At 52.0% G+C, this 50,165-nt stretch carries 54 protein-coding genes and 1 pseudogene; 32 read left to right on the top strand and 23 right to left on the bottom strand.

The features are described from left to right. The first annotated feature begins 80 nt into the window (after positions 1-80). Positions 81-422, top strand: coding sequence for a hypothetical protein (locus Q4A85_RS06460; RefSeq protein WP_303108690.1), 342 nt, complete (start codon positions 81-83; stop codon positions 420-422). 23 nt (positions 423-445) lie between these two features. Here the strand turns inward: Q4A85_RS06460 and mgtE are convergent, their stop codons facing one another. Continuing rightward, positions 446-1,882 carry a magnesium transporter gene (gene mgtE / locus Q4A85_RS06455; RefSeq protein ID WP_303108688.1) on the bottom strand — a complete coding sequence of 479 codons (1,437 nt, stop codon included), beginning with the start codon at positions 1,880-1,882 and terminating at the stop codon, positions 446-448. A gap of 313 nt (positions 1,883-2,195) precedes the next feature. Here mgtE and Q4A85_RS06450 point away from each other — a divergent pair, with 313 nt between their 5' ends. The 5 genes from Q4A85_RS06450 to Q4A85_RS06430 all read left to right on the top strand — a co-directional run bounded on the left by Q4A85_RS06450 (position 2,196) and on the right by Q4A85_RS06430 (position 6,053). Beyond that, the gene (locus Q4A85_RS06450; RefSeq protein ID WP_303108686.1) at positions 2,196-2,849 is read left to right on the top strand and encodes a hypothetical protein; all 654 of its coding nucleotides are present in this window, start codon (positions 2,196-2,198) and stop codon (positions 2,847-2,849) included. Next, the gene (locus Q4A85_RS06445; protein ID WP_303108684.1) at positions 2,767-3,504 is read left to right on the top strand and encodes an FG-GAP repeat protein; all 738 of its coding nucleotides are present in this window, start codon (positions 2,767-2,769) and stop codon (positions 3,502-3,504) included. Before Q4A85_RS06450 ends, Q4A85_RS06445 begins: the two co-directional genes overlap by 83 nt. Before the next feature lie 11 nt (positions 3,505-3,515). Then, a complete protein-coding gene (locus Q4A85_RS06440; RefSeq protein WP_303108682.1) occupies positions 3,516-4,739 on the top strand; it encodes a hypothetical protein in 1,224 nt (407 codons plus the stop codon). Between the two features lie 80 nt (positions 4,740-4,819). After that, the gene (locus tag Q4A85_RS06435) at positions 4,820-5,803 is read left to right on the top strand and encodes a bile acid:sodium symporter family protein (RefSeq protein ID WP_303108680.1); all 984 of its coding nucleotides are present in this window, start codon (positions 4,820-4,822) and stop codon (positions 5,801-5,803) included. Positions 5,804-5,861: 58 nt separating this feature from the next. Next, positions 5,862-6,053 (top strand): hypothetical protein, encoded by a 192-nt coding sequence (locus Q4A85_RS06430; protein WP_303108678.1) that lies wholly within the window; start codon positions 5,862-5,864, stop codon positions 6,051-6,053. Between the two features lie 70 nt (positions 6,054-6,123). On the opposite strand, the gene Q4A85_RS06425 is transcribed toward Q4A85_RS06430, so the two are convergent. Both Q4A85_RS06425 and Q4A85_RS06420 read right to left on the bottom strand, forming a co-directional pair. After that, the gene (locus Q4A85_RS06425) at positions 6,124-6,291 is read right to left on the bottom strand and encodes a hypothetical protein (protein WP_303108676.1); all 168 of its coding nucleotides are present in this window, start codon (positions 6,289-6,291) and stop codon (positions 6,124-6,126) included. Positions 6,292-6,396: 105 nt separating this feature from the next. Next, on the bottom strand, positions 6,397-7,269 hold the full coding sequence (locus Q4A85_RS06420) for a YicC/YloC family endoribonuclease (RefSeq protein WP_303108674.1): 873 nt from the start codon (positions 7,267-7,269) through the stop codon (positions 6,397-6,399). Between the two features lie 181 nt (positions 7,270-7,450). Here Q4A85_RS06420 and rph point away from each other — a divergent pair, with 181 nt between their 5' ends. The 4 genes from rph to Q4A85_RS06400 all read left to right on the top strand — a co-directional run bounded on the left by rph (position 7,451) and on the right by Q4A85_RS06400 (position 11,020). Next, entirely contained in the window at positions 7,451-8,179 is a 729-nt protein-coding gene (rph, locus tag Q4A85_RS06415; protein WP_303108698.1) for a ribonuclease PH, read from the top strand. A 407-nt stretch (positions 8,180-8,586) separates the two neighbouring features. Beyond that, positions 8,587-9,456 (top strand): mechanosensitive ion channel family protein, encoded by an 870-nt coding sequence (locus Q4A85_RS06410; protein ID WP_303108672.1) that lies wholly within the window; start codon positions 8,587-8,589, stop codon positions 9,454-9,456. Between the two features lie 305 nt (positions 9,457-9,761). After that, positions 9,762-10,103, top strand: coding sequence for a hypothetical protein (locus Q4A85_RS06405; RefSeq protein ID WP_303108670.1), 342 nt, complete (start codon positions 9,762-9,764; stop codon positions 10,101-10,103). A gap of 143 nt (positions 10,104-10,246) precedes the next feature. Beyond that, positions 10,247-11,020, top strand: a complete 774-nt coding sequence (locus Q4A85_RS06400; protein WP_303108668.1) for an exodeoxyribonuclease III — start codon at positions 10,247-10,249, stop codon at positions 11,018-11,020. A gap of 421 nt (positions 11,021-11,441) precedes the next feature. Here the strand turns inward: Q4A85_RS06400 and Q4A85_RS06395 are convergent, their stop codons facing one another. Both Q4A85_RS06395 and Q4A85_RS06390 read right to left on the bottom strand, forming a co-directional pair. Continuing rightward, positions 11,442-12,317 carry a lysophospholipid acyltransferase family protein gene (locus Q4A85_RS06395; RefSeq protein WP_303108666.1) on the bottom strand — a complete coding sequence of 292 codons (876 nt, stop codon included), beginning with the start codon at positions 12,315-12,317 and terminating at the stop codon, positions 11,442-11,444. A 6-nt stretch (positions 12,318-12,323) separates the two neighbouring features. Continuing rightward, positions 12,324-12,611, bottom strand: a complete 288-nt coding sequence (locus tag Q4A85_RS06390; protein ID WP_303108663.1) for a hypothetical protein — start codon at positions 12,609-12,611, stop codon at positions 12,324-12,326. Positions 12,612-12,981: 370 nt separating this feature from the next. Between Q4A85_RS06390 and metK the strand changes: the two genes are divergently transcribed. Continuing rightward, positions 12,982-14,151 carry a methionine adenosyltransferase gene (metK, locus tag Q4A85_RS06385; protein ID WP_303108661.1) on the top strand — a complete coding sequence of 390 codons (1,170 nt, stop codon included), beginning with the start codon at positions 12,982-12,984 and terminating at the stop codon, positions 14,149-14,151. A 76-nt stretch (positions 14,152-14,227) separates the two neighbouring features. On the opposite strand, the gene sodA is transcribed toward metK, so the two are convergent. After that, on the bottom strand, positions 14,228-14,854 hold the full coding sequence (gene sodA / locus Q4A85_RS06380; RefSeq protein ID WP_303108659.1) for a superoxide dismutase [Mn]: 627 nt from the start codon (positions 14,852-14,854) through the stop codon (positions 14,228-14,230). 265 nt (positions 14,855-15,119) lie between these two features. Here sodA and Q4A85_RS06375 point away from each other — a divergent pair, with 265 nt between their 5' ends. From Q4A85_RS06375 to Q4A85_RS06365, 3 genes are all read left to right on the top strand, one after another. Next, positions 15,120-16,433: a pitrilysin family protein gene (locus Q4A85_RS06375; RefSeq protein WP_303108657.1), complete on the top strand. Its 1,314-nt coding sequence runs from the start codon at positions 15,120-15,122 to the stop codon at positions 16,431-16,433. 170 nt (positions 16,434-16,603) lie between these two features. Beyond that, a complete protein-coding gene (locus Q4A85_RS06370; protein ID WP_303108655.1) occupies positions 16,604-17,248 on the top strand; it encodes a DUF4230 domain-containing protein in 645 nt (214 codons plus the stop codon). Positions 17,249-17,486: 238 nt separating this feature from the next. Continuing rightward, positions 17,487-17,690 carry a hypothetical protein gene (locus Q4A85_RS06365; RefSeq protein ID WP_303108653.1) on the top strand — a complete coding sequence of 68 codons (204 nt, stop codon included), beginning with the start codon at positions 17,487-17,489 and terminating at the stop codon, positions 17,688-17,690. Positions 17,691-17,762: 72 nt separating this feature from the next. Here Q4A85_RS06365 and Q4A85_RS06360 read toward each other — a convergent pair whose 3' ends face one another. Further along, positions 17,763-19,406 (bottom strand): DUF4832 domain-containing protein, encoded by a 1,644-nt coding sequence (locus Q4A85_RS06360; RefSeq protein WP_303108651.1) that lies wholly within the window; start codon positions 19,404-19,406, stop codon positions 17,763-17,765. A gap of 173 nt (positions 19,407-19,579) precedes the next feature. Between Q4A85_RS06360 and Q4A85_RS06355 the strand changes: the two genes are divergently transcribed. The 5 genes from Q4A85_RS06355 to Q4A85_RS06335 all read left to right on the top strand — a co-directional run bounded on the left by Q4A85_RS06355 (position 19,580) and on the right by Q4A85_RS06335 (position 23,795). After that, positions 19,580-20,626 carry a metallophosphoesterase gene (locus Q4A85_RS06355; protein ID WP_303108649.1) on the top strand — a complete coding sequence of 349 codons (1,047 nt, stop codon included), beginning with the start codon at positions 19,580-19,582 and terminating at the stop codon, positions 20,624-20,626. A gap of 306 nt (positions 20,627-20,932) precedes the next feature. Next, a complete protein-coding gene (locus Q4A85_RS06350; RefSeq protein WP_303108696.1) occupies positions 20,933-21,862 on the top strand; it encodes a YheT family hydrolase in 930 nt (309 codons plus the stop codon). 65 nt (positions 21,863-21,927) lie between these two features. Further along, positions 21,928-22,644: a LysE family translocator gene (locus Q4A85_RS06345; RefSeq protein WP_303108647.1), complete on the top strand. Its 717-nt coding sequence runs from the start codon at positions 21,928-21,930 to the stop codon at positions 22,642-22,644. A 67-nt stretch (positions 22,645-22,711) separates the two neighbouring features. Next, positions 22,712-23,341: an alpha/beta hydrolase gene (locus tag Q4A85_RS06340; protein WP_303108645.1), complete on the top strand. Its 630-nt coding sequence runs from the start codon at positions 22,712-22,714 to the stop codon at positions 23,339-23,341. Positions 23,342-23,666: 325 nt separating this feature from the next. Next, complete coding sequence (locus tag Q4A85_RS06335) at positions 23,667-23,795, top strand: hypothetical protein (RefSeq protein WP_303108644.1); 129 nt, start codon at positions 23,667-23,669, stop codon at positions 23,793-23,795. Between the two features lie 24 nt (positions 23,796-23,819). Here the strand turns inward: Q4A85_RS06335 and Q4A85_RS06330 are convergent, their stop codons facing one another. Further along, positions 23,820-23,987: a hypothetical protein gene (locus Q4A85_RS06330; protein ID WP_303108642.1), complete on the bottom strand. Its 168-nt coding sequence runs from the start codon at positions 23,985-23,987 to the stop codon at positions 23,820-23,822. Between Q4A85_RS06330 and Q4A85_RS06325 the strand changes: the two genes are divergently transcribed. Then, the gene (locus Q4A85_RS06325) at positions 23,907-24,551 is read left to right on the top strand and encodes an endonuclease/exonuclease/phosphatase family protein (RefSeq protein WP_368500193.1); all 645 of its coding nucleotides are present in this window, start codon (positions 23,907-23,909) and stop codon (positions 24,549-24,551) included. The two genes, Q4A85_RS06330 and Q4A85_RS06325, sit on opposite strands and share 81 nt — an antisense overlap. 75 nt (positions 24,552-24,626) lie before the next feature. On the opposite strand, the gene glnA is transcribed toward Q4A85_RS06325, so the two are convergent. Further along, positions 24,627-26,045 carry a type I glutamate--ammonia ligase gene (gene glnA, locus Q4A85_RS06320; RefSeq protein WP_303108640.1) on the bottom strand — a complete coding sequence of 473 codons (1,419 nt, stop codon included), beginning with the start codon at positions 26,043-26,045 and terminating at the stop codon, positions 24,627-24,629. Between the two features lie 38 nt (positions 26,046-26,083). Between glnA and Q4A85_RS06315 the strand changes: the two genes are divergently transcribed. Continuing rightward, on the top strand, positions 26,084-26,446 hold the full coding sequence (locus Q4A85_RS06315; RefSeq protein WP_303108638.1) for a hypothetical protein: 363 nt from the start codon (positions 26,084-26,086) through the stop codon (positions 26,444-26,446). A gap of 374 nt (positions 26,447-26,820) precedes the next feature. Here the strand turns inward: Q4A85_RS06315 and Q4A85_RS06310 are convergent, their stop codons facing one another. Then, entirely contained in the window at positions 26,821-27,303 is a 483-nt protein-coding gene (locus tag Q4A85_RS06310; protein WP_303108637.1) for a TlpA disulfide reductase family protein, read from the bottom strand. Between the two features lie 22 nt (positions 27,304-27,325). On the opposite strand from Q4A85_RS06310, the gene Q4A85_RS06305 reads away from it, so the two are divergent. Next, a complete protein-coding gene (locus tag Q4A85_RS06305) occupies positions 27,326-28,471 on the top strand; it encodes an elongation factor P maturation arginine rhamnosyltransferase EarP (RefSeq protein WP_303108635.1) in 1,146 nt (381 codons plus the stop codon). A 98-nt stretch (positions 28,472-28,569) separates the two neighbouring features. Further along, complete coding sequence (locus Q4A85_RS06300; protein ID WP_303108633.1) at positions 28,570-29,100, top strand: DNA-3-methyladenine glycosylase I; 531 nt, start codon at positions 28,570-28,572, stop codon at positions 29,098-29,100. On the opposite strand, the gene Q4A85_RS06295 is transcribed toward Q4A85_RS06300, so the two are convergent. From Q4A85_RS06295 to pilM, 9 genes are all read right to left on the bottom strand, one after another. Then, the gene (locus Q4A85_RS06295; RefSeq protein WP_303108631.1) at positions 29,047-29,262 is read right to left on the bottom strand and encodes a hypothetical protein; all 216 of its coding nucleotides are present in this window, start codon (positions 29,260-29,262) and stop codon (positions 29,047-29,049) included. The two genes, Q4A85_RS06300 and Q4A85_RS06295, sit on opposite strands and share 54 nt — an antisense overlap. A gap of 71 nt (positions 29,263-29,333) precedes the next feature. Next, a complete protein-coding gene (locus Q4A85_RS06290; RefSeq protein ID WP_303108629.1) occupies positions 29,334-29,804 on the bottom strand; it encodes a ProQ/FINO family protein in 471 nt (156 codons plus the stop codon). 111 nt (positions 29,805-29,915) lie between these two features. Continuing rightward, positions 29,916-31,007 (bottom strand): 3-dehydroquinate synthase, encoded by a 1,092-nt coding sequence (gene aroB, locus Q4A85_RS06285; RefSeq protein ID WP_303108627.1) that lies wholly within the window; start codon positions 31,005-31,007, stop codon positions 29,916-29,918. Further along, positions 30,988-31,485, bottom strand: a complete 498-nt coding sequence (locus Q4A85_RS06280; protein ID WP_303108625.1) for a shikimate kinase — start codon at positions 31,483-31,485, stop codon at positions 30,988-30,990. The genes aroB and Q4A85_RS06280 overlap by 20 nt, the downstream gene beginning before the upstream one ends. Before the next feature lie 91 nt (positions 31,486-31,576). Further along, entirely contained in the window at positions 31,577-33,679 is a 2,103-nt protein-coding gene (gene pilQ, locus Q4A85_RS06275; protein WP_303108623.1) for a type IV pilus secretin PilQ, read from the bottom strand. Positions 33,680-33,715: 36 nt separating this feature from the next. Then, a complete protein-coding gene (locus Q4A85_RS06270) occupies positions 33,716-34,234 on the bottom strand; it encodes a pilus assembly protein PilP (protein ID WP_303108622.1) in 519 nt (172 codons plus the stop codon). A gap of 26 nt (positions 34,235-34,260) precedes the next feature. After that, positions 34,261-34,887 (bottom strand): type 4a pilus biogenesis protein PilO, encoded by a 627-nt coding sequence (locus Q4A85_RS06265; RefSeq protein ID WP_303108620.1) that lies wholly within the window; start codon positions 34,885-34,887, stop codon positions 34,261-34,263. A 10-nt stretch (positions 34,888-34,897) separates the two neighbouring features. After that, positions 34,898-35,542 carry a PilN domain-containing protein gene (locus tag Q4A85_RS06260; RefSeq protein WP_303108618.1) on the bottom strand — a complete coding sequence of 215 codons (645 nt, stop codon included), beginning with the start codon at positions 35,540-35,542 and terminating at the stop codon, positions 34,898-34,900. A 1-nt stretch (position 35,543) separates the two neighbouring features. Beyond that, entirely contained in the window at positions 35,544-36,647 is a 1,104-nt protein-coding gene (pilM, locus tag Q4A85_RS06255; protein WP_303108617.1) for a type IV pilus biogenesis protein PilM, read from the bottom strand. Between the two features lie 143 nt (positions 36,648-36,790). On the opposite strand from pilM, the gene Q4A85_RS06250 reads away from it, so the two are divergent. Next, a complete protein-coding gene (locus tag Q4A85_RS06250; RefSeq protein ID WP_303108616.1) occupies positions 36,791-39,190 on the top strand; it encodes a penicillin-binding protein 1A in 2,400 nt (799 codons plus the stop codon). Between the two features lie 310 nt (positions 39,191-39,500). Further along, positions 39,501-40,436, top strand: coding sequence for an aldose 1-epimerase (locus Q4A85_RS06245; protein ID WP_303108614.1), 936 nt, complete (start codon positions 39,501-39,503; stop codon positions 40,434-40,436). Positions 40,437-40,459: 23 nt separating this feature from the next. Here the strand turns inward: Q4A85_RS06245 and Q4A85_RS06240 are convergent, their stop codons facing one another. After that, entirely contained in the window at positions 40,460-40,654 is a 195-nt protein-coding gene (locus tag Q4A85_RS06240; protein ID WP_303108612.1) for a hypothetical protein, read from the bottom strand. Positions 40,655-40,718: 64 nt separating this feature from the next. Between Q4A85_RS06240 and Q4A85_RS06235 the strand changes: the two genes are divergently transcribed. From Q4A85_RS06235 to Q4A85_RS06220, 4 genes are all read left to right on the top strand, one after another. Beyond that, entirely contained in the window at positions 40,719-41,987 is a 1,269-nt protein-coding gene (locus tag Q4A85_RS06235) for an RsmB/NOP family class I SAM-dependent RNA methyltransferase (protein ID WP_303108610.1), read from the top strand. Positions 41,988-42,185: 198 nt separating this feature from the next. Continuing rightward, positions 42,186-43,319, top strand: coding sequence for a GTPase HflX (gene hflX, locus Q4A85_RS06230; protein ID WP_303108692.1), 1,134 nt, complete (start codon positions 42,186-42,188; stop codon positions 43,317-43,319). 293 nt (positions 43,320-43,612) lie between these two features. Continuing rightward, complete coding sequence (locus Q4A85_RS06225) at positions 43,613-43,843, top strand: hypothetical protein (RefSeq protein ID WP_303108609.1); 231 nt, start codon at positions 43,613-43,615, stop codon at positions 43,841-43,843. A gap of 295 nt (positions 43,844-44,138) precedes the next feature. Continuing rightward, positions 44,139-44,441 carry a putative quinol monooxygenase gene (locus tag Q4A85_RS06220; RefSeq protein WP_303108608.1) on the top strand — a complete coding sequence of 101 codons (303 nt, stop codon included), beginning with the start codon at positions 44,139-44,141 and terminating at the stop codon, positions 44,439-44,441. 562 nt (positions 44,442-45,003) lie between these two features. Here Q4A85_RS06220 and Q4A85_RS06215 read toward each other — a convergent pair. Beyond that, the gene (locus tag Q4A85_RS06215) at positions 45,004-45,420 is read right to left on the bottom strand and encodes an organic hydroperoxide resistance protein (RefSeq protein ID WP_303108606.1); all 417 of its coding nucleotides are present in this window, start codon (positions 45,418-45,420) and stop codon (positions 45,004-45,006) included. A 30-nt stretch (positions 45,421-45,450) separates the two neighbouring features. After that, positions 45,451-45,789 (bottom strand): annotated as a pseudogene (locus Q4A85_RS06210) (bacterioferritin); the annotation flags it as partial. Between the two features lie 218 nt (positions 45,790-46,007). Between Q4A85_RS06210 and Q4A85_RS06205 the strand changes: the two are divergent. Further along, positions 46,008-46,874: an AraC family transcriptional regulator gene (locus Q4A85_RS06205; protein WP_303108604.1), complete on the top strand. Its 867-nt coding sequence runs from the start codon at positions 46,008-46,010 to the stop codon at positions 46,872-46,874. 101 nt (positions 46,875-46,975) lie between these two features. On the opposite strand, the gene Q4A85_RS06200 is transcribed toward Q4A85_RS06205, so the two are convergent. Beyond that, positions 46,976-48,022 (bottom strand): Gfo/Idh/MocA family protein, encoded by a 1,047-nt coding sequence (locus tag Q4A85_RS06200; protein WP_303108602.1) that lies wholly within the window; start codon positions 48,020-48,022, stop codon positions 46,976-46,978. A gap of 383 nt (positions 48,023-48,405) precedes the next feature. On the opposite strand from Q4A85_RS06200, the gene Q4A85_RS06195 reads away from it, so the two are divergent. Together Q4A85_RS06195 and Q4A85_RS06190 are read left to right on the top strand one after the other, a co-directional pair. Beyond that, complete coding sequence (locus tag Q4A85_RS06195) at positions 48,406-48,717, top strand: helix-turn-helix transcriptional regulator (protein ID WP_303108601.1); 312 nt, start codon at positions 48,406-48,408, stop codon at positions 48,715-48,717. A gap of 73 nt (positions 48,718-48,790) precedes the next feature. Beyond that, positions 48,791-50,002 (top strand): NADH:flavin oxidoreductase/NADH oxidase family protein, encoded by a 1,212-nt coding sequence (locus Q4A85_RS06190; protein ID WP_303108600.1) that lies wholly within the window; start codon positions 48,791-48,793, stop codon positions 50,000-50,002. The last annotated feature ends 163 nt before the right edge of the window (positions 50,003-50,165 follow it).

Here is a 50,165-nt window from a genome sequence, read left to right as displayed (position 1 = left end):
TTTTAAAACAACTAGTAAAGCACGATTTGTCCTAGTTATCTAGGACAGCCCCTTAAATTTTGCTGATACGGCATGAAAACATGATTTGTCGTTTTCAGGCTGCCTTATCGGGCGGATATAGGCAGCCTGAAACCTTTGCCAAAGCTGCAATACATGGAGAATTGGCGGCTCGCCGACATTTTGCTTATCAGTCAGTCTTATTGAGTAAACCATTTGGCGACGAGCCGTCGCCGCTCCATTTTAGGTTTCAGGCTGCCTTATCGGGTGGATATAGGCAGCCTGAAGCCGCGCCCCGCGCCCCGCGCTCCTACGGCTTGCTTGCAAGCCGTGCTCTTGCGCTAAATGTGCATGGGGCAACGTGGGCTTTTAAGCGTATGGCTCTCGCGCAATGTTTTCAGGCTGCCTATTGGTTGATGCAATAGGCAGCCTGAAACGCCATTGGGGCTCAATGTTTAAGCAAAAACATCGTCGCCAGCCCAAGAAAAATCAAAAACCCGCCCGAGTCGGTAAACGCGGTAATCAGCACGGAGCTGCCGCGCGCGGGGTCTTTGCCCCATTTTTCTAGGCACACGGGAATCATCACGCCCAAAAATGCCGCCAGCAGCAGGTTCAGCGTCATGGCGGCCACCATCACCAAGCCGATGCCCACGTTATGATACAAAATAAACGACACCAGCCCCATCACGCCGCCCCAAATCAAGCCGTTCACTAAGCCTACGCCCAGTTCTTTTTTCAGCAGGCGCATGGCTTGGGCGTTGGAAATTTGCGAGTTGGCGAGCGAGCGCACAATCATGGTAATCGTTTGGTTGCCTGAATTGCCGCCGATGCCCGCCACAATCGGCATCAGCGTTGCCAGCGCGACAATTTGCGCGATGGAGCCTTCAAACACGCCTATCACGCGGCTGGAAATAAACGCGGTTACCAAGTTCACCGCCAGCCACACCCAGCGGTTTTTTACCGAATCCCACACGGGGGCAAACAGGTCTTCGTCTTCATCCAAACCCGCCATGCTCAACATATCGGCTTCGCTTTCTTCGCGGATAACGTCCACCATCTCGTCCACGGTGAGCCGCGCGATGAGCTTTTTGTTTTCGTCCACCACGGGCGCGGTTACCAAGTCGTAGCGTTCAAACGCGGCAGCGGCTTCTTCCACATCATCTTCGGGGCGAAATTTCACCACGTCTTTTGCCATGATGTTTTCCACCAGCTCTTCGGGGTCGGAAACCAGCAGCTTGCGGATGGGCAACACGCCTTGCAGGATGTCGTTATCGTCCACCACAAAGATTTTGTCGGTGTGGTCGGGCAGGCTGTCAAAACGGCGCAAATAGCGCAGCACCACTTCGCACGCCACATCGCCGCGTATGCTGACGATTTCAAAGTTCATCACCGCGCCCACTTGGTTGTCTGCATACGACATGGCAGCCTGAACTTGGGCGCGTTCTTCTTCATCGCGCGTTTGCAGCACTTCATCCACCACATGAGTGGGCAAGTCGTCCGCCAAATCTGCCAAATCGTCGGCATCCATGTCTTCCACCGCCGCCACCAGCTCGGCTTTGTCCATGGTTTCAATCAGGCTTTCGCGCACGCTATCGGAAACTTCCAGCAACACGTCGCCGTCTTCTTCGGGCGCGGCAAGTTTCCACACCAACACGCGCTCTTTGGGCGGCAAGCTTTCCAGCACAGCCGCCACGTCGGCAGGGTGCAATTCGTGCAAAATGCCAATCAGCATTTGCAGCTTGGCGTTGGCGTGCAGCTCGGGCAGGGTAAATTGTTCGCTGATTTCGGAATAGTGTTCCAGCAGATGCGAAGCGAGCTTGTGGATGTGTTCAATATCGGCGGATAGTTGCTCGGAATCGCTGTGGTTGTAGTTTTGATTTTCCATAAATGCTCCGCCTGCCTGATGGCGCGGGGCATTAAGGCAGGTTTAGTTGATGGGGGTTGAAGGGTTTAATGTGAACGTGCTACTGGGGAGGTCGTCCATTGTGGGATGTTTGCGTGGTGAAAACCGGGGCGTATTTTACAGGAATTTGCGCTTAGAATGCTGACAACAACGATTATTTTACGAATGACCAGTTTTGTAAAATTAAAGCAACTGATTGAATTAAAACAAACAACAAAATGCCACTTTATCTTGCACAAATGTGCTTTGCTTTCTAGTACAATTACTTAACAGAACTTTTATGGATTGAAAAACCATGAAACTTATTGCAAACATAGTGCTACTATCTATTCTCCTAGGCTGTTCAAACCAATATGCGCCCATAAACTCAACAAGCAAATCAAACCATAACGAAAAGCTGCAAGAAAAAACAGAAGCAGAATTGGATAAAGAAAGCAGCATTTATCCGCCCATAAAAGATTTTCCATTTGAAGTTAAAGTTGTTCCTATTCTTTACATAGATGAAGAACAAACTGAATTAACAAGAAATAAATCTTACAATCCCAAAATAAGTGTAGGAGGAGCATACAATATATTGGTTACCAATAAAATCAATCATGATATTCAAGTTTTAGGTACAGAAGTAACAGCACTTCCCCGTATTGTGAGTAAGATATTAGCTATTGAAGATTTTAATGGAGATGGTTATCTAGACATAATGGCAGCAAATCTACCGATAGCACAATCAGGCTATCTAGGTAGTACTATTTATGTATATAAACCGGAATTTAAAAACTTTTCAGAAAGTGAGGGCATTATACAACAAGGTACAATAGATACTCCTAAACCAGGGTGTATTAGCGTTGAATATCCACACCCAAATAATTTTGAAACAATTACGGATTTTTATTGCTGGAAAAATGGCAAATGGAAACCTGTTAATCTTAAAACAACCATCCATAAAGGTTAAAATTATGAAATTTATCACGAGTATAGTAGCGTTATCTATTCTATTGGGTTGTTCAAGCCAACATACACCCATAAACTCAACAAGCAAATCAGACCGTAGCGAAACAACGCAAGAAAAAACAGAAGCAGAATTGGATAAAGAAAGCAGCATTTATCCGCCCATAAAAGACTTTCCATTTGAAGTTAAAGTTGTTCCCGTTCTTGATATAGATGAAGAACAAACTGAATTAACAAAAAATAAATCGAACTATCCCAAAATAGGAGGTGGATACAATATATTAGTTACTAATAAAATAAATCATGAAATTCAAGTTTTAGGTCCTGAAATAATATTTTTGCCTCGTATTGCGGATAAAATATTAGCCATTGAGGATTTTAACGGGGATGGTTATTTAGATATAATAGCAGCAGCCCCAGCACCAATGGGATCCGCCTATACAAGCGGTACTATTTATGTATATGACCCAAAATTTGAAAAATTTTCGGAAAGCAAGGGCATCATACAACAAGGCACAATTGATACTCCTCTACGAGGATGCATTAGTGTTCAATATCCATTATCCACTCGTCCAGATACAGAAATTATGACAGATTTTTATTGCTGGAAAAATGGCGAATGGAAACCAGTCAATCTTAAACTTAAACAACCCACATAAGGATTAAAATCATGGCATTTGATCAAAAAAAATATGAAGCAGCTAGAGATAAATTAATAACAAACAATGAAGGGATTGTTAATAATATTTATCTTGATACTAGGGGTATTCCAACAGCAGGCAAGGGAGTTGCTTTCATCGCAACGCCTAATAGCCGTAATGGGCATCGTTATACCGTTGATGAACCAAAAGTTAATGGGCTGTCCGAAGTATTAGGATTATCGGATAAAGATAAAGCTCAATTTATGAAGCTGATGCAGCAACAAGCTCATAATCTAAACACATTTCCTCGCCCAGATTACCCAAAAGGAAGAGGACAAACAAATCTAACTAATTTTTTAAAATCGCCACTAGGTAGTGCTTCTGAACAATTATTTGGACCTATTACCATGGGCGAAAATAAGAGTTTTGATGTTCTAACGAATAGCAAAAGTGTGATGCAAATAAAATTGACTGCTCAACAATCTGACGAGCTATATAGAAAAACTACCATTGAAGAAAAAGAAGGTGTTTTGGATAGGGCTGTTTTAAATAGGGTAGGATGCCCTAAGGAGGCTTTATCCGAAAACCAACGTGCTGCTCTTTTTTCTATGGTTTATCATGGCGCAGCAGATAAAGCTAGGGCAGCAGCATCCGTAATCAAGCAATATTCAGAAGGCAAAATATCGGAAGAGGTTTATCATAAAAGAATGGAAGCAACTGTTTTGCATCCTCAATTTCAAGGCAAAAATAACCAATTTTTAGGGCGTTCACGCAGAGAACTTAACCTAATACAAGATGTCCTTCCCAGAATAACCAAACACAGCTCATTAGACCCAAATCACAATTTGGATAATTTCGCTCAAACCCAAGTAGCCACTGCCCAGCTTTCTCCTGCTGCGGCAAAACTGGCGGAGCAATGCGAAAAGCAATTGATTGCCTTTTGCGAGAGAAACAATATCTCTGCTACCCATCCAGATGACTATAAAAATATTGCTATGGCGCTGACTGCCAAAGGGATTGAAGCGAGAATGAGCAGAGTTGAAAGCGTAAACGTTGCTTTAAATGAGAACTCTGTTGCTATTTTTAGCCATGAACCTGATTTGCGTTATGCTGAGATGCAACTAGATACCGCGACAAAAACACCTGCTCATGAAAGCACGCTTCAAGTTGCCCAAGCAGAAAACACGCTTGCCAGAGAGCAAGCAGAGCGACAATTTAATCAAAATCAATCGCAAGGGCGATCAATGGTCTAATTTTTAGCACTTTAACCAAGCCCAAAGTAAACAGTTACTTTGGGCTTTATCTTTAATTAAATTATTTGGATTGATACAACATGGAAACCATCCGAAAGCTAAGCCAATTTGTTGGGAAAACGTTTGCCTTGTGGGCGGCGTTGTTTGCTTTTATCGGGTTTATTTCGCCCGAAGCGTTTAAATGGGTGTTGCCGCTGATACCTTATTTGCTGGGCATTATTATGTTCGGCATGGGGCTGACCTTGTCGCCCGACGATTTTAAAATTTTGGGGCAGCAGCCCAAGGCGGTGATTGTGGGCGTGGTGGCGCAGTTTGCGATTATGCCGAGCATTGCTTTTGCGCTGGCGAAGGCGTTTAACTTGCCTGCGGATATTGCGGTGGGCGTGATTTTGGTGGGCTCTTGCCCTGGGGGCACGGCTTCTAATGTGATTACTTATTTGGCAAAGGGCAATGTGCCGCTAAGCGTGGCGGTCACTTCGGTGTCCACGCTGCTTGCGCCGCTGCTTACGCCTGCGGTGTTTTATGTGTTTGCCAACCAATGGCTGCAAATCAACGCGGGGTCTATGTTTGTTTCCATTGCGGAAATTGTGATTTTGCCGATTGTGCTGGGCGTGCTGATGCACAAGTTTTTCCGTAAACAAACGGATGCGGCGGCAGAAGCGTTGCCTTTGGTGTCGGTATCGGCGATTGTGTTGCTGATTGCGGCGATTGTGGGCGCGAGCAAGGGGCGGATTGTGGAAAGTGGCGTGTTGATTTTTGCGGTGGTGATTTTGCACAATGGCTTGGGCTATTTGCTGGGCTTTTTAGCGGCGCGGGTGATGGGCTTGCCGTATGACGCGCAAAAAACGCTGGCGGTGGAAGTGGGAATGCAAAACTCGGGCTTGGGCGTGGCGTTGGCGAAGATACACTTTGCTGCGTTGCCTGTGGTGGCGGTGCCCAGCGCGATTTTTAGCGTGTGGCACAATATTTCAGGCGCGTTGCTGGCGACTTATTGGGCGGCGAAGTTTGAGCGGGATGAGCAGGCGAAAGCAGCGCAGTCAAATAAACAGCAAAATCAATCGTAATTGTGTTTTCAGGCTGCCTGTATGACTAGGCAGCCTGAAAAACCATTAGGAGACCGTGATGCGACAATTGGGATTATCTGCCCTGCTTTGTTTGGCGTTGGCAAGCTGCGCCAGCACAGGCTCGGGCGCGTCGTTTGGCTCGGGGGAGACGGCGCGCAAGGTTACGCGGGCAACGGAGTATATTGTGTTTACGCCGCTGTGTTTGCTGTATGGGATTTGCCCTGATTTGGGCGGGGATGATGAGTTTTAGCTGGGATGGGGTTTCTACCTTGCGCGTTGCGCTGCGGACTACCACTTTGGCTTTGCATAAGTTCGCATGGCTAAATCAAAGATTTGGACAAAGTGGCAAGGCTACCTTGATGTTGGTCTGTTAAAGGCAGCCTGAAAATATGGGCGTGGCTGGGTTGTTCAGCATAATGGCGACGAGCCGTCGCTGCTCCATTTATGGCAGGCAGCCTGAAAACGGGCGCAACAATCTTCACCATCACGCCGATAATGCAAACAAGCCAAAACCCGCAATATGCCCAACCAAAAAAGGCAGCCTGAAAACCCATCCCCAGTTTTCAGGCTGCCTTCCTATCCGCTTGCCGCGTCTATTCAATATTCTGCACTTGCTCGCGCATCTGCTCAATCAACACTTTCAACTCCACCGAAACCTGCGTGCATTCGTTGGCAATCGCTTTGCTGCCCAGCGTGTTGGCTTCGCGGTTAAGCTCTTGCATCAGAAAATCCAGCCGTTTGCCGATGGTGCCGTCGTGTTGGGTAACGATGCGGCGCACTTCGGTGATGTGCGTGTGCAGGCGGTTAAATTCTTCGTCCACATCGGCTTTTTGCATATACAACGCAAATTCTTGTTTCAGGCGGTCTTCGTCAATGCTGACCACGGCTTCTTGCAAGCGGCGGCGGCTGCGTGCCAAGTGTTCTTGCAAAAGCTGCGGGAACAATTCTTCCAACGCGCCGATGATGGCTTGCATCAAATCCAGCCGTTCCAAAATATGCGCTTGCAGTTTTTCGCCTTCGCGCTCGCGGCTGGCAACAAATTCATCCACCGCCTGCGCCAATAGCTGCAACACGGTTTCTTGCAGCGCGTCGCTGTCCACGTCTGCGCTGATGATGACGTTGGGGAAGCGCAAAATATCGGCAACGGTGAGCTTGCCCAAGCCGCTGTGTTTTTTGCGCCATTTGTTGTTTAACTCGGCAAGCTCGTTGGCAAGGTTTTGGTTGATGTGCAGGCTGTCTGCGCCGTTGGCGATGCTGCTCAACTGGATGCGGCATTCTAGCTTGCCGCGCGACACTTTGTTGCTGATGATTTCGCGCATCGCGCCTTCTAGCACGCGCAAATCGTCGGGGATTTTGAATTGCACGTCTAAAAAGCGGTGGTTTACGGCGCGAAGTTCCAGTTCTATGCGTTTGCCTGCGATTTCGCCTTGCGCGTTGGCAAAGCCTGTCATACTGCGGACGGTCATGTTTTTTCCTTTGGGTAACGTTGAAAAACGGGGCTATGGTAACACAAAGCGGATGGGCAGCCTGAAACAGAAGCGAGATGCTGCCAAAATGATTTTCAGGCTGCCTATGGCTGCCCAAGACCATCGTTGGCAAACCCGCTATAATTTCGCCCATTTTCATCCATTCATCCGAAAGCCTGCTATGAGCTACATTCGCACCGCCCGCGCCGCCAATCAACTGCGCCCCGTAACCATCACGCCCAATTTTCTGCCCCATGCCGCAGGCTCGGTGTTGATTGCTTGCGGCAACACCCAAATCATCTGCACCGCCACGGTGGACGACAACGTGCCGCCGTTTTTGCGTGGAAAAAATCAAGGCTGGGTAACGGCGGAATACGGTATGCTGCCCGCTTCCACCCAATCGCGCATGAAACGCGAAGCGGCTGCGGGCAAGCAGTCAGGGCGCACGCAAGAAATCCAACGCCTGATTGGGCGCAGCTTGCGCGCTTGCGTGGATTTAACCTTGCTGGGCGAGCGGCAAATTTTGCTTGACTGCGATGTGATTCAAGCCGATGGCGGCACGCGCACCGCCAGCATCACGGGTGCGTTTGTTGCGCTGAAAATCGCCGTGCAAAAATTGCTGGATAGCGGCAGCCTGCCCGCCAATCCGCTGATTGGCAGCATTGCCGCCATTTCTGCGGGCATGGTAAACGGCACGCCGCTGCTGGATTTGGATTACCCCGAAGATTCAGGCTGCGATAGCGATGTGAATATTGTGATGCTGAACGCGCAAAATATTGTTGAAATTCAAGGCACGGCAGAAGGCGCGGCGTTTAGCGTGGCGGAATTAAACACGCTGCTGGCTCTGGCGCAACAAGGTATTGAAGAATTGGCTGCGCTGCAAGAACAAGCGTTTCAGGCTGCCTTTTAGCGATGCGGGCAAATCCGCATAGGCAGCCTGAAAACGATGCGGAACTTGCCGCGCCGCAATAATTAAGAACCTGTATTCACTATTTTCATAGGTAGATTTTATGGCATAAAAGCGTGGATACAAGGCAAAAAGCGCAGCAAGGTTGGACACCTTGCGAGTATTTTTAACGCAGTAGCCGCGTTTTTAGGGCATAAAAGATGCCTATGGAAATAGTGAATACAGGTTCTAAGCATTTCAGGCTGCCTTTAAACGCGCCAACGGCAGCCTTGCCCCTTTGTCCAAATCTTTGATTTGGGTATTAAGTAAGCATCTAAATCTTTGATTTAGCCATGCGAACTTATGCAAAGCTAAGGGGTAGTTCTCAGCGCAACGCGCAAGGTAGAAAACATAAAACCCAAGGAACACCCATGCTCAACACCTTTCACCAATGGCTAGAAAAAATCCCCCTATCCGAGCAATGGATACTCACCATCCTGCTGTTCCCCTTGGTGTGGCTCACCAAAGAAATCTGGCTCTACGCCCACATCAAAAGCCACCCCAACTGGGATTTGGAACACAAACGCCGCGCCCTAGTGGTCAGCCGCAATGTTTCGCTGATTGCCTTGCTGGTTGGGCTGCTCTTGGTGTGGGGCAGCCAAATTCAAACCTTTGCGCTGTCTATGGTTGCGCTGGCCGCCGCCACCGTGGTCGCCACCAAAGAGCTGATTATGTGCCTTTCAGGCAGCCTATTGCGCTTTGCCACGCGGCAATATTCCGTGGGCGACTACATTGAAATCGCCCATGTTCGCGGGCGCGTGGTGGACATCAACCTATTCAACACCCTGATGATGCAAATCGTGGAGAACCCGCTGATTGGGTATTTATCAGGGCGCACCGTTTCGTTCCCCAACAGCCTGCTGCTTAGCCAAACCGTGCAGCGCAACAGTATTTTTGGGCAATACATCGTGCACACCTTTGAAATCCCCGTGCCGATTCATCTGGATTCCGATGCCATCGTGCCCAAGCTGCACGCCGTGCTAGACCAATGGTGCGCGCCCTACACCCCCGAAATCATCCAATACTTTGAAGCCCTGCAAGTGCAACAGCTTTTCTTCACTCCCGCCGCCCGCACCCGCATCAACCGCGTGCCACATGATGACAAAACCTACAAACTGGTCGTCCGCTTTGCCGCCCCCGTAACCCAGCAGCTAGACATCCAACAAGCCGTGCTAGACGAATTTATCCGCCTGCAATATCGGCTGCTGCTGGATACGCAGCACAATCCCTATCACAGCTAATTGGGTTTTCAGGCTGCCTTAACGTAACCCACACGCGCCACGCCAAAGGTAGCCTGAAAACATAGCGCGTTGGCATCTCGCCAACATCATCTTGCCCACCCGCAAAGCCCGATGCATCAACCCTGTGGCAACAAACCATCGCCATTCCATGAATTAGATTTCAGGGATTAGATTTCAGGCTGCCCTACACCAAAGACAGCCTGAAAACACCCTACCCATCCAAAAGGACACCCCATACGCCCTACCCTACTACTCCCCCTACTCCTACTCGCCCCCCTAGCCGCCCAAGCCGCCCAAGCCGCAACATGCTTCCCCATCCGCCCCAAACCATCACCTATTTCCAGCAAGGCGACAACATCGGCGCAAAAGACGAAAACGGGCGCATCATCGTCCCCGCCCAACACCCCAGCACCATCATCCACCAAAACGGCGACACCGAAACCAGCAGCGAAATCTCGTTCTACAACGCCCCCTGTGCCCGCCACAACGCCGCAGGCACCGCCCCCTTTATCGTGTACAACTGCCAAGGCAAATACCTGCACCACGCCCTGATGTACGACATGGGCGAAGACTATTACGTTGAAGGCAAACGCCGCGTTATCGCGCCCAACAAAAAATGGCATACGCCGACCGCACAGGCAGCCTGAAAACGCTATTGACAAAATAACAGCGTAACAATTAACAGCAAACAGCACAGATTAAAATTTCAGCCATCCTATACCACCACCCCAGCAGCCCCTTTTAGCTTCGCTACGCAGGCTGCCCCAACCCACCCCACAAAGGACACCCCATGCGCATCATCACCGCCAACGTCAACGGCATCCGCTCCGCCTACAAAAAAGGCTTCCTAGACTACATCGCCCAATCGCAAGCCGACATCGTCTGCGTGCAAGAACTCAAAGCCCAAGAAACCGACCTATCGCCCGACATGAAAGCCCCACACGGCATGCACGGCGTATGGCATTGCGCCGAAAAACGCGGATACAGCGGCGTCGCCCTATACAGCAAACGCCAGCCCGATGCCGTGCAAATCGGCTTGGGGCAGCCCGAATTTGACCGCGAAGGGCGATACGTCCGCGCCGATTTTGGCAACCTAAGCGTTATCTCACTCTACCTGCCCAGCGGCACCAGCGCAGAAGAACGCCAAGCCTACAAATACCAATTTCTAGACACCTTCTACCCCCTACTCGCCGAACTTATCGCCACAGGACGCGACATCGTCGTGTGCGGCGACTGGAACATCGCCCACCAAAACATAGACCTCAAAAACTGGAAAGGCAACCAAAAAAATTCAGGCTTTTTGCCCGAAGAACGCGCATGGATAGGGCGCGTGATAACCGAACTCGGCTGGGTGGACACATGGCGCAGCCTCTACCCCGAAATCGCAGGCTACACATGGTGGAGCAACCGCGGACAAGCCTACGCCAACGATGTCGGCTGGCGCATTGACTACCAAATGGCCACCCCCCAACTCGCCGCCACCGCCCGCACCGCCCATGTATACAAAGAAACCAAATTCTCCGACCACGCCCCATTGGTGATTGACTACGATTACACCATTTAGGCAGCCCACGGAGCGCAGCGGAGTTGCAAAACTAAGAACCTGTATTCACTCTATTTTCATAGGCAGATTTGATGGCATAAAAGCGCGGATACAAGGCAAAAAGCGCAGCAAGGTTGGACACCTTGCGAGCATTTGCAACGCCGTAGCCATGTTTTTAGGGCGTAAAAGCTGTTGTGTGGACGATGAATGCAGGTTCACACTTTGGTGAAGCAAAGAAAAGTAAGTGCCCCGCTGGCATGAAGCGCATGATTAAAGCTACGCTCAAAGCCAACCACAAAGCATTAACCCTTTTTCAGGCTGCCCACATCCATCTCCAATAGACAGCCTGAAACCTAATCTACCACACCCCCAATAACCACCCACAAAAAAGCAGCCTGAAAATGCCCCAACACATTTTCAGGCTGCCTATGCAAATAATAAATCACCCACCCCCCTCAGGGCTTTCCACCGCCCCAAACGGACGCTTATAGCGATTGTAAGCAAACAAATACTGGCTCGGAAACCGCCGAACCCAATACTCCACATCGCGGTTAATCACCCCCGCATCATGCACCTTATCCCCATTAAAACAGCCTGAAACAGGCGCAACGTGCAGCGCAAAGCCCCGCCCATTAGGCAACCGTTCCCCCACAAAAAACAATGCCCGCACCTTCTTCACCTGCGCCAGCTTGCCCGCCAGCGTCATCGTGTAAGCAGGCTTGCCAAAAAAATCCACCCACACCCCCTCGCCGCCCTCCATCGGGCTGGGTACATGGTCAGGCAACACAATCGTCGCCTCGCCCGCGCGCAACGCCTTCATAATCTGCTTCACCCCCTGCAAATTGGTCGGCGCAGTCCGCCCCTTACCGCGCACCCGCCCCGCCTGCATAATCGCATCAAACATCTTGATTTTGGGCGGCTTATACATCGCCGTCAGCGCAAACGGCAGCTGCTCGCTGATATACCGCCCCGCCAAATCATAGCTGCCAATATGCGGCGTAATCAGCAGCAAGCCCTCGCCCGCATTTAAGGCAGCCTGAATATGCTGCCAACCATGCACCTCACGGAACAAAGCCACAATCTTTTCAGGCTGCCGAAAAAACGCCACAGGCAATTCTAAGCCACTTTTCACCGTCTCTTGGCACACCCGCAGCACATCACGCCAGCCATGCGGCAAACCCGCTTGGCGCAAATGCCGCCGAATGCGTCTGCGATCCTTGCCCAACACCGCATACATCACCCACCCCAGCGCATTGCCCAAGCCATGCAAAACGGGCAACGGCAACGCCGCAGCCCATTGAAAAAGCCATTTCAGCATCATTGTTTACTGCGCAGCAGGGGCAATATAATCCACCGAAGATTCAGGCGCGCTGGCATTACGCTGCTCCAACGGATATTTCTCGCGCAATTTGTTAAAACGCGTACATTTCGGGTCCTTCGGCTTGTTGGTGCAATAATCTTCCGTTTTTTTGCAACGCGCCGTCTCTTGCGCACTTAGCGACTGGCAGCCTTTTGCCGCACGCAAAGGATTACCCAACGGTTGGGGCGCAGCCGAAGATGCAAACGCTGCCAATAAAGCCGCCGAAGCCAATAAAGATTGCATGGTTTTCATCATCATTTCCTTACATTAGGTTGAACAAGGGCTGCGAGTATAAGCGTTTTCAGGCTGCCTTGCCTAGCCTGTTGCAATTTGCTATCATTCGCCCCGCATTAAGAGTTGGAAATTCCATGCCAACCTGTTGTTTATCAAACAATAAGGTGGACGGTTCAGAATTTATATTCATTATTTGCATATATGAAAATAGTGAATGCAGGTTCTCAATAAACCGATGTGGCTTGTTACTCATTACGACAAGCAATCCCAACCCGCTTTTAATGCGGGCATTTTTTTATCTATCGCATTTTCATCTATCGCCAATGCGCTTTACGCTAAATAAAATGCTCATCCCATTTTTATCAACATTCCCAATAAAGGAAAAACCATGAGCGAATACCTCTTCACCTCCGAATCCGTGTCCGAAGGGCATCCCGACAAAGTGGCCGACCAAATCTCCGATGCCATTTTGGATGCCCTTTTTGCCCAAGACCCCAAATCGCGCGTGGCAGCTGAAACGCTGGTGGCCACCGATTTATGCGTGTTAGCAGGCGAAATCACCACCACCGCCAAAGTGGACTACGAGCAAATCGCCCGCGACACCATCGCCCGCATCGGCTACACCGACCCCAGCTTAGGCTTTGCCGCCAGCACCTGCAAATTTTTGGTGAACTACGGCGTGCAATCGCCCGACATCGCCCAAGGCGTAAACGAAGGCGAAGGCATTGACCTAAACCAAGGCGCGGGCGACCAAGGCTTAATGTTTGGCTACGCCTGCGATGAAACCCCCACGCTGATGCCGTTTGCCATTTATTACAGCCACCGCCTGGTGCAACGCCAAAGCGAAGTGCGCAAAAGCGGCTTGCTGCCTTGGCTGCGCCCCGATGCCAAAGCGCAATTAACCGTGGCGTATGACAGCGAAACAGGCAAAGTCAAACGCATTGGCACCGTAGTCCTTTCCACCCAACACGCGCCCGAAATCAGCTACGAAGAGCTGTGCCACGCCGTGAAAGAACACATTATTTTGCCCGTGCTGCCCAAAGAATTGCTCACGCCCGAAACCAAATACCTGATTAACCCCACAGGCAAATTTGTTATCGGCGGCCCGCAAGGCGACTGCGGCTTAACAGGGCGCAAAATCATCGTGGACACCTACGGCGGCGCAGCCCCACACGGCGGCGGCGCGTTCTCGGGCAAAGACCCCAGCAAAGTGGACCGCTCCGCCGCTTATGCAGGGCGTTATGTGGCAAAAAACATTGTTGCCGCAGGGCTGGCAAGCCAATGCCAAATCCAAATTTCCTACGCCATCGGCATCGCCGAGCCCACTTCCATCTCGGTGGACACCTTTGGCACAGGCAAACTCAACGAAGCCGAGCTGATTAAACTGGTGCGCGAACACTTTGACCTGCGCCCCAAAGGCATCATCCAAATGCTGAACTTGCTGCGCCCCATCTACGGCAAAACCGCATCCTACGGACACTTCGGGCGCGAAGAACCCGAGTTCACATGGGAAAAAACCGATAAAGCCGAAGCATTGCGCAAAGCGGCGGGGTTGTAATCGTTATTGGTAAACATAAGGCAGCCTGAAACGGATAAACCGCGTTTCAGGCTGCCTTATTATTATGCTTTAACGATTACTTGCTCGCCGCATCGAACCGCCGTTGCGCTTCGTCCCAGTTGGCAACGTGCCAGAAGGCTTTGATGTAGTCGGGGCGGCGGTTTTGGTATTTCAAATAGTAAGCGTGTTCCCACACATCCAGCGTGAGCAAGGGCGTGCCGCTGCAACCTGCGATGGCTGCGCCCATCAGCGGGCTGTCTTGGTTGGCGGTGGAGACCACTTTCAATTTGCCGTTTTCCAACACCAGCCATGCCCAGCCGCTGCCGAAGCGGGTTTGCGCCGCTTTTTCAAATTCGGCTTGAAAGGCTTCCACGCTGCCAAAATCGCGTTCAATCGCCGCTTTCAGGCTGCCTGAAAGGGTGGTGCCTGTTTTCAAAATTTGCCAAAACAGCGTGTGGTTGGCGTGTCCGCCCACGTTGTTGCGCACGGGCGTTTGTTTGTCGGCGGGCAATTCGGCGATGCGGGCAATCAATTCTTCCGCGCTTAATGATTGAAATTCGGCAGGCAACGTTTCCAACAGCGCATTGGCGTTGTTGACATAGGTTTGATGGTGTTTGCTGTGGTGGATTTCCATGGTCATCGCATCAAAATGCGGTTCTAGCGCATCGTAGGCGTAGCCCAGCTCGGGGAGTGTGTAAGCCATTGTGTTTTCCTTGTTGGCGTGGTGAGAAAACGGCGGATAATAGCTGTTCGCAGGCTATTGGGCAAGCGTTAAACCATTAAAGATTTTTATGATACGCGCAGCCTAAGGCAGCCTTGCCCCTTTGTCTAAATCTTTGATTTGGGTATAAAGGGGTATGCCGCAGCGCAACGCGCAAGGCTGAAAATCCATCATCATATTCCCCATCCGCCCAAGCCCAAACTGTTCTACAATCCGCCGTTTTTATCTCACCCGAAAGCCTATCATCATGCGCCTTAAAGCCCTTGCCCCCCCTTGCCCTGCTGCTCGCCACGCCTTTTGCCCAAGCCATTGTGATATTCAACGCTGGCACAATGCCCACGGCACACAAATTTTGCTGGCAGAACGCCACGAGCTGCCGATTGTGGACTACGCTGTGATTTTCAAAGGCGCGGGCAGCACCGCCGAACCCAACGGCAAAAGCGACATCGCCCAGCCCACCGCTTCCATGCTCACGCGCGGCACGCAAAAGCTAGACGAAGAAACCTTTACCGCGCGCATGAACGACCTAGGTTCCAGCATCGCAGGCAGCAGCAGCTTTGAATACAGCCTGTTTTCCTTTCGCAGTTTAAGCGACCCCAGCAAGCTCGCCCCCACCGCCGATTTGCTCAACCAAGCCCTTACCCAGCCGCGCTTTGACCAAGCCGTGCTAGAACGCCTGCAAAACCGCGCCGTGTTATCACTGCGCCAAGCGCAAAGCTACCCCAGCTATCTCACCAACCGCGAGCAAACCAAGCTCAACTATCCCACCCATCCCTACGGCAAAGCCGCCTACCGCAGCGAACAAAGCATCCGCGCGGTAACGCTGGACGATTTAAAAACCTTCCATCAACAGCATTACGCCCAAGACAACGCCATCGTCATCATCGCGGGCGACCTGAACCTCAGCCAAGCCGAGCAACTGGTTGCCCAAACGCTCAACGGCTTGCCACTCAAAGCGCAAAACCACACCGCCACGCCGCCCGTGCCCTACCACGGCGGACACACCAGCCGCATCCCCTTTGAAGCCAGCAGCCAAGCCCAAATCAGCATCGGCTTGCCCGTTTTAAAATACGACGACCCCGACTACTTCGCCCTGCTGTTGGGCAACTACATCCTTGGTGGCGGCGGCTTTGACAGCCGTTTGATGAAAGAATTGCGCGATAAACACGGCTACACCTACGGCGTAACCAGCAGCTTCGCCGCCTACGAACAAGCCGCCCCGTTTAACATCAGCTTTGGCACAGAACGCAAAAACAGCGAAGCCGCCCTTGCCGCCGCGCAAAAAGTGCTCGCCGATTTCGTTGCCAACGGCGTAACCGAAGCCGAGCTCAAACAAGCCAAAGCCCACATCACAGGCAGCTTCCCGCTGCGCTTTGACAGCAACGCCAAACTCGCCAGCAACCTAGTCGCCATCGGGCTATACAACCGCCCAACCGATTGGTTTGACACCTACAACAGCAAAATCAACGCCATCACCGCCGCAGAAATCAAAGCCGCATGGCAACGGCATATCAAGCCCGAGCAGATGAATGTGGTGGTAACAGGGGGCGCGAAGCCATAGCCGCGCGGGTTGGGTTTTCATCACTTGCGCGCAGCATAAAGGCAGCCTGAAAATGGGGAAACGCATTTTCAGGCTGCCTATTCTGCAACATCATTCACATCGCCCGCTCTTGTTTTCCCCGCCCAAGCAACCATTTAGGCAGCCTGAAACCACTCCCCCAATCGCCCACCATGAAAAAAACCCTACGCGCCCTTATCCTGCTTGCCCTAATCATCAGCGCATGGCTCTACCGCGCCCCGCTGCTCGCGCTGGTTCACCGCATCACGCAGCCCCCAAGCCCGCATCAAATCATCAACCAAGCCAGCGTGCTGCGCCAAATTCAAGACATCAACCGCCTAGAAAGCACCGCCTACCACATTGACACCATCATCAAAACCGAAAAGCAAGGCAACTGGTATGCCCTGTGGCAAGACAGCCAAAAAGGCATTTTCACCGCGCGGGGCAGCGTGGTGGCGGGGCTGGATTTAAACCAGCTCACCGAACGCAACATCCAAATTCTTGATAACCAAAGCATCATCATCAACCTGCCGCCCGTGGAAATCCTATCCGTGCAGCTAGACAAAATTGACGTGTACGACATCCGCACAGGCGCGTTCAACCTTTACCAAGCCGATTTAAACGTACTTGCCGAAGTGCAATACCACGCCAAACAGCAAATCCTGCGCCAAGCCTGCGCCGACCAAATCTTGCAACGCGCCAGCGAACGCAGCAAAAGCCAAATTGAGCAACTGTTCGCGCTCACGCCAATTAAAGTGTCGGTGTACACGCCCGCTGCGTTGCCCGAGTGCAAAATCAAGCCCCCAACGCAGAAATAGATTTCAGGCTGCCTTAATGCAATGCGGTTAAGGCAGCCTGAAAACTAAGAACCTGTATTCACTATTTCCATAGGCAGATTTTATGAAATAAAAGCGCGGATACAAGGCAAAAAGCGCAGCAAGGTTGGACACCTTGCGAGCATTTTTAATGCAGTAGCCGCGTTTTTAGGGCATAAAAGATGTCTATGAAAATAGTGAATACAGGTTCTAAAATGGAACGGCGAAGGCTTGCCGCCAAATGATGTATGCAATAGGGCTTAACTGGTTGGCAAGATGTCGGCGAGCCGCTGACGCTCCATTGGTTGCGGGTTGCGCAAAGGTTTCAGGTTGCCTAAAACTGCGTGCGCAGCAAGCTGCACACCCTACGCGCTACACTGAACTTCGTTTTCAGGCTGCCTTAATGCGATGGATAAGGCAGCCTGAAAACGGTTATTCAACCTAATTCACGTTGCCATAAACATTTTCAGGCTGCCTCAACAACCATGATTGAGGCAGCCTGAACCTTTATCCACGCTTATTGCACTTTAACTTTCAGCCCAGTATCCAAAAACCCTGTGCGCAAGTTCCATTGCACATTGCCTGAATCGGCGTTGGCAAAGCGCAAGGAGAAGCGGGTGTTGTTGGCAAGGCGAGCATCGGGGTCGGGCGCGCCCAATGAAACGCTGTATTCGCCTGCGCTTAGGTTAGGCATGGTGAGCGTGCCTTCCCATTCCGCGCTTGCGCCTGTATCCAGCGTGCGCAAGTTGGTGTTTTCCAGCACCACATCTTTGCTGCTGCCGCTGCTGGATGTGAAGCGCACCACAATATTGCGTGGGTTCAGCGGACGCGCCCAGCCTTGGTTGCTCAGCTTCAATGCCCATTTCAGGCTGCCTGTTGCGCCCGATTGGCTGCTGATTTGGAATTGGCTCAGCTCTATGCGATAGCCGATATTTTTTTGCACATCTGCCATGCAGCCTTCTTTTGTCCAGCCGTCGATGAAGGTTTTGTGGTAGTCGTAATTCAGATATGCCAAGCGGAATTCTTTGCCTTCGCGCAGGATGTCGGAACAAGTGGTGCGGGCGTTGGCGATTGGGGCGCAGGTTTCGCCGCCAAACGATGTGTATTGAACGTGCTGGCGGGTAAACATGCGTTGCGCTTCAATGGTTTGATCGCGGCGCGGTTGGTAGGTGCCTGTGTCGTCAATGCTGGCGAGATAGCAGTCGTTGTGGATGCCGATGCGCGCTTTTTCGCTGTTGTTAGCAAAATCTTCGGCGGTGGCGGGCGTGCCATACCATTTAATCAAATCATAGGGATAGCGCAGATTGAGCTGGCGATTGGCAGGCAAGGCGGCGAGCAAGGCTTGAGCGATTTCTTTTTTGTTGCTATCGCTGTTAAGCCCGTTGGCAGAAGAATGCCATTCGCCCCATGCGCCGATAAAGCCGCCTTGCCACACGGCAATTACATCGGCATTGCGGTTGATGATGGGTTTGAGCTGCTCAATATGGCGTTTCACTTGGGCAAGATTGGTGTCTTTGCCCGAGGCTTCGTAGTCGTAAGCAAAGCGCAACACGGCTTTCACGCCTGCTTGGCGCATCAGTTCAAAGCCGTCGTTGAGCGAGTTGAGATAGCTTTGTGGCAAGTCTTGGTTGCGCCATTGCGATAAATCGGCAGGGGTGTAAATCAGGCGATAGCCTTGTTGCGTGATGGAATTAAGGTAATACGCATCCAGCTTGGCGGGGTCGGCGGCGTATTTATAGAAACCGCGCTCGGGGTTGGGGAAATCCAGCGTGCTGGGGGTAAATTGCACGCTGAGTATGGCTGCGTTGTTGGGCGCAGGGGTTGGGGCTGGCGCGGGTGCTGGGCTAGGCACGGGGTTGGGCGTTGGGTTAGGCGCTGGGGCGGGCGCAGGAGTGGGTTGTGGCTGCTCGGGCGTGGGCGTAGGCAGCGGGGTAACATTGTTGTCGTTGCCTGCGTTATTGTTGCCGTTGTTGCCGCCGTTATCAGGCTGCGGCTTATTGGGCTCGGGTGTAACGTTAGGCGATTTATCTTGTTTATGATGATTCACTATCAAACCTGATTTATCAGAATGATTGGACGAACTACTGTCCACCCGATTTGACTTTTTGCAGCCTGAAACCGCAATGGCACACACCAGCATGGCAATCAGCGTTTTATTCATAGATACTCTCCCGTGAGTAAAGTTGGGTTAAAAAACATTAAGTTTATATTCTACGCCTATAACCATTATTCTGAAAATAGGCAGCCTGAAAACGCATCCCCCACCCCATAAGGCAGCCTGAAACCCGCTAAAATGCTATAATCCAGCCACTTAAACCCACCCAGCGCAACATTATGCCCCTTATCCAAACCCTACCCAATTGCCCGCTAGACATCATTGGCGATGTACACGGGCAATTTGAAGCCCTGCAAAACCTGCTGCACTATCTGGGCTACACCCCCGCAGGCAAACACCCACAAGGACGCAAACTCGTCTTCGTGGGCGATTTAATTGACCGCGGCCCCGATTCCCCCGCCGTGGTGGACTGGGTGAAACAAGCCATCGGCGCGGGCAACGCCTTTATGGTGCTTGGCAACCACGAAATCAACCTGCTCGCCCACGAGCCCAAAGACGGCTCAGGCTGGTTTTTTGACTGCCGCGCCAGCAAAGACAGCCACAACTACGCCCCATGGCAAAGGCAGCCTGAAAACAGCAAACCCGCCCTGAGCCAATTTCTCGCCGAGCAACCCCTTGTATTGCAACGCCAAGACCTACGCATCGTCCACGCCGCATGGCTGCCCGAGTCCATCGCCCAACTGCAACACCATACCGCCCCGCTGGTTCAGCTTATCCAAGAATGGGACGACGAGTTGCACTGCTGCATCAAACACGCCCCGTGGTATGACGACTACCTAGCCGAGCAACACAAACACGCCCACATCCTAGAAAACCCCAACCAACACCCCCCCATGCTACACGCCACCGCCACCCACGACATCTACCGCAGCAGCCGCCACCCCATCCGCGCCCTAACCTGCGGCATAGAAAAAATCGCCCACGAACCCTTTTTTGCAGGCGGACGCTGGCGATTTTCCATTCGCAACCCGTGGTGGAACGACTATCAAGACCGCGCCGCCGTGGTTATCGGGCATTATTGGCGACATTGGCACGACAACAATCCCATGCCCAAACACCGCGAAGGTATGTTCAACGTCCCTGCTAACGGCTGGCACGGCGCGCGCAAAAACGTGTTCTGCGTAGATTTCTCCGTGGGCGCACGCTGGCGCGACCGCAAACGCGGCATCGCCCCCACCCAATCCCACTACCGCCTTGCCGCCCTGCGCTACCCCGAAAAAACACTGATGTTTGACAACGGCGACAGCGTGAAAACCATTGCATAGGGATGATGAAGCAACGGCTTGTTGCCAAAGGCAGCCTAAAAACCAACCGTAGGGTGTGCAGCTGAGCTGCGCACGCTGTTGCAAAATAAGGGTATATGGCTTTGCCACGCACCATTTAACGATGCTTAATGGTGCGTGGCAAAGCCACACACCCTACACGCTGATTTCCCAGCAACCACCCATCGCCCAACCCTACATTCAATAATAGAACCGTTCCCCAAACATCAACAAACCACCGCATCCCATTTTCAGGCTGCCTACCGCACCCCGAAAGGCAGCCTGAAACCCAATCCCACCCATCCCTCCATGCCCCCTTTCACCCCCACCCACCCCATACCCCCCAAATGGCTACGCGGCGGCAACCGTGAAACACTCTACGCCAAAACCCTAGCCCGCTCCGCCCCCGCCTACCGCCGCGAACTCATCCCCGACAGCTTTGGCGCAGACCTAGTCGCCTACGATTTTTACGATGCCCCCAACGCCCAAGCCCCCTGCATCGTCCAACTGCATGGGCTAGAAGGCAGCAGCCGCAGTCACTACGCCGTAGAACTCGCCCACGCCGCCCACACCCACGGCTGGCACAGCGTAACCGCCCACTTCCGCAGCTGCGGCGGCGTATCCGCGCGACGCATGTACCACAGCGGCGACACCCCCGAGCTTGCCCATATGCTCGCCCAGCTTGCCCAACGCTACGCCACGTTATACGTTGTCGGCGTATCACTCGGCGGCAACGTGCTGGCCAAATACCTTGGCGAACAAGGCAACGCCGCCCTGCCCCGCGCCGCCGCCACCGTCTCCACCCCATTTAACCTAACCGCATCCGCCCAAGCCCTGCAACACGGCATTCCCTACCTGCTCTACACCCCCTATTTCCTGCACACCCTGCTGAAAAAAGTCCCCGCCAGCCCCCGCCCCATCCGCAGCCTTGGCGCATTTGACGATGCCTACACCGCCCCCATGCACGGCTACACCGACCGCTTTGACTACTACCACCGCGCCTCATCCCAGCCCCACCTAAAAAACATCGCCATCCCCACCCTGCTGATTAACGCCCAAAACGACCCCTTCTACCCCGCCACCTATCTGCCGCAACCGCGCGACATTTCCCCCAGCGTGCAACTGCTGCAACCCCAACACGGCGGACACGCAGGCTTCGTGAGTGGCAGCGGACGCGGACACCTGCGCTGGCTGCCCCAAACCCTGCTCGCATGGTTTGACCAATTTGAAGCAGCCTGAAAACCAGTCCAGCGTAACAACCAGCCGTAAAATGTGCAGCTTGCTGCGCACGCTGTTACAAACCATTGCCAATTGCCAACCCAAAAGGCAGCCTGAAACCACCAACAGCCACACAACCCATTTTCAGGCTGCCCAACCCAACCCCAAGGAACTCCCCCATGACCTTCTGGCACGGCTTCATCCTTATCACAGGCATCCACATTCTCGGCGCAATGTCGCCCGGCCCCGACTTCGTCTTTATTTCCCAGCAAGCCCTTGGGCAAGGCAGGCGCATCGGGCTGATTAGCAGCCTTGGCGTGGCACTCGGCTTGGACATTCACATCGCCTACTCCGTGCTCGGCATGGCCGCCATCATCGCTTCCGCCGCATGGCTGCTCACCGCCGTCAAAATCATCGGCGGCGCATACCTTATCTATCTGGGCTACAAAGGCATCCGCGCCAAAGCCAAAGGCGAAATTACCGAAATCCGCACCGCCCAAGCCGCACCGCAATCCGCCCGCACCGCGCTGGTGAAAGGCTTTCTGTGCAACGTGCTCAACCCCAAAGCCCCCGTGTACTTCGTCTCCATCTTCACCATCGTGCTCTCCCCCGCCATGCCCACATGGCAACTTGCCGTGTATGGTGCGTGGATGATGGTGCTGCAATTTGCATGGTTCGCCCTAGTAACCCTGCTGCTCTCCCTGCCCGCCATCAACCAACGCTTCCAAAAAGCGGGGCATTGGATAGACCGCGTACTCGGTATCGCCATGACTGCGCTGGGCATCAAAGTCATCATCAGCTAACCCGTTTTCAGGCTGCCTTATCATGCCCAAAGCAGCCTGAAACCATATCAACCCCAAAGGAAACCCAATGGCACAACCCACCCTTATCCAAATCAACGGCCCAGTCGGCAACCTAGAAACACTCTACTTCCCCGCCCAAGGCGCAGAACGCGGCGTTGCCGTGATTAACCACCCCAACCCCACCCAAGGCGGCACGTTTACCAACAAAGTCATCCAAACCGCCGCCAAATGTCTCGCCCAAATGGGCTTTCATTGCTACCTGCCCAACCTACGCGGCACAGGCAACAGCGCAGGGCAATACGACGACGGCAAAGGCGAAACCGACGACTGCATCGCCGTGATTGACCACGCCCGCGCCCAGCACCCCCAAGCCGCCCAACTCGCCATCGCAGGCTTCTCATTCGGCGGCTACGTTGCCAACTTCGCCGCCCAAGCGCGCCAGCCCGACCTGCTGCTGCTGATTGGCGCAGCCCTGAACCACTACCTGATGCCCACGCCCCCCGCCCCCAACGTACAAAAAACCCTTGTTATCCACGGCGAAAAAGACGAAGTGGTAGAACTCGCCAAACCCCTAGCATGGTGCGCCACGCAAGATATGCCGCTGATTGTTATCCCCGAAAGCGGACACTACTTCCACGGCAAACTCATCGTCCTGCGCGATACCCTTAACCGCTTTGTGCCCAGCATCATCGGCTAAATAAAAGGCAGCCTGAAAACGCATTGCAACGTTTTCAGGCTGCCTAATATAGCCGTAGGGTGGGCAACCCGCTTGCCCACCAAATGTTTCCATTGACCACTTTCAGGCTGCCTTGAAGCATCGCCAATCTTTTGCCAGAGCAGGCGTTTCGCCGCCTACCACGAGCAGGGGCAAGCCCCTGCACCCCACGCGGGCAAGTATTTCAAAATAATCAACCACCCCGCCCGCGCCCGTAGGGTGGGCAACTCATTGCCCACCTTGTTTTACCGACCGCCAAAATAACAACAGCAGCCTGAAATCCCCCACCCACCACACCCAAGCCACCATGTCCCACCCCATCTACCGCTTCATCACCCTCCGCGTTCAAGCCCTAGCCCTACTCTCCCTAATCGGCGCAACCCTTGGCGCGCTTGGCAGCCACCATTGGCTAGCCGAACTGTTCAGCCACTTTTGAGCGTGGTACGGCGCATTCTTCGCCCTAGCCGTCCTGTTCGCCCGCAGCCACCGCCAACGCTTCGCGTGGCTCGCGCCCGCGCTGTTCGCCGCCTACTGGCTGTTCACCCCGCTGCCTGCCCCCGCCATCTCCGCCCAGCACAGCCACCGCGCCCTGTGGTACAACGTCAATCTGGACAACCCCAACCCGCAAGCCGAAATCGCCCTAATCCAGCAACACGCCACCGATGTCGTTGCCCTAGCCGAAATCAACCTAGATGACCCGCGCTGGCAGCCGCTGCAACAAGCCTACCCGCACGGCTGCCAACACCAAGAACACAGCCCTTTTGCGCTCGCCCTATGGTCAAAAACCCCGCTCAAAAGCTGCCACATCAGCTACATCAACGACCTGCCGCTTATCCGCGCCGAACTGCCCAACGGCACAGCCCTATACGCCCTGCACCCACTGCCGCCCATCAACGCCGAACTCGCGCAAACACGGCTGGATTATTTGCGCCACGTCGCCGCCCAAATCGCCCGCGAAAACAGCGTGCTGGTATTGGGCGATTTAAACGCCAGCCCCTTTTCGCCCGTGTTCCGCGATTTCACCCCCACCGCCCGGCTCCACAACGCCATGACCAACATCACGCCCACATGGTTTTTATTCGGGCTGCACATAGACCATGTGCTGCACCGCCAAACAGGCAACGTGCAAACCACCGCCCTGCCGTGGGGCGAGTCCGACCACCGCGCCATTTTGGTTGAACGGCAATTTTGATTTGACCCGCACAAGCAAAATAAAGGCAGCCTGAAAACGCATTGCAACGTTTTCAGGCTGCCTAACGCCATCCGTTTACAGCGAATAATACATCTCAAATTCCAGCGGATGCGGTGCCATTTGCATACGGCGCACGTCTTCCGCCTTAAACGCGATGTAGCTGTCAATCCAATCTTGGCTGAACACGCCGCCGCGCAGCAAAAATTCGTGGTCATCTTGCAGCGCGGCAAGGGCTTCTGCCAGCGAAGCGCACACGGTGGGCACTTGCGCGTCTTCTTCGGGCGGCAAGTCGTATAGGTTTTTGCTGGCGGGGTCGCCGGGGTGGATTTTGTTTTGGATGCCGTCCAAGCCCGCCATCAGCAGCGCGGCAAAGGCAAGGTAGGGGTTCGCCATTGGGTCGGGGAAGCGCGCTTCAATCCGCATGGCTTTGCTGCTGTGCACGGCGGGGATGCGGATGGATGCCGAGCGGTTTTTGGCGGAATACGCCAGTTTCACAGGTGCTTCAAAGTGCGGCACAAGGCGTTTGTAGGAATTGGTGGATGGGTTGGTGATGGCGTTCAAGGCTTTGGCGTGCTTGATGATGCCGCCGATGTAATACAGCGCAAGCTCGCTCAACCCCGCGTAGCCGTCGCCAGCAAACAGGTTTTTGCCGTCTTTCCAAATGGATTGGTGCACGTGCATCCCGCTGCCGTTGTCGCCCATCAAGGGTTTGGGCATAAAGGTGGCGGTTTTGTTGAAATTGTGCGCCACGTTCCAAATCACATATTTCATGTCTTGCGTCCAGTCGGCGCGTTCCACTAAGGTGCTGAATTTTGTGCCAATTTCCATTTGGCTGCCCGTTGCCACTTCACCGTGATGCACTTCCACGGGGATGCCGATTTCTTCCAACACGCGCACCATTGCCGAGCGCAAATCTTGCCCCGCGTCCACAGGCGCAACAGGCGCGTAGCCACCTTTCACCACGGCGCGATGCCCTGTGTTTTGCCCGTCATAATGATAGCCACTGCTCCACGCCGCGCTTTCGGATGTGATTTTAAAGCGGGCTTTGTCCATGTGCGTTTCAAACGCCACGCCGTCAAACACGAAAAATTCGGGTTCGGGCCCAAAATACGCGGTGTCGCCGATGCCTGTGGATTTTAAATACGCTTCGGCGCGGCGAGCGATGCTGCGCGGGTCGCGGTCGTAGCCCTGCGCGTGGGCAGGGTCTATCACATCGCAAATCAGCACCACGGTGATGTCGTCAAAAAAGGGGTCTATGAATGCGGTGCGGGGGTCGGGGCGAAGCTGCATATCGGATGCTTGGATGCCTTTCCAACCTCCGATGGATGAGCCGTCAAATGGCTGCCCGTTTTCAAACCATTCTTCGGGGTCTTCCAACACAACGCGGGCGGGGATGGTGAAATGGTGTTGTTTGCCTTTGGTGTCTGTGAAGCGCAAATCCACGAAGCGGGCTTCGTTTTCTTCAATGAGTTTGATAACGTTGCTGATAGACATGGCGTTGCTCCTTGCTGGCGAGTTGAGAATGGATGCGGATGATTGTGCCATTTTTTATGTTGCCCGACAACATTTATTTACAAAAGATGGGGTATCGTTTACAAAGGGGCGCGGGGATGATAGGCAGCCTGAAAATGCAGAACCGTTTGGTGTTGCGCCAAACGGTTTTTTGCTGGATGGATTGGGTTTCAGGCTGCTTTTGGGGTGTTACGAGTGTTAGGCAGCCTGAAAACGCAAAACAGTTTGGTGTCGTGCCAAACAATTTTTTGCTGGATAGATTGGGTTTCAGGCTGCCTAACCCATCACATCCGTTTAGTGCTGCTGCCCTTTCCCCTACGTCCAGCCGAGCGGAGCATCCTTTTTTCGGGAAAAAGCGTGCGCTTGTCCGACGACGCGCGTAGTGCGGCCAGTTCGCACGCGCCGAAAAAAGGATGCGCAGTGAGGGAAGTTCGCGCAGCGAACCTGCACGTCGGGGTCGCCTTTCTTTGCTTACTTTCTTTAGAGAAGCAAAGAAAGTAAGTGCCCCGTCGGCATGAGACGCATGGTTAAAACCACGCAAATGCTAACCACAAAGCACCAATCTTTTTCAGGCTGCCTTAAATGCCAGCCACAAAGCACCCCAAAGCATGATATACAACACACGTTCTAGCAAAAATCCTATTGGTGGCTTCGCTTAATTGCGTTTCAGGCTGCCATGATGTTCCACAAATAATTTTCAGGCTGCCCCAATCATCCAAGTCAGCCTGAAAATGCTGTTTACAATGCTATCGCAATCTCACTTCTTCCCACACTTCGCCTTCACCGCCGCCACCGCGCTATCCAGCTTCGCGCCATCCACTTCGCCCAGCAAAGCCTGCTCCGCGCCGCATTGGGGCAAGCGCACCACCGTGTAAGGCAAGCCGCCCACCTTGTTGCCCAAATCGCGCATCATCGCGCGGCTGTTTGCGCCCGTGTATCGCCAAATCGGATAAGAAACGGGCGTAGCTTTCAAAAACTTGCTCACGTTTTCAGGCGAATCCACCGCAATACCAATCAGCTCAATGCCTTGCTTTTTGCCCTTTTGTTGATACCATTGGCTCATCGCGGGCATTTCCTTGCGGCAAGGTTTGCACCAAGTCGCCCACAGGTTCACAATCTGCACCTTATCGCCGCTGGCTAACTGCTGTGGCTTGTTATCCGCGTGCGACACAAAATCCGCCGCGCCCGCAGGCAACGCCGCGCACAACGCCAAAATCGCCAAACTGTTCAACATTTTCATCAAATTCTCCTTACAACAAACTATGGACAAAAACAAACCGCGCCATTCTACCGCCAAACCGTTCATCTGTTGGCTTTTTTGCACCGTGATTGACAACTTTGGCGACATCGGCGTGTCGTGGCGGCTGGCGCAAGAGCTGCGCCAACGGCTCGGCTGGCAAGTGCATCTGTGGCTGGACGACCTTGCCGCGCTGCGCACTATTGCCCCTGATGCGCCCGCCGCCCTGCCCTGCGCCCATCAAGGCATCCCGCTTCGCGCATGGCAAGCGGCGCAATCTGCCGATTTGGGCAACGCGCCCGCGCCCGATTTGGTGATTGAAGCCTTTGCCTGCGACCTGCCGCCCAACGTGTTGGCGGTTATCCAAGCGCATCGCCCCGTGTGGCTCAACTGGGAATATTTGAGCGCGGAAGACTGGGCAATCCGCACCCACGCCATGCCCAGCCTGCAAGCCAACGGCTGCGAAAAATACTTCTGGCAAATGGGCTTTGTGCCACAAAGCGGCGGCTTGCTGCGCGAAGCGGATTATGTTGCCCAAATGGATGCGTATGGGCTAAGGCAGCCTGAAAACCTTGCCGCCCCCGCCAACCGCACACTCAATATTTTCGCCTTTGGCTACGCCAGCGATATTTGGCAAAAATGGGCAACCGCGTGGGCGGAACAAGAGCGCGAAATCGTGTTGCATGGCGCAGGCAAGCCCTTGCAGACCAGTTTATCAACATGGCGCAATGGTTCAGGCAGCCTGAAAATCACCCCCCAAGACTTCGTGCCACAAGCGCAGTTTGACCGCCTGCTTTGGGCAGCCGATGTGCTGATTATTCGCGGCGAAGACAGCTTTGTCCGCGCCCAGCTCGCAGGCAAGCCGTTTTTTTGGCACATCTACCCGCAAGATAAAGCCGCGCATTTGGACAAACTCCACGCCTTTTGGCACACGCATCATCAACACGCCGCACCCACCACCGCCGTGCAACACGCCCACCAAGCCCTGTCGTGCGAACTCAACGGCGCAGCCGATTTAACCCCCGCCCAACGCCGCCAGCATTGGCACACGCTGCTCACCCACCTTGCCGACTGGCAACGCAGCGCGCGCGCATGGCAACACTATTTGTTGCGCCAAAGCGATGCCGTGAACCGTTTGCACGATTGGCTTAAAAGCATCCACCGTTTGTAGTCCCGCCCACGGCAGCCTGAAAGCGCAAAACCGCCACCCCGCCCTTTTCAGGCTGCCTATGGCAACCACCCTTTCAACCCAATTCCCAAGGAGTCCCCATGTCCCAAGCCTACTGCGACTTCTGCGCCGCCCTGCCCGCCAACACAACCAACCCCAACAAAGCCTACCACGACACCGAATACGGCGTACCCGTGCAAGACGACAACATCCTGTTTGAACGACTGGTTTTAGAAATCAACCAAGCAGGATTAAGCTGGACGACCATACTCAACAAACGCGCCGCGTTTCAGGCTGCCTATGCCCAGTTCAACATCGCCGCCGTCGCCGCCTTTGGCGAAGCCGACATCGCCCGCCTGCTCGGCAACGCAGGCATCATCCGCAACTGCCTAAAAATCCAAGCCGCCATCCACAACGCCCAGCAAATCCAAACGCTGCAACAGCAATACGGCAGCTTCAAAAACTGGCTAGATGCCCACCACCCGCGCAGCCAAGACGCATGGGTGAAGCTGTTCAAACAACACTTCAAATTTATGGGCAACGAAATCGTAGGCGAATTTTTGCTCAGCACAGGCTACCTAGCAGGCGCGCATGAAAAAAGCTGCCCACAATATCGGCAGCCTGAAAATTGAAAACAACCCCAGCAGCTTATCGAACGGCGGCAGCTCGTCGCCAAACAGCGTTACCCGTTCCACCCAATCAAACACATTCCCGCGCAGACCAAACGCCCAAAGGCAGCCTGAAACCTTTGCAAAACCCTTAACAGCAGCCTGAAACACAATAAATTCCGTCATTCCCGTGTAGGCGCACTACCGCCCCAAACAAACTTTCAGGCTGCCCATCCCAAAGAAAGGCAGCCTGAAACTCAATCCCCAACCGTTTCCGTATGCTCCGCAGTAGCTTCCACTTCAACCGCCGCGCCCTGCTCTGCTTCCGCTTTTACTGCCTTGGCAGCCGCCGCTTCTGCTCGGCGTGCATCCTGCTTCTCAATCGCTTCCCGAATATTCGGCTGCGACAGCGCGTGTTGCTGCTCCTGCTCGCTCACCTCGCCCTGAAAACGGTTGTTCAAATTAAACCGCTTGCCCCCACGCGCCACCGCTTTCAAATATTTCGGGCGGCGGCAATGGTTAGACAACACCCGATGAATCAACGTGGCATCAAACTGTGGCAACGCTTCCACCAAATCCTGCTCAATGCCAATCGCCAGCGGCTTAAACCGCTTAAACACGTCATATTTGCTATACAAATAATCCGCAATCATATCCGTTTGCTTTTTCTTGCTCATCGTTTGCACGGCAGACTTCAACGCCGCGCCCAAAGCTGTTTCTTGTGTCATAGTCATCATTCCAAAAATAGTAAGAACCGCGTAGCGCGAGCCTTGCCCGCTATCTACTACGCCAAATCCATTTTCAGGCTGCCTTAAATCATAACCAGCCCAGTTTCTCCATTAAGAAATAAAAGGTTGCAACGCATCCCATAAAATCTGCACATCATCAATCGGCGTTAAAACCGCCTGCCCCAACGCCGCCAGTGTAACAAACCGCATCCTGCCACTTTCCACCTTCTTATCATGCCGCATCTGCGCCAGCCATCGTTCAAACGCAAACACAGGCGGCGCATCAGGCAACCGCGCCTGTCGCAGCAAAGCACGCACTCGCGCCGTATCCTGCGTTTTCAGGCTGCCTAATCGCTCCGACAGCAAGCACGCCAACACGCAACCCGCCGCCACCGCCTCGCCATGCAGCCAATTGCCGTAGCCCATCTCCGCCTCAATCGCGTGTCCAAACGTATGCCCCAAATTCAGCAACGCCCGCGCGCCCTGCTCGGTCTCATCCTGCGCCACAATCGCCGCTTTCATCTGACAACAATGCAGCACCGCCTGCGCCAGCAAAGCCTTATCGCGCGCCATCAACGCCGCCATATTCGCTTCCAGCCATTGCAAAAAATCCGCATCGCCTAGCAGCGCATATTTAATCACTTCCGCCATCCCCGCTGATAACTCGCGGTCGGGCAGCGTGTCCAGCGTGTCCAAATCCGCCAATACCGCCTGCGGCTGATAAAACGCGCCAATCATATTCTTGCCCAGCGGATGATTGATAGCCGTCTTGCCGCCCACCGAAGAATCCACTTGGCTCAACAGCGTAGTCGGCACTTGCACAAACGGAATGCCACGCTGATACGTTGCCGCCGCAAAGCCCGCCATATCGCCAATCACCCCGCCGCCCAGCGCAATAATCGTGGTTTTACGGTCGGCATGATGGCGCAGCAAACCATCGTAAATCGCATTGAGCGAAGCATGATTTTTATGCTGCTCGCCATCGGGCAACACAATCGAAAACGCTTCTACGCCATTCGCGTGCAGCGCATTTTGCAGCTTTTCCAAATAAAGCGGCGCAACCACATCATTGGTAACAATCGCCACCTTCTTGCCAATATGCGCTTCTAGCAGCGCAAAATCAGCAAAAATCCCGCTGCCAATATCAATCGGATACCGATGCGATGGCGCATCCACCATCAAATTATCCAAGACCTGTTTCATATTCCGCCGCACATTTCAAAATCTGCTCAAACGTCGCTTGGCAATCCTCCGCCCCCATTTCAATCACAATATGCGCCGTTTCCCGATAAATCGCATCCCGCGCCTGATACAAATCCCGAAACTTCGCCAACGCATCTTGCACCTGCAACAGCGGGCGGTTTTTATCCTTGCCCACCCGCGCAAACAGCATTTCAGGCTGCATATGCAAATAAACCACCAAGCCGCGTTGCCGCAAGCAAGCCCGATTCTGCTCCCGCAAAACCGCTCCGCCGCCCGTTGCCAACACGATATTGGGCCGCAACGATAGCTCGTTGATGATATTGCTTTCGCGCTGGCGAAAACCCGCTTCGCCCTCCATTTCAAAAATGGTTGGGATGTTCACACCCGTGCGCTCGCAAATCACTTGGTCGCTATCAAAAAAAGAGCGATTTAAATGCTGCGCCAGCCGTTTGCCTTGCGTGGTTTTCCCTGCCCCCATCAAGCCCACCAAAAATAAATTGCCTGCTATATGTTCCATAGCAGGCAATTTTAACTTAAATTTGCACAATATGCAGATTTTTTACATGATATTAGTAGCGCATTACGCTGGTTTCGCTGCCCATAATGCGTGGCGTGATAAAGAACAGCAATTCATTGCGGCTATTGTTGCGCGAACGTGTTTTAAACAGGTTGCCCAACACAGGCAAATCGCCCAGCAGAGGTACTTTTTTCACGTTGTTTTGAATCACTTCTTGATACACACCGCCCACAACCAAAGTGCCGCCATCCTCAATCATGGCTTGTGTTTTCACCGATTGCGTACGAATGCTTGGCTCGCCTTCTGAGCTTTGGTAAGTGTTATCAGGCGTGTCTTTGTTAATCGTAACATCCATGATAATTTTGTTATCAGGCGTAATGCGTGGCAACACTTTCAAACTCATCACTGCATCTTTAAATGATGTTGTGGTGCTGCCATCGCTATCGCGCGTGGTGTAAGGCACTTGATAACCTTGTTTAATTTCAGCTTCTTGACGGTCTTGTGTTAATACACGGGGAGTAGAAATGGTTTTGCTGCGACCTTCTGCTTCGGAAGCGGAAAGTTCCAAACCTAAAATGCCTGAGCTAAATGATTTCACAACCGCAATTGAGCCAACGGCAGATGACACAGGAATATTTACGTTGGGTGCAAATGTAACCGAACCATTAGCACCAGTTTTAACGCCATGAATATTGCGTTCAGTACCATTATTCCAATCATTACCCCACGAAGTGCTACCATTGCGACCAGCACCAAATTTCACACCTAATTCACGAGATAAGGTATCCGATGCTTCAACAATCCGCGCTTCCACCATCACTTGACGCGCGGGCACATCCAATTCTTCAATCAAAGCATTAAATTTTTGGATAACCGATTGCACATCATTAACAATCAACGTGTTGGTTGCAGGGTCAATCAACGCGCTACCACGCGAAGTCAAGAGAGAATTATTGCTGTTGCCTGATGAGCTTCCAGAATCGGAAATACGCAGAATTTTCTTAAATTCTTCAACATTTTTATATTTCAATTGGAAACTTTGAGAAAGCAATGGCCCCAAATCATCCAATTCTTTGCGCGCAGTCAATTCTGCTTTATCGCGTGCCAACATTTCAGCACGGGGTGCAACATTGATGATATTGCCCACACGGCGCATATCCAATTCGCGTGCATCCAGAATCAAATCTAACGCTTGGTCCCAAGGCACATCTTTCAACGAAAGCGTCATTTTACCTTGCACGCTATCGCTAGCCACGATGTTCATACCTGATTCAGTTGCCAAAATTTGCAAAACAGTTCGCACATCAACGTTTTGGAAATCAAGAGAAATGCGTTTGCCTGTAAATTTTTGTTTGGTTTTATTCGCACCAATGCCCAAAGAAGTAACATTTTTGGTTGGTGTAATTTGAATGCTTTGACGACCATTTTTACCTGTTACGGTATGCTTCCATGTGCCTTGGTTACGCAAAGTGATTTGCGTATCGTTGCCCACACGGCGCACGCTAATTGTGCGAACAGGCGTAGAAAAATCTGTTACATCTAGATTACGCTGCGCCTGAGTGGGCAATGGATAGTTTTTCAGCGTAATAACCAAACGATCGCTTTGTGAACGAATTTGCGGCTCACCAGTAAAATTTGATGCAAATTCAACTACGCCAGAATTATTGCCACCTTTGTGGAAATCAATATTGAAAGGAACAGAAGAGTAAGAAGCATTTTGCACTTGCGCACTTCTTGCAGCAGGTGTTGCGCTTACAGGCGCAGAGTTAGACGAACGCGCTTCGCTCAACTGCACCCATACTTCGTTGCCTTTTACTTGAACGTTGTATTGACCTTCTTGACCCAATCCCAATAACACGCGAGTGCTGCCTTCACCTTCTGCGGTTACAATTTGGTTAAGCAAGTTGTCGTTAAATGTTAAAGTAGGTTGTTTTACTTTTAAATCCGTATTCGCAAAATCTAGTGTAATGCGAGCAGGCGATGAAGTAATGAAACCAGTTGGTTCTACCGCATCTTTGTTAAATTTAAACTTGATTACACGCTGTTTATTAGGCAAAACAGATACTTTAATATCGGTAATGCTGCCAGCATAAGCAACTTGTGTAAGCAAGCCTGCAACAAGTGCTGATAAAACTTTTACTGAATTTTTTTTCATAATTTAAGCCTCTTTCAAAATTTACAATCTGATGATTTATTTACCTGAGTTACCAGAATCATTTAAAACGATTTCTGCTTCTCTATTCGTCCAGTTGCCTGATGCATCCTCAACCACTTCCACAACTTTGATTACATCAGGCGTAATACGAACGATACGACCAAAGTTTTGTCCAACATGATTACCAATATTAACGGTATAAACATGCCCTTCAACTTCAATCATTGCAGATAACGCCTTGCCAGCCCCAATTGAACCCACATAATTTAGATTTTCTAAACTATAATTTTCTAGCAGTTCTTTGGGTCTATTTAAATCAGGTATTTGCGAATTTTGATATGCTGCACGCAATCTCGCCGTGCTAAACGCATTTGGTCCAGAAAATTCTGGCGGAAAGTATGCTACTGGTTCCAATTTTGCAGGCTCTTCAACAGGGCGCACCTTGGTTTTCGCCTCTGCTTTCTTTTGGTTCATCCACTCTTGCACATTGCCACTTTCTTCCGAACAAGCAGATAGCAAAATAATAGATGATAATAATAAAAGTTTTGCTTTCATTGTCATTTCCTATTCTTACACATTCATTATTCTGCTTGGCTAGCAGCAGAAGCCGCTTTTGCGTCTTGGGAAAGATCCATGGCTTTATATGTATTAGCCGTTGCTGAGAGCGTTAGCTTGCTGCCATCATCTTTTGCTGATTTATTCGCGCTTGTTAGGTTGATATTAGCCAATGTAACAATACGAGACATTTTGCCAACATCACGAATAAATTGAGAAAGTTGCTCATAACTACCTGAAACCGAAATAGCAATTGGCAAACGCTCAATCGGTTTTTCTACCACAGCCTCACCAGGTGTTACATTAGTCATGGTTAGATTATTTTTAGCAGCTGCTTGGTGCATTTCTTGAATAAGCGTTGGAATTTCAGCCGTTGTTGGCAACTGTTTTAACAACACATCCAGCGATGCTTCAATCAACTCCAATTCTTTTTTCAGATTATCTAAGCTTGCAGCCTGAACACTTTTGGTTTCAAAGTCTGTTTTTAATTTAACCTCTTCTTCTTGTTTCTGTTTGTATTCATCCCATTGGCCTTGGAATAACACAAAATAACCAGCAACTAAAATCAAAAGAGCCACAGCTGCTGCTAGCAATAATTGTACCGCCTTACTTTGCAAATGGAGCTTATCCCATTGAATTTCATTTAAGTTCATCATAATCACCTTATTCTGTTGTTGCCGATGCCGCAGGAGCTGACGCGGATGTTGCCGTTGATTTAGCAGATACGGAAGATTGTGTTACTGTTGGTTTTTTCTGCTCCAACAAATTCGCAGTAATCTTAAATTCTTGTCCATTATCTGTTTTGTTGATGCTATCCAATTTAGGCGTATCAAACACACCTGTGCTAGGTAATGCAGTCATAAACATAGCAACTTTATTATCACTAATCGCTTTACCCACCAAAGTGTAAGTATTGCTAATTTGTGCATCACTCCCGCCAATATTTTGGATACTGGTTAAATAGGAACCCTCTGGGACAAGTTGATTTACCGTATCAACAATTCGCGCACCTTCAAAGCGTTTATTATCCAGCTCTTCAACTTTTTGTTTACGCTCCAAGAAACTTTGCTTTTGCGCTTGCAATTCTTTAACTTTTACAATTTGCGCATCAAGTTCTTTGATACCCGCATTCAACTCTTCATTTCTACCTTCTTGGTTTGTTATCAAGCCTGCCAGTGCACCCCAAACAAGGAAAGCTGCAACGCCACCTGCTGCCACACCAAAAAGCATAACAAACTGAAATTGTTTCTTTTGTTTTTGCTCCAATATCTCGCGATATGGCAACAAGTTAATTTTAATTAAGTTCATTTTATACTAACCCTCTCAAAGCTAAACCGAATGCTGTTGTTAATGATGCTGCATCTTTTTCAAATCGTGCACCATCGCCTTTTAGCTTATTGATTGCAAAAGAAGCTGGATTCAATTGCTCTGTTGCAATATTTGTTTGCGCATACACAACTTCTGAAATACCCGGCGCAGCGCAGCCACTACCGCTAATATAAATATGCTTAACATTAGACATGCTATCCATGTTTTGTGTAGCGTAAAAGAACTGCATCACACGTTGAACTTCTTGGGCAATTTGTGCATTAAAGCCATCTACCACCATTGCTTTATAATCATCAGGTCGTCTCATTTCGCCTGTAATCATGGCCAATGCTTCGCCATCTGTTACTTGGTAAGCACGTTGCACCGATTGCACCAATTGTTCCAAACCAAAATTGCTTTCTTGTTTGTAGAGAATTTGTCCGTTTTCTACAATTAGGGCTTTTAATACGGTGTCGCCAATATCAAACAATGCGATACGCTGACGACCGAAGCTATCGCCATTTTGCATATCGGCATAGGCAAAAGCGTTTGCCACAGCAAAAATATCCACATCAACATTGGAAGCATTGATACCCACTTCATCTAACAAATCTGTTGCGCGTTCAACGGCTTCTTTTTTGGCAGCAACCATTAAAATAGTTTGCTCGCCGCCTGCATTGCCCGACAAAACGTTCCAGTCGTAATTCATTTCATCAAGTGAACCAATATTAGCCACTTCTAACTCAACAAACTCTTGCACCGTCATGTCGCTACCTTCTGGCACAAAGCGCAAGTTCTCTTCAATGGTTACGGCACTTGCTGGCAAGGCGATATTGGCTTGCTTGCAATTGGTTTTCATTTTGCTGTAACACTGTTGCAGATGAGAGACAAGTTGGTCAAAATCCACCACTTCGCCACCTGAAACCACATTGGCAGGCAAGGTGGTAATGGCATATTTTTCAAGCTGAACTTGACTTAATTGACGACCAGACAGTTGCACCATACGGATATGGCTTGGGCTGATGTCCACACCAATGACGCTACGCCCTGATGTAGCCATAGCTTTCTTATTACTCGTTTTTTTCTCGGTTTTCTTTGAGCGCATGATTTAAGTCCTTACCTAACGCATAAAACATTTATAATGTCATTTGTCGCTTTGGTTTTCATCCAATAACAAATTCATGCGATATTTTACTTTATTTAAAAAAACACATGGCGATTTTGTGCATTATCGCTGCGAGAAATTTTATGATTAAGAAATTGATTACGACGTTTTTGGGGCTGTTATTAGGTTTATTCCTATTTGCAGTCGGTTTGGTGACTGTTGCAATTTTAGTCACATACCCGAAACTTCCGCCGCTTGATGCGGTTAAATATTACCAACCACACGAGCCTTTAACGATTTATTCGTCCGAAGGGGTGGTGATTGGTTCTTATGGCGATGAGAAACGCGCCTTTACGCCTATTGACCAATTTCCCGATGTTTTGAAAAACGCGGTGATTGCGGCGGAAGATAAGCGTTTCCGCGAACATTGGGGCGTGGATGTGATTGGTGTGATTCGTGCGGCTTTGAGCAATGCTTCGGGTGGCACGAAACAAGGGGCGAGTACGATTACGCAGCAAGTGGCGCGTAATTTTTACTTAACCAATGAGCGCACGATGACGCGCAAATTTAACGAAGCCTTGCTGGCTTACAAAATTGAAAAAACGCTGACCAAAGACCAAATTTTGGAGCTGTATTTCAACCAAATTTATTTGGGGCAACGCGCTTATGGTTTTGCTTCGGCGGCGAAAGTGTATTTCAACAAGGAAGTGCGCGATTTAACGCTGGCAGAAGCGACCATTTTGGCGGGATTGCCCAAAGCGCCTTCTACCTTTAACCCGATTGTGAACCCTGAGCGTGCGCGAGTGCGTCAAGAGTATATTTTGAACAACATGGTGGAATTGAACATGATTTCGCCAGCGGAGCGCACGGCTGCGTTAAATGAGCAGCTTACTTATGAGCGTTATCGCGTGGATGTGGACCAAAATTCTTTGTATGTGGCGGAAATGGCGCGTCAAGAATTGTTTGAACGCTATGGCGAAGATGCGTACACCAAGGGCTTAAAGGTTTACACCACCGTGAGCGTGGCGCATCAAAAGGCGGCGACGACTGCGCTGCGCAATACTTTGCGCAGTTTAAGCGCGGGGCGTGCTTATGCGGGCGCGGAGCAGCAGTTGGATTTCAGCTCGGTTGAACCCGAAGACATGGAAGACGCGGCGGAGCAATTTCTTGCCAACACTTATACGGTTGAAGGCATGGTGCCTGCGGTGGTGATTGAAGCGGGTAAACAGGGGATTGTGGCTTATATGCAGGGGGGCAAAAAGGCAACCTTGAAGCTGGGCGATATGGGCATTGCGCGTAACGCCATCGGCAATAAAAAGCTGGGCGACAAGGCGATTAAAGTAGGCTCGGTGATTCGTGTGATGAAGCTGAAAAGCGGCAATTGGACGGTTACACAGCAGCCTGAAATTCAAGGCGCGTTGGTTTCCATTGATGCGCAAACGGGTGCGGTGCAGGCTTTGGTGGGTGGTTATGATTTCCACAGCAAGGCGTTTAACCGCGCCACGCAAAGTATGCGCCAACCAGGGTCTACCTTTAAGCCGTTTGTTTACTCGGCGGCGTTGTCCAAAGGGTTTACCGCTTCTACGCTGGTGAACGATGCGCCGATTACGATTCGCGGCTGGTCTCCGCAGAACTCGGGCGGTTCTTATTCGGGCATGATTACGCTGCGCCAAGCCTTAACGTGGTCTAAAAACACGGTATCGGTGCGGATTGCGCAAGCAATGGGCGTGAGCTATTTGCGCGCTTATGTGCAACGCTTTGGCTTTACGGCGGAACAAATCCCGCCTGCGCTGTCTATCGCGCTGGGCACGGCTTCGGTTACGCCGATGCAAATGGCGGAAGGTTATGCGGTGTTTGCCAATGGTGGCTATAAAGTTGCCCATTATGTGATTGATAAGATTTTTGACAGCAAAGACAATTTGCGCGCCGAAATGCAGCCTTTGGTGGCGGGCAAAACCGCGCCGCAAGTGATTGACCCGCGCAATGCTTATGTGATGACTTCTATCTTGCACGACGTTGCCACCAAAGGCACGGGCGCGGCAACCAACGCGCTCGGTCGCAGCGATATTGCGGGCAAAACGGGCACAACCAACGACTTTAAAGATGCTTGGTTTGTGGGCTACACGCCCAAAATCGTAACCGCTGTTTACATTGGCTACGACAAGCCGCGCACCATTGGCAAAGGCGCGTTTGGCGGCAAAATTGCGCTGCCTGTGTGGATAAACTATATGCGCTTTGCCCTTAAAGGCAAGCCTGTGAGCAAGTTTGTTGAACCCAAAGGCGTGGTGAAACGCGATGGCGAAGTGTACTTAAAAGAACGCCAAACCACCGATGAGCACTTGCCGTTGGATAACACCACCGACCAACCCGAAGTGGTGCGTCCGTTGAACAAACCCAAAGCGCAAGAGCAAGACTTGTCGCCTGTTGATAACGACAGCGGCGCGGGCGAGCGCGAATTGCGCCCTGTGCAAAGCAACCCGCCAAGCCGCAGCCGCAGCAATAGCAATGGCGATGATGCTGCCAACGCATTCTTTGAAGACTAGCGGTCAAACCATCGCCAAAGGTAGCCTGAAAACTGCTTTTGGCGATTTTTTTTTTTGTTGATGCGGTTTCAGGCTGCTGATGGTTTTCAGGCTGCCTATTGTTTGCCTATAAGGCAGCCTGAAACCTTTGCAAAACCTGTAACCAATGGAGCATCGGCGGCTCGCCGACATGGTAGTAAACCAGTCATGCTATGTTTGAAGCGTTGGCGGCGAGCCGCCGCTGTTCCATTTTAGGTTTCAGGCTGCCTATACAAATGAACGATAGGCAGCCTGAAAACCCCATCTACCCCAAACCCACAAGGAAATCCCCATGTCTTTCGCCATCCAAATCACCCCGCAAACCATCCAAATCAGCCAGCCCAACCAATACCAAGTGGAAATCTACCCCTTTGGCGCGCTGCTCAACCGCTTTGCCATCCGCCAAGCCACCGGGCAATGGCACAACGTGGTCGCCGCCTATGCTTCGCCGCAACACGCGCAAGAAACGCTTACCCAACTCTTTCGCAGCGCAAAACTCAGCCCCTTTGTTTGCCGACTGGCAAACGCGCAATACACCCATCAAGGCAGCCTGAAAACGGTAAACAAATTCAAACTGGGCAACAGCGCGATACACGGCTTAATCTTTGACGCGCCCTTTCAACTGCGCAGCAGCCACAGCAACGCCAGCAGCGCCAGCATTACCCTAGTCCACACCTACTATCGCAGCGAAGACAGCGGCTACCCCTTTGCCTACCGCATCCAAATCACTTACACGCTGGAAAACCACGGCAAACTGCGCATCAGCAGCCAAGTAACCAACCTAAGCGACAGCCCCATCCCCATTGCCGACGGCTGGCATCCCTATTTTGCCGTAGATGGCGACATGGCAAGCTGGCAACTCAAAATCCGCAGCCAACAACAGCTCGCCTTTAACCCGCAAATGCTGCCCACAGGCGCAACCATCAACAGCAACCCCTTTGCCCACCGCACGCCCATCGCCCAAACCGAGCTGGACAACTGCTTCGTGCTCACCCCCGATTTCGCCCAGCCCGCCGTTATCCTGCAAGGCGAGCGCATCCAGTTGAGCATCACGCCCGAAGCGAGCTACCCCTTCGTGCAAGCCTACACCCCGCCGCAACGCGACAGCATCGCGCTGGAAAACCTGAGCAGCGCGCCCGATGCGTTCAACAACCAAATCGGCTTAATCCAGCTTGCGCCCATGCAAACGCGCGAATTTGTAACCGTTTACCAATTGGAAAACTGCTAAATCGGTTTCAGGCTGCCTTGGGTTTAGCGCATCAAGGCAGCCTGAAACCAAAGCGTAGGGTGTGCAGCTTGCTGCGCACGCGGTTTGTATCGTTTACAAAGGCAGCCTGAAAAAAACAAAATCGCTTGGTATTCTGCCAAACGAATTTTTTTACTGAATAGATTGCCTTTCAGGCTGCCTAAACAGAAACAAATTAAGCAGCCTGAACCCCACCCCAACACAACGCCCACCCGCAAACCAGTTAAAATACCCCTCTTTTTCAACCTACCCCCCACCCCAACCATGACCCCAACCCAACTCACCCACACCGCCGCCGTTCTCGCCCAAATGCTCACCTTTGAACAACCCGCCGACGTCGTCCTATCCAACTACCTGCGCAACCACCGCAAGCTCGGGCGCAACGACCGCCACGAAATCGCCGAAACCGCCTTTGCCGCCATCCGCCATTATCAAAAAATCGCCGCTGCCCTGCGCCGCCCCGCCGTGCAATCGCGCAAAGCCGCCCTTGCCGCGCTGATACTCGGGCGCAGCGTCAGCATCAGCCAAATTGAAGATTTGCTCAACCGCGCCGACAACGAAAAAGAATTACTCAGCAGCCTGAAAGCCCGCAAAAACGAATTTTCAGGCTGCCTAAACACCGCCGCCGAGCTGCCCGACTGGCTGATTGCCCGCTTACAACAGCATCTCACCGATGAACAAATTCTCGCCTTCGGGCGCAGCATCACCCAGCCCGCCCCGCTGGATGTGCGCGTGAACACGCTTAACAGCAAGCGCGACAAAGCCCTTGCCCAACTGCAAGCCGACTACCCGCAAGCCATCGCCACCCCACTCGCCCCGCACGGCATCCGCTTCACCAACAAGCCCGCGCTCAACCAACACCCGCTGTTTTTAGACGGCACCATAGAAGTGCAAGACGAAGGCAGCCAACTGCTCGCCCAGCTTGTGAACGCCAAACGCGGCGAAATCATCGTAGATTTTTGCGCAGGCGCAGGCGGCAAAACCCTAGCCATCGGCGCACAAATGGCAAACAAAGGGCGCATCTACGCCTTTGACGTATCCGAAAAACGCCTTGCCAACCTAAAACCACGCATGACCCGCGCAGGGCTATCCAACATCCACCCCGAAAAAATCCACAGCGAAACCGACCCGCGCATCGCCAGACTGGCAGGCAAAGCCGACCGCGTGCTGGTGGACGCGCCCTGCTCGGGGCTGGGCACACTGCGCCGCAATCCCGACCTAAAATACCGCCAATCGCCCGACACCCTTGCCAGCTTGCAAGCCCAACAGCAAAGCATTTTGCACGCCGCCGCCGCACTCGTGCGCACAGGTGGGCGGCTGGTTTACGCCACGTGCAGCATCCTGCCCGAAGAAAACGAAGCCCAAGCCGAACGCTTCTTGCAACAGCATCCCGACTTTGAGCTGCTGGATTGCAGCGAACTTTTCGCCGCGCAAAAAATCCCGCTCAACACAGGCAAATACCTGCGCCTAGACACCGCCACGCATAACACAGACGGCTTCTTTGCCGCCGTGTTCCAACGCAAAGAAGCGTAAACATGATTTCAGGCTGCCTATTGCTTAACCCATCAAGGCAGCCTGAAAAACATTTCCGTAGGTCGGGCCTTTATGCCCGACAAACCACCAGCGCACAAACATCAGTCGGGCAACAAGTGTCCGGCCTACGCACATCCATCAAGGCAGCCTGAAACCCCACCCCCCACTTTCAGGCTGCCTAATCCCGAAAGCCCCACCATGCCCCACACCACCAACAAAACCCTAGCCCAAGCCGAGCGCATCATGCTGGTTTGCGTGCTGCTGTCCAACCAATACACAGGCAGCAACCAAACGCGCGAACGCAGCTTTCAGGCTGCCTGCATGGAAGCCGCCGAACTCGTCCGCGCCACAGGTGGCGAGCTTATCCACAGCGAAACCGCCAAGCGCGACACCCCACACACCGCGCTATTTGTCGGCACAGGCAAAGCCGAAGAGCTTGCTGGGCTGGTCGCGCAACACCAAATCCAACTCGTTATCTTCAACCACGAGCTCACGCCCACCCAAGAGCGCAACCTAGAACGCGCCTTGCAATGCCGCGTGCTAGACCGCGTGGGGCTGATACTCGCCATCTTCGCCCAACGTGCCCAATCGCAAGAAGGCAAGCTGCAAGTGGAACTCGCTCAGCTCAACCACCTAGCCAGCCGCCTTGTGCGCGGCTACGGGCATTTGCAAAGCCAAAAAGGCGGCATCGGGCTAAAAGGACCGGGCGAAACCCAGCTAGAAACCGACCGTCGTCTGATTCAAACCAAAATCACCGCGCTCAAACGCCAGCTCGCCAACGTAAAAAAACAGCGCGAAACACGGCGCAAATCCCGCCTTTCAGGCAGCCTGAAAACGATGGCGATTGTCGGCTACACCAACGCAGGCAAATCCACCCTGTTCAACCGCCTAACCAAATCCAGCGTGTTCGCCAAAGACCAGCTTTTCGCCACGCTAGACACCACCGCGCGGCGGCTGTATCTCAACCCCGCCGCCAGCGTGATTTTGACCGACACCGTGGGCTTTGTGCAGGATTTGCCGCACCAGCTTGTTTCCGCCTTTGCCGCCACGCTGGAAGAAACCGCGCTGGCGGATGTGCTGCTGCATATTGTGGACGCGAGCGATGCCGAACACGAGCGCAAAATCCAAGACGTGAACGCCGTGTTAGCCGAAATCCACGCCGATAAAATCCCGCAGATTTTGCTGTACAACAAAATAGATTTACTGCCCGAAGCGGAACAACGCGCAGGCAGCCTGAAAAACCACGCAGGGCAAACCGTTGCCGTGCGCGTGTCAGCAAACAGCGGCGCGGGCTTGGATGATTTGCGCGCAGCGTTGGCGGAGTGGGCTTGAATGGATGGTTTTCCCTACGCTGAACTGCGTTTCAGGCTGCCTAAACGGTTATGCCCGCGCCCAAAGGCAGCCTGAAACCTTTGCAGAACTTGTAACCGATGGAGCGTCGACGGCTCGCCGACATTTTTCAATTAACCAACACAGTTTGAAACCTTTGCAAAGCCTAAAACACCACAAGGAACAGTCAATATTTCCGTCATTCCCGCGCAGGCGGGAATCTTGGTTTAACTCACGCAATAGATTGTTTTTTCATACATTTATGAATATTGAGCAAAATTTCCGCCTACGCGGGAATGACGGCATTTCTTGTGTTTCAGGCTGCTGTTAGAAGTTTTGCAAAGGCTTCATCAGTTTGTTTAATAAACCATTTGGCGACGAGCCGTCGCCGCTCCATCTGTCGCCGAGCTTTTGCAAAGATGGCTAAAACAATAAGGCAGCCTGAAACGGAGTTCAGCGAAGCTAAAACAACCGTTGCATCAACATCAGTCGGGCAACAAGTGCCCGACCTACGCGCTGCCCCATGATGAATGAACCATTTCAGCAGCCTGAACCTTCCGTAGGCCGGGCACTCGTTGCACGACACTTCCGCAATGAACTGTTTTGCCAACTATTGTCGTTTCATTTTCAGTTGTGATGGGTAAACCTCGTGCGCAGCCAAGCGGCACACCCTGCAACTCTTTTATCGCAACCCAATAACCATGATGGCGATGTTGTTGAATGTAGCATCTCGCGCGTGTAAACTGCGTCTCGCGTTTCAGGCTGCCTAAAAGATAAAGGCAGCCTGAAACGCAATTTTTCTCAACTCTCAACGGAGTAATCATGATGAGCATTAAAATCGTTGCCACCCTTGCCGTTCAACCTGCCCACCGCGCCGAGCTGCTTGCCGTGTTCCGCAATTTGGTCGCCAAAAGCCGCGCCGAAGCGGGCAACCTGCGCTACGACTTGCACCAAGATATGCAAAACGAAAACCGTTTTGTGTTTGTGGAAACATGGCAAGACCAAGCGGCGGTGGACAGCCACAACGCCAGCAGCCACTTTCAAGGTTTTGTGCAAGCGATTGACGGCAAAACCGATAGCGTGGAAATTGTGTTGATGACGGATGTGAGCGAAAACGGCAATTAACCGCCGCGCAGCAGAAAGGCAGCCTGAAAATGGGAATAACGTTTTTGTTTTGTTAAACGCCATTTCAGGCTGCCTAATATCCAGCTTAGGGTGTGCAGCTTGCTGCGCACGCTGTTGGGATAGAATAAACCGCGTGCGCAGCAAGCTGCACACCCTACAACTGCCGAAAAATCCCACCGCCTTTGTGTAAACGCATGAAAGGGGGCAGTTTGCAGACAACATTAAGTCAGCCTGAAAATGGAGCGTAAGTAACAAATTTACTGTTAAATCCAAGAACATAGCCGCTAAGTAACAATTCGTTTTGAAGCGGATGATTTTACGGGAAACTTTTGTGCGGACCATCCCGTTTGGGGAAGAATATGTTTTCTTGGTGGGAAATCATGGGGCGGTTTTTGGCTTTTGTGTTTTATTTTTGTTGTTTAAAGGCTACCTGAAAGCATGGGTGTGCGCGTGGTTGGCGTATGAAAAGCAGCCTGCACCCTTGTTTGTATGAGTGCAGGCTGCTTTTTTGCTTTCAGACGACCTATCAGGCTACCTGAAAAAACGGCAACCTGAAAAGTCTTTATTCGACAACGGTATGCAGGCGCACATCTACATTGCCGCGAGTGGCGTTGGAATAGGGGCAGACTTCGTGCGCGCGGGCGATGAGTTTCTGCGCGTCTTCTTCGCTGATGCCGGACACGGTGATGGTCAAATCGATGTCGAGGCTGAACGTGCCGTCCGGTTTCTGGCCGATGCCCACGCCTACTGTGGTTTTGGATGTGGCTGGGTGGATATTGAGCTGCTGTTTGACCAGGCTCATCGCGCTGTCGAAGCAGGCGGCGTAGCCCATAGCGAAAAGCTGTTCGGGGTTGGTGCCTTGCTTGCCGCTTTTGTTTTGGAAGGATACCAAGTCAAAACCGATAGAGCCGTCATCAACTTGAGTGCGTCCGTCGCGTCCGCCGGTGGCTGTGGCTGAAGTATGGTAGAAAATTTTCATGGGATTGTCCTCTCAAGACGGTTGGTTAAATTAAAGCTGTTGAATCAGATAGTTTTGGTAGCCGATTTCTTCAATCAGGCTCAAGTGTTCGGCGAGCCAGTTGGTATGTTCCTGCTCGTCGACAATAAATTCCTCAATCATTCTGCGCGTAATATAGTCGTCGGCGAACTCGGCCAAAGCGGCATTCAGCCCCGCCATGCCTTTCGTGCCTTCTTCGTGGTCGTAGGCCAGCATTTCCTTGATGTCGGCAAACACGGGAAAGGGGTCAATCGCCACTTTCGGGGTGCAGCCCAGTTCTAGCAGCCGCGCATTGACACGTTGTGCCTCTTTCCATTCGTCTTCGGCTTCCGCCTGCATTTTGGCAGCAAGTTTGCTGTAGCCTTTTTAGCGGATGATTTCGGCATGGATGCTGTGCTGCTGTGAATTGCCAAACCAGCCCTGCGCCATTGCGTTCAAAATTGCCAGTTGTTTTTCGTTTGCCATGATGCGTTCTCCTGTGCTCGTTGAAAGTGTGTCCATTATATTGAACGCTTGGCGCAGGTGTTATATGATTCGTCCAAAATAATTGCCTATTTCTACAAAATATTATGTTTTCAGCCGATACCTTAAAACGCCTGCTAAAAGTGATTCCGCATAACCAGCTATACCTGTCGCCGATTGACGGCCTGCTGCTCCGCCATGCCGACCGGCCGTTTTCCTACGAGGGCGTGATTCAGGAGCCGAGTATCTGCATCGTATTGAGCGGCGAGCGAGAAGTACAGTTAGGCGAGCAATGTTACCGTTTTGATAACCATTATTTCATGTTTTGCCCCGTAAACGTGCCGATGCGCGGCGAAATTCGGCAGGTTGCGCCGAAAGAGCCGTTTATCGTGATGTCGATGAAAATCGATACTCAGGCGGTGGGTAAAATCCTATTGGAACACCCAAGCCTTGCCGCTCAAGCCGTACAAGGCGATGAAGGGTTTTCCCAATGGTGTTTGGACGAAGCGCTGAAAAATGCGGTAGAGCGTTTATTACTCTTGCACGAAACTCCAAGCGATATTCCATTTCTTGCACCGCTTATCCGGCAGGAAATCTACTACCGCCTGCTCACGGGCGGGCAAGGCGGCAAGCTCAAAGCGATGGCAAGTATCGGTTCGCACACGCAGAAAATCGCCCAGGCCACGGATTATCTGCAACAGCATTTTGCCGAGGCCGTAACGGTGGAAGAGCTGGCGGATTTGTGCGGTATGTCGGTGTCGGGCTTCCACAGCCATTTCAAGAAAATTACCAGCCTTTCACCGCTGCAATACCAGAAATCTCTGCGCCTCACCGAAGCCCACCGCCTCATTGCCCAAGAAAGCCGCAACATCGCCGAAGCCGCTTACCAAGTCGGTTACGAATCGCCCAGCCAGTTCAGCCGTGAATACAAACGCTATTTCGGGCATGCTCCGAAAGAGGCACGGGCTACCTGAAAGCATGGATGGGTGGATGGTCGGCATATAAAAAGCAGCCTGCACTTTGTTTTTCGAAGGTGCAGGCTGCTTTTCAAACGGCCTTCGGGCTGCCTGAAAACCTATCCCTGCAAATCAAACAATATTTGCTGATGCTCTGCCGCAGCGGCGAAATCGGGAACGGTGTGCGTGCCTTCGGTTAAATCGCGGTACACGGCGCGGTAGGCACCCACGAGATTTTCCTGCGCTTCCGTATGCGGTGCGAAGGTTTCGCGGCTGTCGTTGCTGCGGGCGATTTCAATGGTTAGCGGCTGGTATTGGATGTGGCCGTTGGCGGCAGTAATGGTAATGCGGGCGTGTTCGCATTCAATGCTGATTTTCAGACCTTCCAAGCTGCCGCCGTAAGCCGCATCAATCAAGCCGCCTTGCGCGGTGCGGGCATGGAAAAACACATGGTCGGTGGCGGTGCGGTGCACGGTTTCGCCGGTGTCTTGCAACAGAATTTCGGCATATTGGCAGGCGGTGAGCGCGTGCATTTGGTTCAGGCTGCCAAACAGGAGGTGCAGGGCGGAGAGCAGATGGCCGAAGGGGATGGTGAGTGTGTTTACGCCGTTTTCCTGAAATTGGGCGTAGCGGTAGCGGGAAAGGGAGGTGCGGGCACGGGAAGGGTCGCCGCCTTGAATGGTGCAGGCGAGCATCCGCCCTGTTGCGGGGTCGTCCAATAATTGTTTGATTTTATTTACATAGGGCGAATGCAGGGCTTGCAGGCCGATGAAGTTTCGGCAGCCGTATTGGGTGGCCAGGGCGGCGAGATGGCGGGATTGGTCGGGGTCTGTGCCCAGCGGCCATTCGCAATAAACGGCTTTGCCGGAAGGCAGGATTTGTTCCAGCAGGGCTTGGTGTTGCGGCAGATTGACGGCGACCACCAGCAAATCCACGTCGCTGCGTGCTGCCAATTCCGCCGCGTTGTCGGTGGCAAACGGCACGCCGTATTTTTGTGCGGCAGCTTGGGCTTTGGCGGGCGTGCTGGCGGTCAGGCCTGTGATTTCAAACAGTTCGGGCAGTTTGGACAGGGAAGGGAAGTGCGCTGATGCGCCCCAGCCGCCGTCCGTGCTCAGTCCGATGATGCCGACGCGGATTTTTTGTGATGGGATTAGATTGGATTTCATCGTGTTCTCCTAAATATAGTCGATTAAAATAAAAATGAGACAAGGCGGCGAGCCGCAAGGCGTACAGGTAGTACGTCAAGGCGAGCCAACGCCGTATCATTGCAATTTTAATCGACTATAAAACAGATTGTTTGTGGTATGGGTTTGAAATGATAATGCAAACAGAAAGTACGGTGCAAACATCAGTCATGCGGTTTTAAGCCGGTTTCTTGCGGGCAGCGTATACTCCGTTGAAGCTGCGCTTTCAGGTAGCCTTCAAGCGGCGTAAGACGGCTGAAAATGTCGTATTCCGAAATTCTACCTAAAAATTCCCTTTGGCATTCCCCATCTTTCCCGATAAAATGCGTTCAAGTTTTTAAACGTATAGACTCAAGAAATCGAATATGCCGCAACAAACCATGACCCTGATGCGCGAGTGCATTCCCATTTTTACCGTGTTGAGCGATGAAAACCGCCATCAAATCCTGCGCGTGCTGTGGGAACACGGCAAGATGAATGTGAATGAGCTGACCGAGCATCTGCATCTGTCGCGTCCTGCGGTGTCGCATCATTTGAAAATCATGCTGCAAGCCGGGGCGGTGGCGGTGGAGCAGGTCGGCAAGGAGCGGTTTTACAGTATTGCCATGGCGGATGCGATGGCGAGATTGAAACAGCTTGCCGATTTGATGGCTCAAAATTGCCCGCTTTCAAAATAGGGTTATCCGCTAACCCTTTATTTTTACTCAAATACGTTTACATTTTTAAACTTATCAACTTAAAGGAACGATTATGTTATTTACTCCATTCATTTTTCAAAACGGCAAAACCGCCAAAAACCGTATCTTCAAATCCGCCATGGAAGAGCAACTTGCCCAAAACGACCAGCCGTCTGAAAAACTCGTCCGCCTGTACGGCACTTGGGCGCAAGGCGGCGCAGGCGTTTTGGTAACGGGCAATGTGATGGTCGCCGAAAGCGGCAAGGGTTCGATAAACGATGTGGTGATTTCAGACGAGCGTGGGCTTGAGATGCTCAAAAAATGGGCGAAAGCCGGCACGCAAAACGACACGCTGCTCATCATGCAAATCAACCATGCGGGCAAACAGTCGCCTGCGGTGGTCAATAAAACGCCGCTTGCGCCGAGCGCCGTGCTGTTGGTGGGCATGGACGGCTTTATCAACCTGCCGAGTGAATTGACTGCCGACGAAACCAACGGGCTGATTCAGCAATTCGTGCAAACCGCGAAAATTGCCGAGCAGGCCGGCTTTTCAGGCGTACAAATTCACGCCGCGCACGGCTATCTCATCAGCCAATTCCTTTCGCCGCACCACAACCGCCGCCAAGACCAATGGGGCGGCAGCTTGGAAAACCGTATGCGCTTCCTTTTGGAAACCTACACCGCCATCCGCGCTGCCGTGGGCAAAGATTTCTTGGTGGGCGTAAAACTCAATTCGGCAGATTTCCAAAAAGGCGGTTTTGATGAAAGTGAATCGGTGCAGGTGGTGCAAAAACTGTCGCAAATGGGTATTGATTTTATTGAAGTTTCCGGTGGTAACTACGAAAGCCCGCACATGCTCGCCGCCAAAGACAGCACCCGCAAACGCGAAGCCTTCTTCATCGATTACGCCGAAAAAGCCCGTGCAGTCAGCCAAGCCCCGCTGATTATCACCGGCGGCTTCCGTTCGCAAAACGCCATGGAAGACGCCTTATCCAGCGGCCATTTGGATTTGGTCGGCGCCGCCCGCCCGTTTGCCTTAGTCCCTGATTTGGCGAACCAAATGCAAAACGGCACCTACCAAACCGTACAAACCGATCGCATCCAAACAGGCGTAGCGTTTGTTGATAAAAAAGCGGGCGCAATGTTGGAAATGAATTGGTATATGACGCAAATGGACTTGATTGGGCAAGGCAAGCAGCCTAATCCTAAATTGTCGGCGTGGAAAGTATTGCTGAAAACCTTGTGGGAAAACGGCAAAGCCGGGTTAAGCACAGGAAGGGCTTGATAAACCACTTCAAACACCGCTTGGAATGGGCTACCTGAAAGCAGCCTGCACTTTATTGATTGAAGTGCAGGCTGCTTTTTGATGCTTTCAGACGGCTTTTCAGGCTACCTGAGACCTTTGCAAAATTCCCCAAAATCCCCTAAATTCCCACCAAGACATTTAG

Origin of the sequence: Kingella sp. (in: b-proteobacteria) (assembly GCF_030527935.1) — a bacterium.
Classification (GTDB): domain Bacteria; phylum Pseudomonadota; class Gammaproteobacteria; order Burkholderiales; family Neisseriaceae; genus Kingella_B.
Note: the sequence above shows the minus strand (reverse complement) of the source record. Positions and strands in the feature narration are given on the sequence as shown.

Bases quoted from the DNA above. Each gene is read 5' to 3' on its own strand.
- Q4A85_RS06460 (WP_303108690.1), top strand. From the start codon at position 81: ATGATTTGTCGTTTTCAGGCTGCCTTATCGGGCGGATATAGGCAGCCT.
- mgtE (WP_303108688.1), bottom strand. From the start codon at position 1,882: ATGGAAAATCAAAACTACAACCACAGCGATTCCGAGCAACTATCCGCC.
- Q4A85_RS06450 (WP_303108686.1), top strand. From the start codon at position 2,196: ATGAAACTTATTGCAAACATAGTGCTACTATCTATTCTCCTAGGCTGT.
- Q4A85_RS06440 (WP_303108682.1), top strand. From the start codon at position 3,516: ATGGCATTTGATCAAAAAAAATATGAAGCAGCTAGAGATAAATTAATA.
- Q4A85_RS06435 (WP_303108680.1), top strand. From the start codon at position 4,820: ATGGAAACCATCCGAAAGCTAAGCCAATTTGTTGGGAAAACGTTTGCC.
- Q4A85_RS06430 (WP_303108678.1), top strand. From the start codon at position 5,862: ATGCGACAATTGGGATTATCTGCCCTGCTTTGTTTGGCGTTGGCAAGC.
- Q4A85_RS06420 (WP_303108674.1), bottom strand. From the start codon at position 7,269: ATGACCGTCCGCAGTATGACAGGCTTTGCCAACGCGCAAGGCGAAATC.
- rph (WP_303108698.1), top strand. From the start codon at position 7,451: ATGAGCTACATTCGCACCGCCCGCGCCGCCAATCAACTGCGCCCCGTA.
- Q4A85_RS06410 (WP_303108672.1), top strand. From the start codon at position 8,587: ATGCTCAACACCTTTCACCAATGGCTAGAAAAAATCCCCCTATCCGAG.
- Q4A85_RS06405 (WP_303108670.1), top strand. From the start codon at position 9,762: ATGCTTCCCCATCCGCCCCAAACCATCACCTATTTCCAGCAAGGCGAC.
- Q4A85_RS06400 (WP_303108668.1), top strand. From the start codon at position 10,247: ATGCGCATCATCACCGCCAACGTCAACGGCATCCGCTCCGCCTACAAA.
- Q4A85_RS06395 (WP_303108666.1), bottom strand. From the start codon at position 12,317: ATGCTGAAATGGCTTTTTCAATGGGCTGCGGCGTTGCCGTTGCCCGTT.
- Q4A85_RS06390 (WP_303108663.1), bottom strand. From the start codon at position 12,611: ATGAAAACCATGCAATCTTTATTGGCTTCGGCGGCTTTATTGGCAGCG.
- metK (WP_303108661.1), top strand. From the start codon at position 12,982: ATGAGCGAATACCTCTTCACCTCCGAATCCGTGTCCGAAGGGCATCCC.
- sodA (WP_303108659.1), bottom strand. From the start codon at position 14,854: ATGGCTTACACACTCCCCGAGCTGGGCTACGCCTACGATGCGCTAGAA.
- Q4A85_RS06375 (WP_303108657.1), top strand. From the start codon at position 15,120: ATGCGCCTTAAAGCCCTTGCCCCCCCTTGCCCTGCTGCTCGCCACGCC.
- Q4A85_RS06370 (WP_303108655.1), top strand. From the start codon at position 16,604: ATGAAAAAAACCCTACGCGCCCTTATCCTGCTTGCCCTAATCATCAGC.
- Q4A85_RS06365 (WP_303108653.1), top strand. From the start codon at position 17,487: ATGATGTATGCAATAGGGCTTAACTGGTTGGCAAGATGTCGGCGAGCC.
- Q4A85_RS06360 (WP_303108651.1), bottom strand. From the start codon at position 19,406: ATGAATAAAACGCTGATTGCCATGCTGGTGTGTGCCATTGCGGTTTCA.
- Q4A85_RS06355 (WP_303108649.1), top strand. From the start codon at position 19,580: ATGCCCCTTATCCAAACCCTACCCAATTGCCCGCTAGACATCATTGGC.
- Q4A85_RS06350 (WP_303108696.1), top strand. From the start codon at position 20,933: ATGCCCCCTTTCACCCCCACCCACCCCATACCCCCCAAATGGCTACGC.
- Q4A85_RS06340 (WP_303108645.1), top strand. From the start codon at position 22,712: ATGGCACAACCCACCCTTATCCAAATCAACGGCCCAGTCGGCAACCTA.
- Q4A85_RS06335 (WP_303108644.1), top strand. From the start codon at position 23,667: ATGTCCCACCCCATCTACCGCTTCATCACCCTCCGCGTTCAAGCCCTA.
- glnA (WP_303108640.1), bottom strand. From the start codon at position 26,045: ATGTCTATCAGCAACGTTATCAAACTCATTGAAGAAAACGAAGCCCGC.
- Q4A85_RS06315 (WP_303108638.1), top strand. From the start codon at position 26,084: ATGATTGTGCCATTTTTTATGTTGCCCGACAACATTTATTTACAAAAG.
- Q4A85_RS06310 (WP_303108637.1), bottom strand. From the start codon at position 27,303: ATGAAAATGTTGAACAGTTTGGCGATTTTGGCGTTGTGCGCGGCGTTG.
- Q4A85_RS06305 (WP_303108635.1), top strand. From the start codon at position 27,326: ATGGACAAAAACAAACCGCGCCATTCTACCGCCAAACCGTTCATCTGT.
- Q4A85_RS06300 (WP_303108633.1), top strand. From the start codon at position 28,570: ATGTCCCAAGCCTACTGCGACTTCTGCGCCGCCCTGCCCGCCAACACA.
- Q4A85_RS06295 (WP_303108631.1), bottom strand. From the start codon at position 29,262: ATGACGGAATTTATTGTGTTTCAGGCTGCTGTTAAGGGTTTTGCAAAG.
- Q4A85_RS06290 (WP_303108629.1), bottom strand. From the start codon at position 29,804: ATGACACAAGAAACAGCTTTGGGCGCGGCGTTGAAGTCTGCCGTGCAA.
- aroB (WP_303108627.1), bottom strand. From the start codon at position 31,007: ATGAAACAGGTCTTGGATAATTTGATGGTGGATGCGCCATCGCATCGG.
- Q4A85_RS06280 (WP_303108625.1), bottom strand. From the start codon at position 31,485: ATGGGGGCAGGGAAAACCACGCAAGGCAAACGGCTGGCGCAGCATTTA.
- pilQ (WP_303108623.1), bottom strand. From the start codon at position 33,679: ATGAAAAAAAATTCAGTAAAAGTTTTATCAGCACTTGTTGCAGGCTTG.
- Q4A85_RS06270 (WP_303108622.1), bottom strand. From the start codon at position 34,234: ATGAAAGCAAAACTTTTATTATTATCATCTATTATTTTGCTATCTGCT.
- Q4A85_RS06265 (WP_303108620.1), bottom strand. From the start codon at position 34,887: ATGAACTTAAATGAAATTCAATGGGATAAGCTCCATTTGCAAAGTAAG.
- Q4A85_RS06260 (WP_303108618.1), bottom strand. From the start codon at position 35,542: ATGAACTTAATTAAAATTAACTTGTTGCCATATCGCGAGATATTGGAG.
- pilM (WP_303108617.1), bottom strand. From the start codon at position 36,647: ATGCGCTCAAAGAAAACCGAGAAAAAAACGAGTAATAAGAAAGCTATG.
- Q4A85_RS06250 (WP_303108616.1), top strand. From the start codon at position 36,791: ATGATTAAGAAATTGATTACGACGTTTTTGGGGCTGTTATTAGGTTTA.
- Q4A85_RS06245 (WP_303108614.1), top strand. From the start codon at position 39,501: ATGTCTTTCGCCATCCAAATCACCCCGCAAACCATCCAAATCAGCCAG.
- Q4A85_RS06235 (WP_303108610.1), top strand. From the start codon at position 40,719: ATGACCCCAACCCAACTCACCCACACCGCCGCCGTTCTCGCCCAAATG.
- hflX (WP_303108692.1), top strand. From the start codon at position 42,186: ATGCCCCACACCACCAACAAAACCCTAGCCCAAGCCGAGCGCATCATG.
- Q4A85_RS06225 (WP_303108609.1), top strand. From the start codon at position 43,613: ATGACGGCATTTCTTGTGTTTCAGGCTGCTGTTAGAAGTTTTGCAAAG.
- Q4A85_RS06220 (WP_303108608.1), top strand. From the start codon at position 44,139: ATGATGAGCATTAAAATCGTTGCCACCCTTGCCGTTCAACCTGCCCAC.
- Q4A85_RS06215 (WP_303108606.1), bottom strand. From the start codon at position 45,420: ATGAAAATTTTCTACCATACTTCAGCCACAGCCACCGGCGGACGCGAC.
- Q4A85_RS06205 (WP_303108604.1), top strand. From the start codon at position 46,008: ATGTTTTCAGCCGATACCTTAAAACGCCTGCTAAAAGTGATTCCGCAT.
- Q4A85_RS06200 (WP_303108602.1), bottom strand. From the start codon at position 48,022: ATGAAATCCAATCTAATCCCATCACAAAAAATCCGCGTCGGCATCATC.
- Q4A85_RS06195 (WP_303108601.1), top strand. From the start codon at position 48,406: ATGCCGCAACAAACCATGACCCTGATGCGCGAGTGCATTCCCATTTTT.
- Q4A85_RS06190 (WP_303108600.1), top strand. From the start codon at position 48,791: ATGTTATTTACTCCATTCATTTTTCAAAACGGCAAAACCGCCAAAAAC.